Origin of the sequence: uncultured Chitinophaga sp., from assembly GCF_902168175.1 — a bacterium.
Classification (GTDB): Bacteria; Bacteroidota; Bacteroidia; order Chitinophagales; family Chitinophagaceae; genus Chitinophaga.
Genome location: NZ_CABHOU010000076.1, coordinates 173015 through 230685 on the forward strand (window position 1 = coordinate 173015; position 57671 = coordinate 230685).

47 protein-coding genes and 1 riboswitch (1 of these 48 cut by a window edge) are annotated in these 57671 nt (G+C 48.6%); of the genes, 34 read left to right on the top strand and 13 right to left on the bottom strand.

Annotation, left to right across the window (positions count from 1 at the left end; genetic code table 11):
• Positions 1 to 108 precede the first annotated feature (108 nt).
• Positions 109 to 311: riboswitch (cobalamin riboswitch) on the bottom strand.
• A gap of 186 nt (positions 312 to 497) precedes the next feature.
• The 13 genes from QZT80_RS18005 to QZT80_RS18065 all read left to right on the top strand — a co-directional run bounded on the left by QZT80_RS18005 (position 498) and on the right by QZT80_RS18065 (position 17090).
• Positions 498 to 962: an Lrp/AsnC family transcriptional regulator gene (locus QZT80_RS18005; protein WP_295125162.1), complete on the top strand. Its 465-nt coding sequence runs from the start codon at positions 498 to 500 to the stop codon at positions 960 to 962.
• 139 nt (positions 963 to 1101) lie between these two features.
• Positions 1102 to 1479: a hypothetical protein gene (locus tag QZT80_RS18010; protein WP_295125165.1), complete on the top strand. Its 378-nt coding sequence runs from the start codon at positions 1102 to 1104 to the stop codon at positions 1477 to 1479.
• Between the two features lie 226 nt (positions 1480 to 1705).
• Positions 1706 to 2512 carry an MbnP family protein gene (locus tag QZT80_RS18015; RefSeq protein ID WP_295125168.1) on the top strand — a complete coding sequence of 269 codons (807 nt, stop codon included), beginning with the start codon at positions 1706 to 1708 and terminating at the stop codon, positions 2510 to 2512.
• Positions 2513 to 2517: 5 nt separating this feature from the next.
• Positions 2518 to 3555 (top strand): cytochrome c peroxidase, encoded by a 1038-nt coding sequence (locus QZT80_RS18020; protein WP_295125171.1) that lies wholly within the window; start codon positions 2518 to 2520, stop codon positions 3553 to 3555.
• A 10-nt stretch (positions 3556 to 3565) separates the two neighbouring features.
• Positions 3566 to 4492, top strand: coding sequence for a transporter (locus tag QZT80_RS18025; RefSeq protein WP_295125173.1), 927 nt, complete (start codon positions 3566 to 3568; stop codon positions 4490 to 4492).
• Positions 4493 to 4740: 248 nt separating this feature from the next.
• A complete protein-coding gene (locus QZT80_RS18030) occupies positions 4741 to 5292 on the top strand; it encodes a sigma-70 family RNA polymerase sigma factor (protein WP_295125176.1) in 552 nt (183 codons plus the stop codon).
• Between the two features lie 86 nt (positions 5293 to 5378).
• Positions 5379 to 6467: a FecR family protein gene (locus QZT80_RS18035; RefSeq protein ID WP_295125179.1), complete on the top strand. Its 1089-nt coding sequence runs from the start codon at positions 5379 to 5381 to the stop codon at positions 6465 to 6467.
• A 36-nt stretch (positions 6468 to 6503) separates the two neighbouring features.
• Positions 6504 to 9938 carry a TonB-dependent receptor gene (locus QZT80_RS18040; RefSeq protein WP_295125182.1) on the top strand — a complete coding sequence of 1145 codons (3435 nt, stop codon included), beginning with the start codon at positions 6504 to 6506 and terminating at the stop codon, positions 9936 to 9938.
• Between the two features lie 24 nt (positions 9939 to 9962).
• The gene (locus QZT80_RS18045; RefSeq protein ID WP_295125185.1) at positions 9963 to 11879 is read left to right on the top strand and encodes a RagB/SusD family nutrient uptake outer membrane protein; all 1917 of its coding nucleotides are present in this window, start codon (positions 9963 to 9965) and stop codon (positions 11877 to 11879) included.
• A gap of 20 nt (positions 11880 to 11899) precedes the next feature.
• The gene (locus QZT80_RS18050; RefSeq protein ID WP_295125188.1) at positions 11900 to 13081 is read left to right on the top strand and encodes a DUF5000 domain-containing lipoprotein; all 1182 of its coding nucleotides are present in this window, start codon (positions 11900 to 11902) and stop codon (positions 13079 to 13081) included.
• Between the two features lie 14 nt (positions 13082 to 13095).
• On the top strand, positions 13096 to 13764 hold the full coding sequence (locus QZT80_RS18055; protein ID WP_295125191.1) for a DUF4998 domain-containing protein: 669 nt from the start codon (positions 13096 to 13098) through the stop codon (positions 13762 to 13764).
• A gap of 1 nt (position 13765) precedes the next feature.
• Positions 13766 to 15496: an SGNH/GDSL hydrolase family protein gene (locus tag QZT80_RS18060; protein ID WP_295125194.1), complete on the top strand. Its 1731-nt coding sequence runs from the start codon at positions 13766 to 13768 to the stop codon at positions 15494 to 15496.
• A 13-nt stretch (positions 15497 to 15509) separates the two neighbouring features.
• The gene (locus tag QZT80_RS18065; protein ID WP_295125197.1) at positions 15510 to 17090 is read left to right on the top strand and encodes a calcineurin-like phosphoesterase C-terminal domain-containing protein; all 1581 of its coding nucleotides are present in this window, start codon (positions 15510 to 15512) and stop codon (positions 17088 to 17090) included.
• Between the two features lie 176 nt (positions 17091 to 17266).
• Here the strand turns inward: QZT80_RS18065 and QZT80_RS18070 are convergent, their stop codons facing one another.
• From QZT80_RS18070 to QZT80_RS18085, 4 genes are all read right to left on the bottom strand, one after another.
• Positions 17267 to 18430, bottom strand: a complete 1164-nt coding sequence (locus QZT80_RS18070) for a chromate transporter (protein WP_295125200.1) — start codon at positions 18428 to 18430, stop codon at positions 17267 to 17269.
• Between the two features lie 17 nt (positions 18431 to 18447).
• Complete coding sequence (locus QZT80_RS18075) at positions 18448 to 18996, bottom strand: hypothetical protein (RefSeq protein WP_295125203.1); 549 nt, start codon at positions 18994 to 18996, stop codon at positions 18448 to 18450.
• Between the two features lie 105 nt (positions 18997 to 19101).
• Complete coding sequence (locus tag QZT80_RS18080; protein ID WP_295125206.1) at positions 19102 to 19935, bottom strand: chromate resistance protein ChrB domain-containing protein; 834 nt, start codon at positions 19933 to 19935, stop codon at positions 19102 to 19104.
• Positions 19936 to 20079: 144 nt separating this feature from the next.
• Complete coding sequence (locus QZT80_RS18085) at positions 20080 to 20250, bottom strand: hypothetical protein (protein ID WP_295125209.1); 171 nt, start codon at positions 20248 to 20250, stop codon at positions 20080 to 20082.
• Positions 20251 to 20314: 64 nt separating this feature from the next.
• On the opposite strand from QZT80_RS18085, the gene QZT80_RS18090 reads away from it, so the two are divergent.
• Positions 20315 to 20704: a hypothetical protein gene (locus QZT80_RS18090; protein WP_295125212.1), complete on the top strand. Its 390-nt coding sequence runs from the start codon at positions 20315 to 20317 to the stop codon at positions 20702 to 20704.
• Between the two features lie 186 nt (positions 20705 to 20890).
• Entirely contained in the window at positions 20891 to 21097 is a 207-nt protein-coding gene (locus QZT80_RS18095; RefSeq protein WP_295125215.1) for a hypothetical protein, read from the top strand.
• A gap of 206 nt (positions 21098 to 21303) precedes the next feature.
• On the opposite strand, the gene QZT80_RS18100 is transcribed toward QZT80_RS18095, so the two are convergent.
• The 4 genes from QZT80_RS18100 to QZT80_RS18115 all read right to left on the bottom strand — a co-directional run bounded on the left by QZT80_RS18100 (position 21304) and on the right by QZT80_RS18115 (position 27911).
• Entirely contained in the window at positions 21304 to 21705 is a 402-nt protein-coding gene (locus QZT80_RS18100) for a hypothetical protein (protein WP_295125218.1), read from the bottom strand.
• 78 nt (positions 21706 to 21783) lie between these two features.
• Positions 21784 to 22686 (bottom strand): serine hydrolase, encoded by a 903-nt coding sequence (locus QZT80_RS18105; protein WP_295125220.1) that lies wholly within the window; start codon positions 22684 to 22686, stop codon positions 21784 to 21786.
• Between the two features lie 149 nt (positions 22687 to 22835).
• Entirely contained in the window at positions 22836 to 24605 is a 1770-nt protein-coding gene (locus tag QZT80_RS18110; protein WP_295125223.1) for a RagB/SusD family nutrient uptake outer membrane protein, read from the bottom strand.
• Positions 24606 to 24614: 9 nt separating this feature from the next.
• On the bottom strand, positions 24615 to 27911 hold the full coding sequence (locus QZT80_RS18115; protein ID WP_295125226.1) for a TonB-dependent receptor: 3297 nt from the start codon (positions 27909 to 27911) through the stop codon (positions 24615 to 24617).
• 429 nt (positions 27912 to 28340) lie between these two features.
• On the opposite strand from QZT80_RS18115, the gene QZT80_RS18120 reads away from it, so the two are divergent.
• A complete protein-coding gene (locus tag QZT80_RS18120) occupies positions 28341 to 29423 on the top strand; it encodes an ionic transporter y4hA (RefSeq protein ID WP_295125228.1) in 1083 nt (360 codons plus the stop codon).
• 82 nt (positions 29424 to 29505) lie between these two features.
• Here the strand turns inward: QZT80_RS18120 and QZT80_RS18125 are convergent, their stop codons facing one another.
• Positions 29506 to 30642 carry a glycoside hydrolase family 43 protein gene (locus tag QZT80_RS18125; protein ID WP_295125232.1) on the bottom strand — a complete coding sequence of 379 codons (1137 nt, stop codon included), beginning with the start codon at positions 30640 to 30642 and terminating at the stop codon, positions 29506 to 29508.
• Between the two features lie 185 nt (positions 30643 to 30827).
• The gene (locus QZT80_RS18130; RefSeq protein ID WP_295125235.1) at positions 30828 to 31706 is read right to left on the bottom strand and encodes an NmrA family NAD(P)-binding protein; all 879 of its coding nucleotides are present in this window, start codon (positions 31704 to 31706) and stop codon (positions 30828 to 30830) included.
• A gap of 81 nt (positions 31707 to 31787) precedes the next feature.
• On the opposite strand from QZT80_RS18130, the gene QZT80_RS18135 reads away from it, so the two are divergent.
• Positions 31788 to 32156 carry a helix-turn-helix domain-containing protein gene (locus QZT80_RS18135; protein WP_295125238.1) on the top strand — a complete coding sequence of 123 codons (369 nt, stop codon included), beginning with the start codon at positions 31788 to 31790 and terminating at the stop codon, positions 32154 to 32156.
• A gap of 101 nt (positions 32157 to 32257) precedes the next feature.
• Here the strand turns inward: QZT80_RS18135 and QZT80_RS18140 are convergent, their stop codons facing one another.
• On the bottom strand, positions 32258 to 32782 hold the full coding sequence (locus QZT80_RS18140; protein ID WP_295125240.1) for a GNAT family N-acetyltransferase: 525 nt from the start codon (positions 32780 to 32782) through the stop codon (positions 32258 to 32260).
• Between the two features lie 96 nt (positions 32783 to 32878).
• Between QZT80_RS18140 and QZT80_RS18145 the strand changes: the two genes are divergently transcribed.
• From QZT80_RS18145 to QZT80_RS18180, 8 genes are all read left to right on the top strand, one after another.
• Positions 32879 to 33163, top strand: coding sequence for a hypothetical protein (locus tag QZT80_RS18145; RefSeq protein WP_295125243.1), 285 nt, complete (start codon positions 32879 to 32881; stop codon positions 33161 to 33163).
• Positions 33164 to 33333: 170 nt separating this feature from the next.
• Positions 33334 to 34326 (top strand): SPFH domain-containing protein, encoded by a 993-nt coding sequence (locus QZT80_RS18150; RefSeq protein WP_295125246.1) that lies wholly within the window; start codon positions 33334 to 33336, stop codon positions 34324 to 34326.
• Entirely contained in the window at positions 34327 to 35424 is a 1098-nt protein-coding gene (locus QZT80_RS18155) for a hypothetical protein (protein ID WP_295125249.1), read from the top strand. It begins immediately after the preceding gene.
• Between the two features lie 157 nt (positions 35425 to 35581).
• Positions 35582 to 36556 carry a methylenetetrahydrofolate reductase gene (locus tag QZT80_RS18160; RefSeq protein ID WP_295125252.1) on the top strand — a complete coding sequence of 325 codons (975 nt, stop codon included), beginning with the start codon at positions 35582 to 35584 and terminating at the stop codon, positions 36554 to 36556.
• Positions 36557 to 36968: 412 nt separating this feature from the next.
• On the top strand, positions 36969 to 38282 hold the full coding sequence (locus QZT80_RS18165) for an amidohydrolase (protein WP_295125255.1): 1314 nt from the start codon (positions 36969 to 36971) through the stop codon (positions 38280 to 38282).
• Positions 38282 to 38416, top strand: a complete 135-nt coding sequence (locus tag QZT80_RS18170; RefSeq protein ID WP_295125258.1) for a hypothetical protein — start codon at positions 38282 to 38284, stop codon at positions 38414 to 38416. Before QZT80_RS18165 ends, QZT80_RS18170 begins: the two co-directional genes overlap by 1 nt.
• An 82-nt stretch (positions 38417 to 38498) precedes the next feature.
• The gene (locus QZT80_RS18175) at positions 38499 to 39599 is read left to right on the top strand and encodes a glycoside hydrolase family 88 protein (RefSeq protein ID WP_295125261.1); all 1101 of its coding nucleotides are present in this window, start codon (positions 38499 to 38501) and stop codon (positions 39597 to 39599) included.
• Between the two features lie 21 nt (positions 39600 to 39620).
• The gene (locus QZT80_RS18180; protein ID WP_295125264.1) at positions 39621 to 40445 is read left to right on the top strand and encodes an AraC family transcriptional regulator; all 825 of its coding nucleotides are present in this window, start codon (positions 39621 to 39623) and stop codon (positions 40443 to 40445) included.
• Between the two features lie 354 nt (positions 40446 to 40799).
• Here QZT80_RS18180 and QZT80_RS18185 read toward each other — a convergent pair whose 3' ends face one another.
• Positions 40800 to 43454: a glycoside hydrolase family 3 N-terminal domain-containing protein gene (locus tag QZT80_RS18185; protein ID WP_295125267.1), complete on the bottom strand. Its 2655-nt coding sequence runs from the start codon at positions 43452 to 43454 to the stop codon at positions 40800 to 40802.
• Between the two features lie 219 nt (positions 43455 to 43673).
• Between QZT80_RS18185 and QZT80_RS18190 the strand changes: the two genes are divergently transcribed.
• On the top strand, positions 43674 to 45338 hold the full coding sequence (locus tag QZT80_RS18190; protein ID WP_295125270.1) for a serine hydrolase: 1665 nt from the start codon (positions 43674 to 43676) through the stop codon (positions 45336 to 45338).
• Between the two features lie 39 nt (positions 45339 to 45377).
• Here the strand turns inward: QZT80_RS18190 and QZT80_RS18195 are convergent, their stop codons facing one another.
• Positions 45378 to 46889, bottom strand: coding sequence for a glycoside hydrolase family 43 protein (locus QZT80_RS18195; protein WP_295125272.1), 1512 nt, complete (start codon positions 46887 to 46889; stop codon positions 45378 to 45380).
• A 211-nt stretch (positions 46890 to 47100) separates the two neighbouring features.
• Between QZT80_RS18195 and QZT80_RS18200 the strand changes: the two genes are divergently transcribed.
• The 8 genes from QZT80_RS18200 to QZT80_RS18235 form a co-directional block, all read left to right on the top strand.
• Positions 47101 to 47943 carry a hypothetical protein gene (locus QZT80_RS18200; protein WP_295125274.1) on the top strand — a complete coding sequence of 281 codons (843 nt, stop codon included), beginning with the start codon at positions 47101 to 47103 and terminating at the stop codon, positions 47941 to 47943.
• 6 nt (positions 47944 to 47949) lie between these two features.
• Positions 47950 to 48342 carry a hypothetical protein gene (locus tag QZT80_RS18205; protein ID WP_295125277.1) on the top strand — a complete coding sequence of 131 codons (393 nt, stop codon included), beginning with the start codon at positions 47950 to 47952 and terminating at the stop codon, positions 48340 to 48342.
• Between the two features lie 218 nt (positions 48343 to 48560).
• Positions 48561 to 49181, top strand: coding sequence for an RNA polymerase sigma factor (locus QZT80_RS18210; RefSeq protein WP_295125280.1), 621 nt, complete (start codon positions 48561 to 48563; stop codon positions 49179 to 49181).
• A gap of 66 nt (positions 49182 to 49247) precedes the next feature.
• The gene (locus QZT80_RS18215) at positions 49248 to 50357 is read left to right on the top strand and encodes a FecR domain-containing protein (protein WP_295125282.1); all 1110 of its coding nucleotides are present in this window, start codon (positions 49248 to 49250) and stop codon (positions 50355 to 50357) included.
• A gap of 165 nt (positions 50358 to 50522) precedes the next feature.
• Positions 50523 to 54047 (top strand): SusC/RagA family TonB-linked outer membrane protein, encoded by a 3525-nt coding sequence (locus tag QZT80_RS18220; RefSeq protein WP_295125285.1) that lies wholly within the window; start codon positions 50523 to 50525, stop codon positions 54045 to 54047.
• 31 nt (positions 54048 to 54078) lie between these two features.
• The gene (locus QZT80_RS18225) at positions 54079 to 55611 is read left to right on the top strand and encodes a RagB/SusD family nutrient uptake outer membrane protein (protein WP_295125288.1); all 1533 of its coding nucleotides are present in this window, start codon (positions 54079 to 54081) and stop codon (positions 55609 to 55611) included.
• A 46-nt stretch (positions 55612 to 55657) separates the two neighbouring features.
• Positions 55658 to 56713, top strand: coding sequence for a TlpA disulfide reductase family protein (locus QZT80_RS18230; protein WP_295125290.1), 1056 nt, complete (start codon positions 55658 to 55660; stop codon positions 56711 to 56713).
• A gap of 6 nt (positions 56714 to 56719) precedes the next feature.
• On the top strand, positions 56720 to 57671 hold the 5' portion of the coding sequence (locus QZT80_RS18235; RefSeq protein ID WP_295125292.1) for a redoxin domain-containing protein. Its footprint extends 560 nt past the window's final position; the window shows 952 of its 1512 coding nt (coding positions 1-952); the start codon lies at positions 56720 to 56722; the stop codon falls past the right edge of the window.

Consider the following 57671-nt stretch of genomic DNA (forward strand, 5'->3'; position numbering starts at 1 on the left):
GTTTGTAAAAGATTCCAGACAGGCGTTCGACGTCTAACAGCAAAGGAGCAGGAAATGGGGTTTCCTATAATACCATCAGGTCAGATCATTTGCTTTATTACGCGAAAGCACCGTCTATCCGGAAAAGGCAGGTTTCCTGACTCGTAACATTTCAACCGCCCTTCCCGTCCGTTTAATTGAACAGTGGGCATTTGCCGGTTGAAATTGTGGAATGTTACTTACAGTTGCGCGACAGCCCGTGATTCTCACACGGTTCCCTTTTAATTCCCCGCCAGGTTTATGGCAGAAAAACCCTTTTCGGTTTGATAAACTTACTAAAGAACTATTTTTGGCAAATGAGTGCTTTTGACAGCACTAAATGCTGTGCAAATCTATTGAATTGATTTATTAATTGGTTTTGTCGTAAAATTTCAGTTGAAAAGAATATTTTTGCCTTGTTTTAAAGATGAATCGTCTTTTACTCTCTGTTTTTAAGTCTTACAAAAGGAAATTATTCTATGGAAGAAACGCTTGATCAAACAGATCTTCAATTACTCAGGCTATTAGCCGCCGATGCCAAGATTACCACGAAGGACCTGGCAGCCAAAGTGAACCTGTCGCCCTCGCCGGTTTTTGAAAGGATCAAACGCTTAGAGGCAGGCGGCTATATTAAAGGATATATCGCCCTGATCAATGCTGAAAAACTCAATTATGGGTTGATCATTTTTTGCAACATCAGGTTAAAGCACCACGATAAAACAATAGGGAACGACTTCGTGAGCGATATCATGCGCCTGGAAGAAGTGGTGGAGTGTTATAACATTTCCGGGGACTATGATTTTCTGCTGAAGGTGTATGCAAGGGACATGAAGCACTACCAGGATTTTGTGTTTAATAAACTGGGATCGGTAACGAGTATTGGCAGCACGCACAGTACTTTCGTGATGTGTGAGAATAAGAATACTTACAATATCAATTTCTGAAGATGGGCTATTTCATAGATAGTGTTTGAACCTGATTAATATCATTTTTGTTATTCGTGAATATTTGTTTCTTGTGCCTGTCTTAACGCTGGTATTATCCGGTATTTGAGCTAATTTCGCTGCCGAAACGCTATCACACATGATCAAACAATGTATAACGGTAATCTTCATGCTCATCTGGTGCTCCCAGATGTTCAGCCGTTATATGGTGATGACCATGTTTTACATCAATCAGACTTACATTGCGCAAAACCTTTGTGAAAACAGGGATAAGCCGCAAATGAACTGTAATGGCCACTGTCAGTTGACGAAAAAGCTGAAGGACGAGCAGAAAAAAGAGCAGGAAAATCCTGAACATAAGGCGGATAGTAAGAGCGAGATCTTTTATCCCAGCCACGAAACAAATAACAATGTGCTTGCCGCTTTTAAAGTGGTAGACAGCAATTATATCCTCCCCATTTCTATTGGTGCGCCTGTAGATCGCGCCCATGCGGTGTTTCACCCACCCACTGCATAATCGTTCCTTTATTGTTATTGCTTTTTTATGATGGTTATGCCTGGCCCAACGTCCGGCTCATGACTTTCCTCTATTGATTTCGCCTGCGGGCGAACAGGCAGTGTTTTGCACTGAACGGTCCTGTATGGCCCCGCAGGGGAGTCGTTTACCAGTATTTTCTTTATCACTTAAACGCGTGTACTACACGCGAAGGGCATGCTATTGCCTGTACTTAAACACATCTGATATGAAACGTATTTTAACATTGATAGGTATCGCCACATTCATCATGGCCTGTTCAAAAGAGAGTAATCCCGCGCCCGCACCAACCGGTGAAAAGGCCACGTTATCTATCCAGTTTGATAATATTATTGGCAGTAAAAATCTGCAACTGAATACAGGTAATTATACAAACGCAGCGGGAGAGCAATTCAGCATTTCCAAATTGCAGTATTACATCTCCAATATTCGCGTTAAAACAACTGCAGGTGTGGAATTTGTGGTGCCGCAGGATAGCAGTTATTTCCTGGTAAATGAAGCGGAACCGGCCTCCCAGTTTCTAAAAGTGCGCGTGCCCGAAGGAGATTACGCGACCCTCACGTTTGTATTGGGGGTGGATAGTTTGCGTAGTACGATGGACATCAGTAAACGTACCGGTGCGCTTGATCCTTCTTCTGGTATGGATGCCGGTATGTATTGGGGCTGGAACAGCGGTTACATCTTCTTTAAAATGGAAGGCCTGTCTGCCGCCGCCCCGGTTGATCCCAGTGGACAAAACAAGTTCCGCTACCACATTGGCGGCTTTGGTGGTTACAGTGCGCCCACACTGAATAACATTAAAACCATTGTCATCGATCTTACAGCCGGCGGTATAGCGAGGGTGCGTAAGGGCAGGGAGGCTAATATCCATATCATGACGGATGTGATGAAACTCTTTAACGGTGGCACCATGGTGAGTATTGCCGCTCATCCAACCGTGATGTTCAGCGATTACAGTGTATTAATCGCCAACAACTACACCTCTATGTTTACGCACGATCACACCGAGAATTAACGCATATGAAACATCGTCCAATATTAGTCGGCGCTTTACTCGTTGTTGTTATTTACGGGTGTAGTAAGGCGGATGACGTCATGAGTTTTATGGGTTTCCGGAAGCCGGCTAACTTTGGCGCGCCGGTGTATAAGCTGGAGAACAATGACATTACGCAGGCGGGTTTTGAGCTGGGCCGCAAACTGTTTTATGAGCCGCGTTTGTCGAGGAACAATACGATTTCCTGTGGCGACTGCCATATACAAACATCCGCTTTCACGCATCACGGGCATGATGTGAGTCACGGCATCGACGACCGGCTCGGCAGCCGTAACTCGCCACCGATCATGAACATGGCCTGGAGCCAAACGTTCATGTGGGATGGCGGCGTATTTGATCTGGACCTGCAGCCCATTGTTCCCATTACCAACCCGGTAGAAATGGATGAAACAATGGCGAACGTGCTTGAAAAGCTGCGGGCGCATCCACAGTACCCGGCATTGTTTAAAAAGGCATTTGGCACCAGCGAAATTACCGGGCCCCGTATGATGAAAGCGATGTCGCAGTTTATGGTAATGCTGGTAAGTGCCAACTCCAGGTACGACTCGGTGGTGCGGCAGCAAGGCCCGGCGTTTACACCCGATGAGCAGGCAGGGTATGTCATCTTCAAAAGCAAATGCAGCAACTGCCACCAGGAGCCGTTGTTTACCGACAACTCCTTCCGCAATAACGGCATAGGGGTCGGTTACAACGATGATCAGGGGCGCTACACCACCACGCTTAATCCGGCGGACAAATACTGCTTTAAGGTGCCCAGCCTGCGCAACCTGGCTTATACGGCCCCGTACATGCACGACGGTCGCCTGCTCACCCTTGATGCCGTGCTGGACCATTATACCCATGAAATGCAGGATATGCCCACGCTGGACCCGCTGCTGAAGCAAAACAGCACGTTGGGCATTGCCGTCACTACCACGGAGCGCGGGCTGCTGCTTAGCTTCCTGAACACGCTGAACGACAAACATTTTATTACCGATAAGCGCTTCTCTGAACAGGCGCAGTAAAAGTTAAGTGATGAAGAAAATCGCGATCCTATTAATATGCCTGCTAACAGGTTTTTATGAAGTGCATGCCTGCGATATATGTGGCTGCGGCGTAGGCAGTTACTATATCGGTTTGCTGCCCGACTTTAAAAAGCGCTTCGGCGGTATCCGCTACCAGTATAAAACGATGCAGTCGCACCTCGGCCCCGGTGGTACTACCTCGTACCTGACTACCGATGAAACGTACCAGACTGCTGAACTGTGGGGAGGCTGGAACATTGGCAGGCGGTTCCGGGTATTAGGCTTCGTGCCGTTCAACTTTAACAGTCGCGAAAACCAGGGCGAAACCAAACGTAAGGCGGGCATCGGCGATATTGCAGTAGTAGGTTATTACCGCCTGCTCGATCATTCACTTACAACCAACAACAGTAAGCTGCTGGTACAGTCGCTCTGGATTGGCGGTGGTATCAAACTGCCCGTTGGTAAATATGAGCCCTCCGAACGCAAAGAGAACGAGGATACCCCCAACAACTTCCAGCTGGGAACTGCCAGCCTCGACTTTACATTGAACGCTATGTACGATGTGCGGCTGATGGATGCGGGCATTAATACGAACATCAGTTATAAGATCAATACAGATAATCGTTATAACTATCGCTATGGCAATAAGTTCACCGCCAACCTGCTGGGTTACTACAAGTTCCGCGTAGCGCCACAGGTGAGCCTGGCTCCCAATGCAGGTGTGTTATATGAAACCGCACAGAAAGATCATGAAGACGAAGGTTTTAATGTGGATGTTTCCGGTGGTTACACAGTTACGGGGACGATGGGACTGGAGGCAACGTTCGCTACGTTTTCGGCAGGGGCTAATTTTCAGCCGGTGCTTTCGCAGGAGTTAGCGGGCATGCGGGTGAAGGCGGGGAACAGGGCGATGGTGCATGTAACGTATCTGTTCTGACGCATTATACTTAAATCCGCGCAGCCTTAGGGTTAGCGCGGATTTAATATAAAAGATAAGGATGACAGGGCGTACTGGCATCTCCGCCCGCAGGTAGGGTATAAATATCTGATAAACGTAACAAATAGTTAATCTTAAGGTAATATAGACTGTCTTTCTTTGCCGGTGGAAATCAAAGGTGCCAACTGTGTCAGTCAGGAAGGTAATATCGATTGCAGCATCACCTGCTTAAAAAACGTTCTACAACCATGCATCAGACAAATAAGCCTGTTTCTTTGTGGCGCAAAATACGGGAGGGAGATAAGGAAGCACTGTTTGTTTTATACGATGATATGTATTTTCATCTGGTGCGTTATGGGTTGTCGGTATACGCGGATAGCGACTTGGTAAAGGATTGCATTGGCCAGCTGTTTTTGAAACTCTGGGACCGGCACGCAACGCTGAACGAAGTCGAAAATGTTCAATCTTACTTATTTTCTGCCTTAAGAAGATCAATCGTAGATTACCTCCGGGCTGAAAGCCGTGCCGGTTCTACTGTACAGGGTTTGTATGCGGAGGAAGGGGAAGAGGCATCTTACGAAGAAATTATTATAGCCCGCGAACGGGACGAAGAACTGAAGCGCAACCTGACCGATGCATTAAACGCGCTCACTCCAAAACAAATAGAGCTGATCCGGCTGAAATTTTATGAAAACCGCTCTTACCAGGAAATTGCCGATATCAGCTCTCAAAGCCTTAAAACCTCCTACAATACTATCTATGACGCCATCAAAGTACTTCGCCTGAAGCTTAAAATGTAGCGTATTAAAATAAATTTCTCTTTTCTTTAGGAAAAAGAAAAGCATTCCCCGTCAATATGGAAACAAGCCGATACCAACACATGGATATGCAACGTCCCGAGCCTGAAGACTTTCTCTGCGATGAATCTTTCCTCCGTTTCTGCGAAGGGGAGAAGTCAGCTAAGTTATTCTGGGAGAAATGGGTACGCGAGCATCACGAATATGCTGCGGCGGTTGAAAAAGCCCTGCGGTTATACGATGTGCTGAATGCCGGGCAGGGAAACCGCGAAGTGCAGCTTGCTGCTATGAAGGATGCGCTGGTGCGCAGGGAGCGTTTCGAACAGCTCATAAATGGCGGCAGCAGTGGGGCGAAGGTGGTGAAGATGAACGGGAAACCATGGATGCGGTATGCGGCTGCAGCGGCATTCATATTATCTGCTACCACACTTGGTTACCAGTTCTTCTCTGAAAAACAACCTGTGGAAGCGCCGGTATTATTGTCTTATGAATACGCCACGGCCGAAGGCGCCCATAAAACGATAATGCTCCCGGATAGTAGTGTGATCATGCTGAATGCTAACAGCCACCTGTCTGTTAACCGCAACTTCGACAGCGAACATCGTGAGGTAACCATTACCGGCGAGGCTTTTTTTGATATCAAACACGACGAACAACATCCATTCATTGTACATACCAGCGAATATCGTATCCGTGTACTGGGTACCACTTTTAATGTGAAGTCCCACCCGGGTGAGGCTACCGAAACCGACCTTGTTTCAGGTAAGGTAGAAATTGTAACCAACGATGGAGCGCATCCAAAAAACAGCGTCATACTGCAGCCTAATGAAAAGTTTGTGCTGCAGCGCAAACCAGCCATTAATCATACACTCGACGCAGTGCCCGCGAAAGGCGTGGTAACGAAACTAAAATTAGACACACTAAGCCAACATGCGAGCGAAACAGCCTGGGCGCGTCAGAAAATGGAGATCAATGACGAAAGGCTCGATGTGATCGCCGCCAAACTACAGACCTGGTACGGCATTGAAGTCATCTTTAAAGATGAGGAAGTGAAGCAGTACAGGTACACTGCCGCTTTCAACGACGAAACGATTTTTAAAGTGCTGCAATATCTGCAGCAATCCTATCCATTCAGTTACAGGATAGAGAATGATGCTATCATCATCTCACGGAGCTAATTCAAACAGGAGCCTAACACTTAAAGCATACTTTTTATGAAGCGGTATTTGCCACTTCCCGGGCGTAACATGCGCGCGGGTACCAGCATCTTTTTGTCACTATTTGCCTGGCTGTTGCTTAGCTTTTCTGGCTACGCACAGCAGAAACAGGCCACTATTACGCTGGATGCAGATAATGAATCTGTATCCTCTGTACTGCACAGGGTGCAACAGCAAGGTCATTATCGTTTTGTGTACAGCAATGGTATACTGGACGATAAACGGCTGATTACGGTACACCTTAAAAATGGTAGCCTGAAACAGCTGATGGACATTGTATTGCGCGACAGCGAACTGGTTTTCGAATTAAAGGAGAATGGAATTGTAGTATTAAAACAAGCCGCCGGAAAACGAAAGGAAGATGGTAAACGTAAAATCAGCGGTCTTGTAAGAGACAGTAGCGGCATTGCACTTCCAGGTGTTACGGTGGCGCTGAAAAGCAAACCGGGCATCGGTACTACGACTGACCTCAACGGCGGTTTCTTTCTCGAATTGCCGGCAGATGATAATGCTGTGCTGGTATTCACTATGATGGGGTTTAACAACCGTGAGATCGTACTCACTGATCAGGCGACGCTTAATGTAAAACTGTCTGTTGCACCGCGCGCATTAGGTGAAGCGGTGGTAGTGGCATTCGGCAAACAAAAGAAAACAGACGTTGTAGGGTCGATTACTTCTATTAATCCCCAGGACCTTAAAGTTCCTTCCAGCAACCTTACCACCGCATTGGCAGGCCGCGTGGCCGGTTTGATCGCTTACCAGCGTTCGGGCGAACCGGGGGCAGACAATGCCAGCTTTTTTATCCGTGGCGTTACTACGTTCGGTTACAAAAAAGATCCGCTCATCCTCATCGATGGGGTAGAAGTTACTTCTACCGACCTGGCCCGGCTGCGTATGGACGATATCAATAACTTTTCTATCCTTAAAGATGCTACTGCCACTGCATTATATGGCGCCAGGGGTGCAAATGGTGTGATCCTGATCGCTACCAAACAAGGTAAAGAAGGCCGTCCGGTGTATTCAGCAAGAGTAGAAAATTCATGGTCGTCGCCTACGCGCAACGTCGAACTGGCCGACCCTGTTACTTATATGAAGATGGCCAATGAAGCAGCAAATACAGGTGGTAAAGAAATCCGCACAGACCTGCTGTACAGCCAGGAGAAGATTGATAGTACCGGTATCGGTAGTCCTTATCTCTATCCCGCAGTAGACTGGCGGAAAATGCTGTTCAAGGATTATACGATGAACCAGCGCGCAGATGTTAATATCAGCGGCGGCGCCTCTGTAGCAAGATATTACGTGTCGGCGGGATTTACGCAGGATAACGGGGTGCTGAAAGTGCCGAAGCTGAACAATTTCAACAATAATATCAATTTGAAAACGTATTCCATCCGCTCTAACGTAGATGTGAATCTTACTAAAACAACTTTACTCACCACCCGTGTTTCCGGAACATTCCAGGATTATACGGGGCCTATTGAGGGCGGTGCCGCTGTATACAACAGGGTGATGCACGCCAACCCGGTAAAGTTTCCCGCCTATTATGAGCCGGATGAAGAACATGCCTTTACAAAACACATCCTGTTCGGTAATACCGATCCGCGGGTAGTAAACCCGTACGCAGAAATGGTGAAGGGTTATAAAGAGTATACTTCGTCCACAATCAATGCACAGGCGGAAATACGCCAGCAGCTCGACTTTATCACCGAAGGGTTATCGCTGAGCGTGATGGGTAACACCAGGCGTTATGCTTATTATGATCTCGTTCGCAGTTACAAACCGTTTTATTATAACATCCTGAATTATAACGGCGCTACCGGCAGTTATATCCTAAACCCGCTGAATCCTGATGAGGGCACGGAGTATCTCTCGTTTCCGGCAGCTAACGAAAAAGGGAACAGGCAGGTAACCACTTCCATTTACTTCCAGGGCATCCTGAACTACGGCCGCGTATTTGGTGCGCATGGTGTAAGCGGTAGCCTGGTGTACCAGGCGCAGAACAGCATCTCGGGCGATTTTACTTCATTGCAAACATCACTGCCCGCGAGGAACCTCGGTATATCCGGCAGGGCCACCTATAACTACGATCAGCGTTATTTCGCAGAGTTTAACTTCGGTTATAACGGCTCCGAAAGGTTTGATCTTAACCATCGCTTCGGTTTCTTCCCGTCTGCAGGCGTTGCCTGGAATATTTCTAACGAGAAATTCTGGAGAAAAGAACTGATCAGCACGATCAGTAACCTGAAGCTGAGGGCCACTTACGGCCTGGTGGGCAACGATGCCATTGGCAGCCCGGAAGACAGGTTCTTTTATATGTCGGAAGTAACGATTCCGCTGCCTTCAAGAGGTGCCACCTTTGGCTTACCTGGTAGTTATTACACAAGGCCCGGTTTGGCATTTACCCGTTTCGCTAATCCCGACATTACCTGGGAGGTGGCACGCCAAACCAACCTGGGGTTGGATATGAGCTTCTGGAATAAACTGAATCTTACGGCTGATTTCTATAACACCTATCGTTCGAGGATACTGATGTATCGTTCTGATATTCCTGCTACTTCTGGTTTCGACGCCTCCAATATACCAAGCGCTAACATCGGTGCCGCTACCTCAAAAGGTATCGACGCATCTGTAGATTATAACCACAAGATCAACAAAGACTGGTGGCTGCAAGGCCGCGCAAACGTAACGCTGGCGATGAGTAAATACGATAAGTATGAGGAACCCGATTATAAAGATGCGCCCTGGAGGTCCCGGATCGGATATTCACTCAGCCAGCAATGGGGATATATCGCTGAAAGATTGTTTATCGATGAACATGATGTAGCCAATGCACCTGAACAAATTTTTGGTGGCATAGGCGAGCAGGTTCGCCCCGGAGATATCAAGTACAGGGACGTTAACGGCGATGGTAAGATCACCGGGCTCGATATGGTGCCTATCGGCCATCCTACAGATCCGGAACTGGTGTATGGCTTTGGATTGTCTGCCGGTTATAAATCCTTTGATATCTCCGCCTTCTTCCAGGGCCAGGGCCGATCTTCTTTCTCGATCGATACCAGGAATACCACGCCATTTGTGAACGATAATGCTCTGCTCAAAGCCTATGCAGACGATCACTGGTCGTTGGAGAACCGCGATATCTACGCCCTGTGGCCGCGCTTCAGCACGGGCATCAGTGCCAACAATACGCAATCAAGCACATGGTGGACACGTAACGGACGGTTTCTTCGCCTGAAACAACTGGAGCTTGGTTACTCACTGCCCGAAGCAACGCTCAGGCGCTACAAGATGAAATCCTTTCGCCTGTACGCCAATGGCAGCAATCTCTTTACGTTGTCATCCTTTAAGCTTTGGGATATTGAAATGGCGGGCAACGGGCTTGGGTACCCGGTGCAACGTGTAATCAATCTCGGCTTACAGACATCTTTTTAACATCAGATTTATTAAACGAATTATATGCGCTTAAACAGATTATTAGTCATTGTGCTAACGGTTTTCCTGTTTTTCAGCTCCTGCAAAAAGTACCTGGATGTTGTGCCGGACGGGGTGCCTACGATCGACTATGTATTCAGGCAGCGGTCCACTGCGGAACAGTATTTGTTTACCTGTTACTCGTTCATGCCTAAACATGGCGACCTGTTTGCCAACCCGGCATTTATGGCGGGGGATGAGCTTTGGTTTCACTATCCGTACCAGCTTTCCGGCTTTACGCTCGATATGCGTTCCTGGGAAATTGCACGCGGGTCACAGAACGTAAACAAGCCGCTGGCGAACTACTGGAGGGGAGAGGAAGGCGCCAGCAGCAACCTGTTCGAAGGGATACGCTATTGCAACATCATGCTTGAAAATATTGGCAAAGTGCCGCATATGGAGCAGTATGAAAAAGATCAGTGGACTGGCGAGGCGATGTTCCTGAAAGCTTATTTCCACTACTGGCTGTTCCGCATGTACGGGCCTATACCGGTGATCGACAAAAACACGTCCATCAACTCTTCTCAGGAAGAGGTGCTGGTAAGGCGCCAGCCGGTCGATTCCTGCGTAAATTATATCGTAGCTGTTATCGACAGTGCTATCACCTTATTGCCCGAGAAAGCCCTTAACATAGCCACCGAAGCCGGCAGGATTAACCAGGCGGTTGCCAGGTCGGTAAAGGCCGAAGTGCTGATCACGGCTGCCAGCCCGCTTTACAACGGTAATAGCATTTACGCGGGTTTCCGTGATAAAGAAGGTAAACTGTTGTTCAACCAGGATAATGATCCGCAGAAATGGGTGAGGGCAATGAACGCTGTGCAGGAAGCCATTGATCTGGTACACTCACACAACCACCGCCTCAACCGCTTTGTAAGTACTTCAAACGTTCATGCTGAAGTTAAGACAGTAATGGACTTCCGCACTGCGATTACAGATAATTTTAATTCCGAAGTAGTTTGGGGCAATACGAACAGTAACGCCAATATGATCCAGAACCTGGCGCAACCCAGGATTAACGCGGCCAATGCACTAAATACGGCTTGCTGGAGCCTTTCATCCGTTCCCCTGCATGTAGTGAACCAGTTCTACTCAAAGAATGGTGTGCCTATTACAGAAGACAGAACGCTGGATTTCAGTACCCGCGGTGCGCAAACCCGGGTAGGCAGCGATGCAGAAAAGAACTACATCGAAAAAGGATACACGACCGCAGCGATCAACTTTGACCGTGAACCACGCTTCTACGCCAGCCTGGGCTTCGATGGCTCCAAGGTATTCGGTAACGGTCAGCCGGCAGGCGCAGAAATGTTCCACCTCGAAGCCAAACAAGCGCAGTATACAGGATGGGATGGTGCGCCCACACGTTACAATGTAACCGGGTACTGGCCGCTGAAACTCGTGAACCATATGAACGTTTTGCCGACTGTTACTTCCTACAGTGTAGTGCAGTATGCATGGCCCGTTATACGACTGGCCGACCTGTACCTTATGTATGCAGAGGCATTAAATGAGGTGAATGGCCCGGGTGGCGAAACCTTCCGCTGGATAGACTCTGTTCGCCTCAGGGCCGGTGTGCCCGCCGTACAGGAAGCATGGACGAATTATTCTTCTAATCCAGGAAAGATCAACAGCAAGGAAGGTATGCGCGATATCATTCACCGCGAACGCCTGATCGAATTTGCTTTTGAAGGCCAGCGTTTCTGGGACCTCAGGAGGTGGAAAGAAGCAGAAAGGGTATGGCAGGTGCCCATCCAGGGATGGAATTACGGGCAGAAGGACCTGGTAGGCTACTACTCCTTTACCACACTGTTTAACCGCACTTTCCGCCTGCGCGACTACTTCTGGCCGATCAAGGAAGAAGACCTGATACGAAATAAAAATCTTGTACAAAATCCAGGTTGGTAACAATTATAAATCTTATACCCATGGTACACTATAAAAAATTGCTGAGCATGTGCGCAATAGCTGCAGGCTGCTTTGCCGCAGGATGTAAAGAAGAACATGTAGCACCACTGCCCGACAGCGAATCTATTCCGCAACTGGTGAATAATGTGAAAGTGATAAATATAAACGGCGGCGCAAAAGTAACTTATGCGGTGCCGCCTGATCCCAATCTCATGTATGTAGAGGCGGAGTGGGAACACAATAAGATCAAACGGAACGCAAAAGCCTCATACTACGGCGATACGCTGCTGCTGGAAGGCTTCGGTGATACACTTAGCACTGATGTAACGCTGTATTCTGTGAATAAGCGGGAAATTCGCTCTGCCGCGCAGCACATCTCTATAAAACCGTTAACGCCGCCCGTAAAGCTGGTGCGCGACGGATTAAAAGTGAAGCCTGATTTCGGTGGCGTGAATGTTACTTTCGAGAACGTAACCGGCGGCGATATCGTGATCGTCATACTGGCGAAGGATGCCAACGGTGAAATGAAACAACTCGATGCCTTTTATACGGGACTGGTGCGTGGCGAATACAACATCCGCGGTCTTAAAGCGGAACCTTACAACTTTGGCTTTTATGTAAAAGACAGGTGGGGAAATATCTCTGATACCCTGATGGCGGAACTGACGCCGTTGTTCGAAGCGGAGCTGGATAAACTGAAGTTCAAAGAACTCAATCCCTATCCGGGCGATGTGAACGGTAACCTTTATTCGGCAGCTTACCCGATGCGCCTGTTGTTCGATGGCAAAACCACAACGATCTTCGTAACAGGACAAACCATTGGCCTGCCCTGCAGTATTTCGATAGATCTGGGTGTAAAGGCTAACCTGAGCCGCATGAAATACTACCAGCGCCAGAGTACTGCATTTTATTACAGTTCCGCCACACCGGAAGAGTTTGAAGTGTATGGGTCAAACAGTCCCGCGCCAGACGGCGATTGGAACAGCTGGACACTGCTGAGGAAATGTAAGTCTGTTAAACCGTCGGGCCTGCCGCTTGGCCAAACCAGTAACGACGACCTGGAACTGGCAAGGGCCGGCGAAGACTTTAATTTCCCCCTGAGTACGGAAAGCTATCGTTACCTGCGCATCAAATTGACCAAAACCTATGGTAACTCGGCTAATGTCACTTTTTCTGAACTGAGTTTCTGGGGAGCTTACTAATTCAAACCGATTACATGAAACGACTAATATTTCTGGGAGCAGCGATAGGTTTTATATCGATGGCTTCCTGCAGCAAAATGGATGCGCACTACGGGGATTTTATTAAAGACGGCGCTAAGATATACACCGGCAAAGCCGACTCGCTTACAGCCGCTGGCGGTAAAGGCAGGGTCATACTTTCGTGGATACTGTTCTCTGACCAGAACATCACCGGTTGCCGCGTACTGTGGAACTTCGGGGCCGACTCACTGATCATACCGGTTAAACGTTCCCTGCACCCGGATACCATTAAGCTGCCGATAGAACTGGCAGAAGGCGCCTATAACTTTACGGTATATACATTTGACAGTAAAGGCAATGGCTCTGTGGGTGCTGAGGTGATCGCGAACAGTTATGGGGCTGCTTTCCAGTCGTCGATATTGCCAAGAACGCTGCGCTCGGCAGATAAACAGGCTGCTGCCGGCACTATCAGTATCACCTGGGTGGGCAGGGAAGAAAAATGCATTGGTACAGAATGGCAGTTCACCGGTAAGGATAACCTGCCAAAGACACATTTCTCGCCGCTTGGCGATACTACAATGTTATCTGGCTGCGATGTGAGCAAGCCGGTAAGTTACCGCTCTGTTTACCTGCCTGAAAAGAATGCTGTAGACACTTTTTATACCGGATACAAACCACTGTAATATGCAGCGATTTTTGACAGTTGTGCTGCTGATGATCAGCCCTGTTGTGTTAAAAGCACAGCAGGGCCTCGTATGGCATACGCCGAAATGGGTGAATGGGGTGGCAAAAAGGGACACTGCACATATGTTCTACCGCCTGCCAGCAGAAATGAAATCCCGTGTCAGTAAAAATGTGTGGGACCTTTCCCTGTTCACTACCGGGGAGTTCCTGCATTTCAGGACGGGCGCACGCCATTTCGAAGTGCGTTACCAGCTTTCGGGTAAACATCGCGAAATGCCCCATATGCCTGCTACCGGCGTAAGTGGGGTCGATCTTTTTGCGAAAGACCGGCTGGGGCGGTGGAACTGGGCCTCACCCTACTACAGCTTTGGCGACACGGTGGTATATTCTTACAAACACCTGAAGATAGATGCAGGGGCCGAGGTAGATTATTATCTGTACCTCCCACTATACAATACGGTTTCCTGGATATCCATTGTTACCGACGAAGGCGTAAAGGTGGAGTTTCTCCGGGAGAGAAAAGAGAAACCCATCGTGGGATACGGTACGTCTATCATGCACGGTGCCGTGGCGTCCCGGCCAGGTTTATCGTGGACGAACATTTTATCCCGCAAGCTAGACAGGGAAGTGATCAACCTCGGGTTTTCCGGCAACGGGCGTTTTGAAGCGCCGATATTCGACCTGATGGCCACGGTGGATGCAGCGGTATATCTCTTCGACTGTATGCCTAATCTTACCCGGGCAAATCCCGATACGGTGGAAGCCCGCATCCGGTATGGTGTTAACAAATTGAGGACCGCCCATCCCGGTGTTCCCATCATTTTTACCGAATACCCTTGCGGCGATATACCCTACTATATGGACAGTTCGCTGATCAATGACCGGCACAATTCCAGCCAGGTGATCGCAGCTGTGTACAAAAAGCTGAAAACCGAAGGTGTAACGAATATCTGGCTGCTTACTGAAAAGGAGATCGGTTTTGATATTAACAGTACCACCGAACACACGCACCCGAACGATATTGGAATGATGAAGTATGCAGATGCGTATGAAAACAAGATACGCGAAATACTACGCGAGCCTGTCGGCCAGTTCACCACACAGCAGCCGGTGGCGCAAAATGATAATCGTTATGACTGGATGTTACGTCATGATGAGATAAAAGAACAGGTGCGCAAAACAAATCCGTCTGCTGTCATCTTCGCTAATTCTATCATCCATTTATGGGGCGGCGCGCCTGTGACAGATACTTTCAGGCGTAATGGTCCTAAAGCATGGGAAAGATACATACAGCCGAAAAAGGTGCAGAACGCAGGTTTTGGCAGCGACCGCATCGAGAACGTGCTTTGGCGAATATACCACGGCGAGCTGGATCATTTCAATGGTAAAAAGATCATTGTAATGATCGGTACCAATAACCTGGCCGTGAATAGTGATGAAGAAATCGTAGCCGGCTTGCAACTGTTATTGCAGCAGATCCGTAAACGTAAGCCTGAGGCGGAACTTACAATGATAGGCATCCTGCCCCGGAGGAAACGTGAAGAAAGGGTGAGGGTGTTAAATGAAAAAATCAGGTTGATGGCCGAAGCTGGTGATTATCGCTTTGTCGATTACTCACCCTATTTTCTGAAAGGGAATAAGGCAAATGAAGATTTGTTCATTGGCGACGGACTTCATCCTGATGAGGAAGGTTATTCCATCCTCGGTAAACAATTACAGCAAATATTGTAAATCAAATATGCATATGAAATCATTTGTTTATGCAGTGTGCCTGCTGGCCGTTAGTCCTGCAGCAGTGCTGGCGCAAAAGACCGCTACCGGTTACGTTTATAACGACGACAACAGTAATGGCAGAAAAGACGCAAAGGAAAAAGGTGTAGCCAACATCGCCGTAAGTAATGGCCGTGAAGTAGTAGTAACCGATATAAAAGGTAAATACAGTCTGCCTGTGGAAAATGATAACATTATTTTCGTGATCAAACCCAAAGGTTACCAGGTGCCGCGGAATGCGAAGAATCAGCCTCAGTATTACTACATTCATAAACCAGGCGGATCGCCTGCCGGGTACAAGTACAAAGGAGTGGCGCCCACCGGTCCGCTGCCTGCCTCGGTAGACTTCCCGCTGGTGAAGTACAATGAACCAGATAACTACCGCGCGCTGGTACTCGGCGACCCGCAGGTACTGGAGCACCAGGATGTAGGCTTTTTCGAAAAAGGCATTATGTCGGAACTGGTAAATGTAAAAGATGTGGCTTTCGGGATTACGCTGGGTGACCTCGTAGGAGAAGACCTCAATATGCACAAGGACTACATTAACGCCGTAAGCGTAGCCAATATTCCCTGGTACAATGTAATCGGTAACCACGACACGAATAATGATGCTAAGTCGATCGACAAGAATGATGAAACTTATGAGTCGAACTTCGGGCCGTCTACTTACTCCTACAACTACGGTCAGGCGCATTACATTGTGCTGAACGATAACCTGTTTCCCGACCCGCGTGATGGCAAGGGCCTCTGGGGCGGTTTTACGGCCGAACAATTCACATTTCTCGAAAACGATCTGAAACAGGTGGATACCAGTAAACTGATCGTGCTGGCCTTTCATATTCCTTTGTACCAGGCGGAAGGAGCATTCCGTACGGAAGACAGGACCCGTTTGTTCTCCCTTTTGGCGAAGTATCCGCATGTATTCGCGTTGTCGGCCCACACCCACAACCAATGGCAGCGCTTTTACGACAAGGAGTGGGGCTGGCTGGGCGCCAAACCTTTCCATGAGTTTAATGTAGGCGCCACCTGCGGCAACTGGTACTCTGGCCGCATGAACGAACAGGGGGTACTGGAATCGGTAATGAGCGATGGTACACCCCGCGGGTATGCTTACCTTAATGTGACCGGCAACACCTTTACCTGCGATTACAAGGTAGCGAACAAACCTGCCGAATTCCAGATCGGCCTGTGGCATCGTAAAGTGATGTCTACCATCTGGTGGGATGGCCGCGGCTTCCTGTACGCTAATTTCTACATGGGTTATAAAGACAGCAAGGTAGAATACCGCGTAGATGGTGGTAAGTGGAAACCGATGAAGCACATCATTGAACCGGATCCCGCTTTCGTGAGCGAATTGTTTAAATGGGATGAGGCAGATGAAATGTTCCGCGGCCGCCGTCCTACTGAACCGGCAAACTGTAATCACCTGTGGCGTGCGCCTTTATCGGAGAAAATCGGCATTGGCGTACACCAGATCGAAGTGCAGGCAACAGATCCGTGGGGTAAGGTGTTTGTGGAGAAGAGTGCTTACCGGATTGAGGAAGCGAAGTTCTAATACTTTTTTATTAAAGGCCAGGTAAATCCAGGGATCTGCCTGGCCTTTCTATTTTAACTCAGTCAACCGCATCAACGCTCCTAATAAATTGCAGGAAGAGTAGTAACTCATTATAGATACTGTCGCGTTCAATGCTCTCACCTTATCCTAAAAGCGATGTGCCGGCAGCTCTTGTTTCAGGCATATGCTTTGATGAGCAGCCCAGTGCCCGCTGCAAGTACTATAATCAGCGGTTCCTGCACCTTCTTTGCAAACAGTAGTATCGCTATCACTGCGAGGCATATTATAACTGTTGGTACATCGTAGATGCTACGTTGGCCTAACACGATCACTGCCCCGGCTATGGCACCAATGGCGGCTGCCGTAATGCCATCAACAAATGCTTTAATACCCGGTCTTTTACCGTATTTTTTAAAGTAAGGGGCTGGTAATACAGTAAACAAGTAACAGGGAAAGAATGTGGCAAATGCCGCCACGAATGCTCCGGAATAACCCGCTGCCAGGAAGCCAATGAACCCAACAGTAATTACCACTGGCCCGGGGGTGATCATGGCCACTGCCACAGCATCCATAAATTGTTGTTCATTAAGCCAGGCGAAATCTTTAACCACCCCGCCATACATGAAGGGAACGATAGCCAGTCCGCTACCAAAAACAAAAGCACCCGCTTTCGTGAAGAATAGCAGGATGTCTAACAGTCTTCCGGACGGAGATGCCGGCCCGGCATTAGCTTGCAGCACTAACGACAGTAAGAATGGCGTCGCACTTGCGGCTTGCTTCATATGGCGATAGGAGAATTTTACCAACCAATAAAAAATGCCGCCTCCAATAAATAGCAATAAGTTCTCCTGCTCTGTTAGTACGGTGGTTGCCGCTGAAGTGATGTATATGAACCATAAAGAATAATCCCTGCCAATGGTTTTTTTTGTCAGTTTATAAGCGCTGATCGCGATAATCCCGATTACGGCAGCGCCTATGCTGTAAAATACCGTCTGCATCCAGCTGATACCCTGAAAGTGCACATATATCATTCCCAAAGCCAGCACCATGATGAATGATGGCAACACAAACGCGAGGCCCGTTAACGTTGCCCCCAACAGCCGGTAATGTACATAACCTATATAAATGCCCAGCTGCGCAGCCAGGGGGCCGGGGGCCAGCTGCGACAATGCCAGTCCTTCGCGGTAATCGTCTTCGGTGATCCATTTGTGCTTTTCTACCAGGTCGCGGTGCATATAACCCACGAGTGCAACCGGGCCGCCGAATCCGATAGTACCCAGTTTCAGGAAGTAAAGCGTTAGTTCACGCAGGCTGTATGGCACGGACGTTTGCGTACTCATTATCGATGTATTTGCAGTTAAAACACTATTCCAAATTGAAACCCGGCGGTGAATGTGGCAGGTTGGTCGTTTCCGAAGCGCACTGGCAGCGGTATGGCGGCAAACATACTACAACTCCTGCCTTTGATCACGATCTTATTCAGCACCGGCGTAACGCCATAACGGCCGGACGTTTCAAAGGCCGCGCGCCCGGCAAGTGTCCATCCACTGCCCAGCCCGAACAACACGCCGGGATGGAACAAGAAGTTGCTCATCCTGCTGGTACTGCCTGTAGCACGAATAGTGGGTACAAACTCCAGGGAGAAACCGATCTTCGGACTTTTCCAGATATTGATGCCTGTTGGCATGCCCGCAACATAACTACCGTCGAAGTTATAATGCGGCTCATCGCTGCCGATAGTAACGATGGGGTGCAGTATGCCAACGTACGCGCCCACCCTGGGGAATAATGAGGGTGTTCGTTCCTGGGCGTAAGTGTGGGCGTGTAACAGTGTAATCAGCAAAAAGAACAATAATGTTTTGGCACCCGAATAGATGCGCGGTGGTATGTTTACGATCGGTATCATTTCAAATTGTACTGGTCAGCTACAATTTTAGCATCATCCGCGGAGCATAAATAGAACAGGCGTTACCCCGGTTGTATGGTTCTTACTTTTTTATAAAAAGCACAGTTATTTTTTCAGCTTTCTCCTGAAATCAGAGGGGCTTTCGCCCGTGTGTTTTTTAAAGATCCGGGAAAAGTGGCTCTGGTCTGAGAAGCCGGTAAGATAACTGATCTCGGTTAGAGAGTAGTGCTCCGCCATCAGTTTTATCGCTTTATCGATGCGCTGTTTACGCAGATATTCGCCAAAGGAGAGGTTATCAAAATGTTTAGAGAACTCCCGGGAAAGATAGGAGGGGTTAATGTCCAGGTTTTGGGACAGCTCCTTTAACGTGAGGTTAGTATCGATATGGTCCTGTATCATTTCCTTAAGTTCCTTCGCCCAATTGGGAATACGGGCGTTTTTCCCTTTTTGCTCTTTCAGGAAACGATTAAATACCTCAAGCAACAGGTTTTCAAACGGCTGTTGTGTATGTTTTTCGTGCTGCAGGTGTTGCGCCCAGCTGTATAACGCATCATAAATCAGCATACCCTTTTCCAGCAGTTCGTAATCATCTCCGAAATTATAGGCTAATCCCGCCGATATAGCCCATAATCCCGCGGCCTGAGGAGAAATATCGTGCCGGTCGGTATCGGCTCCGCGAACTATCGGGGCCATTATGTGTACAGCCACATCTTTCAACTCGTATTTCCTGATGAGGCAATCAAAAGTACACTCCTCTCCATAGTGCGTCAGTTCCACACCGGGTATGTCATATGGTATGGCATCCTGTTCTGTGGCCAGTGCCAGTACCTGGTCAAAGGGGACATAGAGAAATACTGCATCCGGATCAATGAAGCGACGAATGAGCCAGGGGCAGGCAAGGCGGTCTATTTTCGGATGTTCACGGGTGATCCATTTCATAAATTAAGTCAGAAGACCGGTTTAAATATACGGATTCATAGCCAGCCGGAGCCATCCGGCTGACTGCCCGCAGCTGCAATGATAATGTGTTTTGATTGTACCCAATAGAACGGTGATTACTGGTTTGGATAAAAATTACTTTTTTCAGATAAATAAGTCTTCAAAAGCCAGCAACCGCTTCAAACGGCCATTTACCGTTAGCTGGCGAAGACGCAGCAACGGGGTGATATTAAACATTTTCCGTTTATCAGGTGATATCTTTCTCTGGTTCCTTTCCCCCGGCTGTAGGCCCGCCTGCGGTGAGATTATCATCATACATCGATTTTTTTTACTATTTTGCCGCCCTACATTCGTTAAAAATTAGTTCGGTCAGTAACAAATGCGCAGATTTACATTCCAAAAAACGTTGCCTGGCAAGTGCCTCGCCTTTGGCGTGTATTTCCTGTTTTTCTTCGTGCAGTTACACCTCCGCTATGTTTTTGTATTCACGCAGGATGCTAAGGCGGAGATAAAAACCGTTCGGTTTGCCGGCACACACTATAAATTCAGTAAATATAACCGCGACACCCAGGATAAATCCGGTGCTGAGGTAAAACATACCAAGCGATATATACCGGCTCACGTGTTTGAGCCTTTTTCGCTGGAAATACAGTTCCACCTGTCAACGATGGCAGTACTACTGAAAAAGGAAGTAGTTGCTACGCCCTCGTTCCTGTTACCTACACTACTAAGCAGTTCTTCCTTCCGCGGCCCGCCTTCTTTTTGCTGATCGTTACTTTGAATTACATGCTTAAAGGTGATCATCCGTGATTACCTGTAATGTTATATTCCGGGTACATGATCACGTTTAGTTTCAGACAGATCCGCATGTGGCAGGAGTTTGCTGCGTGAAACGGACCGATTTACAGAAGGTGCTGACCTAAATGCCAGTACTTTCTTTTGACTACTTAAACTGATGGCGTTGGAAGATTTAAAGAAGGCGGATTACGCAAAGTTATTGGATATGCTGGCACAGCACACGTCGGATGTAATGACCTTGTTAAAGGATGGGAGCATGAGTAAAGAATACTTTGCCAAAAAAGCAATGATAAGGTTATTAATGACGGAGATAGAAAGAAGAAAGGACAACGGGGAGGCAAATGAAGTGCCAGAGAATAGTTAGAAAAAGTTCGGGTTGATAATAACGGCCTGCCAGGGTAAAACTGGCAGGCCGTTTTGAGCCTGGTAATACCGGCACCCAACCGTCAGGGTTTAATGACAAAAAGATGCATTCAAAGCTACCCCAAACATAGGCATGTAATCGCTTAGTTCTTTGATACATTGGAATTAAAACTAACGGCGGATCACCCTGCGGCCTTTTATTACGATCTACCTGCGTGTAAACGTAATGTTTTGACCGCGCGAATCGGCCTGCACAGCCGTTATTTGTCCATCACTCCCCGTAATAAAGAGAAATTCGACCGGCAGCTTACGGCCATAGTAGTGAAGCTCGTCGGATTTGTAGATCTCAAACGCCGGGTTGCGACCTAACTTGGCAAATAGCCTGTTTTCATTTTTGATAATCTGGAGTTCGGGGCCGTTTGAGGCTGCATAGTTGCCTGGAAGCGCTGTTAATTCGTACGCGGAAATGGGCTTGCTCTCCCGGATATGAGGCATCTGGAATGGCTGCTCCAGCATGATCTTTTCGATATCACTCCAAAGCTGGTTAACAGGTAAGCCGGATACATTACTCAGGATAATAAGGCTGGTTTTTTTACCCGGATATTGCACGGATAACGCGGAGCAGCCAAATGTACCACCACCTGTATACCGGGCTGCCGGAAGTGCAGGCGTTGCCTCACGCAGGAATCACCCGTATCCGTAAGTATCGGAGTGGCCATTGATGGGAGCGGTGTTCTGAATGGTGAACAAGATGTCTTTTACTTTCGGATGCCAGAAGCCTTCTGCCAGGAAACTGTTGTTCCAGCGTTGGAGATCGGCGGCTGATGTATACAAATCGCCGGAGCCTTTCATTAAACTGTAATCGCGGTAAGGTGCTGCCATCAGGCTGTCACCCGCCAGATGATAGCCACTGGTCATCCGGGGTACAATACGCAGGGGACTGTAGACGCCGGAGGTATGCATCTTCAAAGGAATAAACACTTCCCGGGAAAGGATCTGCTGGAAGCTGTCTTTATAAACCTGTTCCAGTATATTGGCCAGTAGCATGTAAGCCTGACTGGAATACTGTGTGCCTGTGCCGGGTTTAAAAAGTAAGGTCATGCTGAATATTTCTTCCATGGCCTGCGATGGTGTAAATGGCAGCAGTGACTTGGTTTGCCAGTACCCTTTAATACCTTCATTATGTGGAATGCCGGAGGTATGTGTGAGCAGCTGATGAATGTTGATCGCCTTCCATCCGGGAGGCGCTGAAGGGAAGAACTGACCGAGCGAATCGTTGATCCGTAACTTTCCATCAACAATAGCTTTCGCTGTAAGCGCGGCGGTAAACTGCTTCGTAATCGATGCGATCCTGAATACGGAGGCCGTTTGAACAGGCACTTTGTATTCCATTACCGCAAAACCAATGGTATCTGTAAAAGTGTCCCCTGCATTGCTGATCTGCACTAAGCCGTTAAACCCGTTCAGCTTTTGCTGTACCAGCAGGTACTGGTGTATTTTATCTTTTATCTCTTGTTTGAATTGGGCATTGGCTGATAGGCTGACCAGGCTTAGCAAGGCAGCAATGAGTATACGGGCAATTGGATTCATGCGCTTTTTACTCTATTAGTCGCAAAACAGGCCGAAAACTTACAGTACTGGTCTAAATAACGTTTAAAAACGAGCAGTGCTGTAAAAAGAGAAGGCTGGCCAATGAAACGGCCAGCCTTCTTTACTTTATAACAGTTGTATTCATCAGTTTACTGCCAACCTGGGTTCTGTCCCAGCTTAATGTTCCTGTCGCGCACTGTTTGCGGGATGGGGTAGAGGTATTTGGCATCGATCCACTGGCGGGGGCCAGGATTCCAGATTACCTCTCCGGAAGTACCGTTTGATAATTGTATACGGCCTACTGCGGTGGACGTGCTTACATCTACAAACGCAATACCGGGTGTGGTGGATGTTGGCTTAGTGCCCTGGTAGAAGTACACGTCTTTAATGCCGTCGCCATTGAGGTCGTATTCGCCCAATGCCGGAACGTACATGCCGTTCATAGCAGCATTCTGGAACAGTTCCCCCAGCTTCCAGCGGCGCAGGTCGTCCGGGCGGAGGCCTTCAAACACCAGTTCAACACCACGTTCGCGCAATACTTCCAGTAATACGGGATTGGTGAATTTATTCGCAAAGAACGTGATCATGTAAGGATCGGCCACGGTAGGTGCAGTGGTCAGTGTAACGCCGGTAATACCCGCTCTTTTACGCAGTGCGCCAATGGTCGCCGTCCAGTCTGCATCCGTCATGCGGTTCAGTTCTGCAAGGGCCTCTGCTTTATTCAGCAATACTTCTGCCCAACGCATGATGATATGCGCATTGTCGTTACGGCTTTCGTCATCGAAGGGGAAACGCTCGTCGTAGCACCATTTGATAGGCTGGTAGCCGGTATAGGTTTGGTTAAAGTTCGGAGGTGCAATTACCGGAACACTGTTTTCTGTCCTGCGATAATCACCGGTACGGATCGTTTGTTTCAACCTTAAGTCGCGGTTTTGCACTTCGTCCACAAAAGGAGTGGTGGCATATGCTGCGTTGCTGGTGAACGGCGTTCCATCCAGGTTAAGATAAGTATTGATAAAGCGGCGGGTGAGGCTTGGACGGTTGCCGTACGTAGGACTGATAAAGCGACGGTTTGCAGAGCTGAACACCTGGAGGTTAGCGCTCAATGCCACGGATAAAATAGTTTCGTCGGTGAAAGCTGATTTAGCGATGAACAGTTCACGGTAACCTCTGTCTGCCGTAGCGCCCTGGTGCAATGTAAAGCCCCTGATCTCGTTTGCCTCTTTCACCACTTCTTCGTACCAGGCATCAGCAGTGGCCTGTTTATTATAATCCGTATGATATTTACGGAATGATGCTTCGAACAGGCAGATCCTTGTTTTATAAGCACGTGCTACATTTTTGGTGATGCGTGTGCAGCTTGGATCGGCAGTAAGGGTGATGTTCTCGATCGCATAGTTCAGATCTGCCAATACTTTGTCCATTACATCAAACCTGTTATCGCGTGCAGCAAACAGCATGGCGGTATCAGTAACCGGGATTGTTTTATCGATCCAGGGCACGTCGCCGAAGCGTTTTACTTTTTCGAAATAGAACAGGGCGCGGAAGAAGCGGGCAACGCCTAAATAATGTGTTTTTGTGGGTACGGTACTTTTTTCGGTATTCTCGATATAATAGTTGATGTTACGCAGGTCTGTCCAGTTCCAGCCAGAGCTGGTAATAGGAGAGAGTGCGTTTGGTGCCAGATAATTATCCACGCCGTTACGGGCAACGAGGTCAGAGTTGTCGTCGTCCTGGAATACGCCTACATCCGTACCGGGCAGCAGGTCGTAGAAGGAGTTGGCATAAAGTTCCAGGCCACTTTCCGAACCGAATACAGCTTCATTGGTGGCAGTATCTACAGGCAACTCGTTCAGGTCGCAGGAGCTGGCCGATAATAACATCGCCAGGGCAATTGTATAGTTGAATATTTTTCTCATGGTCATGATTTAGAAATTAAGGGTTAAACCGGCAGATAAGGCTTTCAGCATAGGGTAGTTATAACCATCGCCGCTGGTGCCACCGCTCAGGTCGCGGTCAGAGCCGTAAATACTGGTTACGTCCGTATCGCGTGTCCATTTATACATGGGTGACCATGTCCAGAGGTTTTCTGCAGATACGTATATACGCAGGTCGCGGGCGCGTATTTTGGATACGAGGCGTTGCGGGAGGGTGTATCCCAACTGTACGTTTCTAAGCCTGATATACGCCGCATTTTGCAGGTAACGGTCATTAGCCACCTGTAATGCACGGCCGGTACCCTGCGCGATATAACCTACGAGCCGCGGAAGATAAGCGTCGTAGTTGCCCAGTTCTTCACGGAACATATTGTCTTGCTGCCAGGCAGGCAAAGCATTATAAGGACGGTTGTACATACCCCAGAAGCGCGCTTCTGCAGAAGGGTACCAGTCCTGTTTACCTACGCCCTGGAAGAACGCGGAAACGAAGATGCCATTCCAGTCGCCTGAGAGGTTCAGGCCGTAAGTATAACGGGCTTCAGAATTACCGATGATGGTTTTGTCGCCTGAGTTACCTACGCGGTTCAGCCCCTGGTAAATCACTTTATCACCATCGAGGTTTTTGAACTTGATATCGCCCGGGTAGTTCTTACGGGTGTTGGTGTTAGGGATGTTTGCCTGCGAAGGAGATTCAGTGATCTCGGCGGCAGATTTAAACAGTCCTTCTACACGATAACCCCAGATTTCACCTACACGTTGTCCTACGTAATAGTCGGTCAGGTTTTTATCAGGATTGTTGTATTTGGTAATTGTGGCCCATGAATCGGCTAAGGTAAACCGAACGCCATACCTGAATGATTTCGATGCTACGTTAAACTGGTCGGACCAGTTCACAGACAGTTCCCATCCGGTAGTTTCCAGGTCGGCATAGTTGCCCCTGGGTACGGTGGTGCCAAACACTTCCGGTACAGTGGGGCCTACGGTGAACATGTCTTTCGTCCAGCGCCTGTAAAAATCACCTACGAAAGTAAGGCGGTTGTTAAGGGCGGAGAGGTCAAGACCGAGGTTGCCTGTAGTAGAAGTTTCCCATGTTAATCCATCAGGTAATACAGCCGGCTGGCGGGTAGCCTGCGGACGGATACCATTGATGATGCGGCCTGACTGGGAAATGCCGAACTTCTCGTTGAAAGAGTAAGGCGCGATGTTACCGTTACCCAGCGAACCGTAAGAGGCACGGATTTTCACGTTCGACAGGGCTTTCGGGCTTATGTTCCAGAAAGGTTCTTCTGATAACCTCCAGCCTGCAGATACAGACGGGAAGAAGGCCCATTGCTGATCGGTAGGGAATTTTGAAGAACCGTCGTAACGACCATTTACTTCCAGTAAGTAACGATCACGGAAGTTGTAGTTAACACGATAGAAGCCACCTGCAATGGCCCACTTCTGGTAACCGCCGGTGGTCGTAATGGCCTGGCCGAGCGCCAGGCTAATATCGTCTGCATCACCGTAAACAATACCGTTACGTTGTGCCGTCAGATTACTGTAGATCGATTGCTCGTAGTTGAACCCTGCCAGGAAATTCAGGTTGTGACCACCGGTGAACTGATGCGTGTAATCTGCATAAAAGTTAGTAGCCAGGTAGTTGGTTGTTCTTTTGCGTTCCTGCAAATCGTTGGTGTTGGTACCTGTATAACCAATTACACCTTTGGCGCGGCTATAAGGAACCTGTACGCGGTTTTGCTGAGAAGCGATATCGGTAGTCTGGAAAGTGAAATCTGCGCGAACGTTCAGTTTATTATCCAGGAAATGTGCTTTCGCACCGACCTTGTTTTTCAGAAAGCGTTGTGTGTTATCGATGGCATTGCGGCCGATGTAATAATCACCCACCGTATAGGCGGCAGAAAAAGACAGGGTGCTGTCGGGGTTTAATAACGGCGCCAGCGGATGGCCTTCGTCCGCAATGTTCCTGTATATACCGCTACCTTCGCCAACGTTGAGTGGCTGGTGGTATTTCTGAACAGAATACTCGGTGTTGTTATCGATCTGCAACCAAGGGGTAACCTGCATGCTGCCTTTTGCGCGGAGGTTATACATGTTGTATTTGTCGCTGTTATAGCGGAACAGTCCATCCTGCCCGTTAAAGCGGCCGCTCAGGTAAAAAGTAGCTTTGTCGCTACCGCCGGAAACAGACAGATTATGGTCTTGCGCACCGAAGTTCTTTTTATACAGCTGATCATACCAATCGGTGCTGTAAAAGTACTGGTACTCACCAGTACTCGGATTCACTTCATACCTTGGCAACGAAGGGTCTTCCCACCTTCTTTTGATCTCTGCCAGGTAAGCAGGAGAGAAGCTGATGGTTTTGTTGATCGCCGTTGGAAGGCTGCCGTTATCGTTCCACCTGGCCCAGGCATCACTAAACGCTTGTGCCCAGGGATAAGATTCGGTGATATTATCAGGCACCTCGGTAGGCGATTTTATAGCATAGTTAGCGGAGTAAGTAAGATTTGTTTTTCCTGACTTCGCCACTTTCGTGGTAATAAGCACCACGCCGAAAGCTGCGCGGGCGCCGTAGATAGACGCAGAAGCCGCATCTTTTAATACGGAAATACTTTCGATATCATTCGGGTTTAACATGCGTGGGTCACCTTCCACACCATCGATCAGTACCAGTGCATTACCGCCCTGGCCGATCGAAGTGGTACCACGTACGTTAAACGTGGGCGACTGTGTAGGTTTACCATCCAGCATATTCAGGTTGAGGTTGGGCACTACACCTACAAGGCCTTGTGCCAGGTTCGGTATAGGACGGTTCTGAAATGTTTCCGGGCCTACCTGGTCAACCGCACCTGTAAGGTTTACTTTTTTTTGTGTACCATAACCTACCACCACTACAGCGTTCAGTGATTTTGAATCGGCTGTAAGCTGCACATTAAGTGTGCCGGCATTTCCAGGTTTAAGTTCCTGGCTAATGAAGCCGATATAGGAAAATACCAGTACTGTATTTTCATCAGGCACGTTCAACGCATAATTACCATCAACATCAGTAGAGGTGCCATTTTGCGTACCTTTTACAATGATGCTTACACCCGGTAAAGCTTCGCCGGTAGCACTGGTCACCTTGCCCTTAAGGCGATGTTCGGCCTGCGAAACCGATGCGTAAGAACGCGGTGCCGGAGAGGCACCTGCATGGCTGGCTATATTTCCCAACAGCAGCAACGCAATGCAGGCTAATGTTTTTTGAGGATAACTCCACGTTAGCTTAGGTCTTTTTTTCTCGAAATGCATAAAATAGATTTAGATTATAGCAGCGATGTTTGACGAATACACAATGAAAGGGGCGTAGCGAAGGCCAATAGCAGTGCGGGTTACCGCACACGCTCAATTTATAGTTCGCAATATGTTGCCTTCATACCAGCGTGGCAAAATTGGAAAATTTCAATCGGAAGTTTAGGTGCAGTAAGTGCAATTAACAAATTCATAATCTTAGTGATTGGGCCGGCAAATTATCTGTTGACATTGGCCAGGTTGGGATGCCATACGTTTGTAGTTGTTATGACCTGTTGTAATGCTGAATGGAAGTTGCTTACCGGCAACAGAAGTAGTGGAAATACATTATCTTAATGTAATGTTTGATCTTTTTTACGGAATAATCCGCTGCCGGGCTTTTCCAGCACAATAATTGCTGCAACAGGCAATTTCACTTAAATCATTTGGATGACAAAAAAACTACAACTCCCGTTATGGACCATCGCCGCCCCTGTGGTAGCATGGGCTGCTTATTTTGGTAATTCGCTCAGTTTGGGACTGTTCTACACTTTGTTTCTCGTGGTTGTTCTTATCGCTTCGGTGCTGGCAGCTGTGCATCATGCAGAAGTGGTGGCTCACCGTGTAGGTGAACCTTTTGGCACCTTATTACTGGCGTTGGCGATTACCGTTATCGAGGTAGCGCTGATCGTGTCGCTGATGCTCACCGGTGGCCCCGAAACAACAGCGCTTGCCCGCGACACAGTGTTAGCGGCGGTGATGATCATTTTAACTGCCATGATCGGCATATGCCTGCTGGTAGGCGGTATAAAGTTTAAGGAGCAGGAATTCAGGCTGCAGGGCGTTAGTGCTGCTCTGGTGGCGCTTACATCTATCCTCGTACTCACACTTATTCTTCCCAATTACACCACCAGTGAGGCCGGACCGTTTTACAGTCCTGTACAATTGATATTTGTAGCGGTTGTATGCTTAGTGTTGTATGGCGCTTTTGTAATGGTACAAACGGTGAGGCACCGCGATTTCTTTTTGCCCCCCGGTAACGACGGAAATGAAGAGGCGCATGCCGAGCCACCGACCACCAGAACGGCCCTTTTGAGTACGGTGTTGTTGTTATTGTGCCTGGGTATAGTGGTATTGCTCGCGAAGTCGCTGGCGCCCGATATTGAGAATGCGGTGATTAGTATGGACGCCCCGAAATCGCTGGTGGGCGTAATTATAGCAGCCGTGGTATTGTTACCGGAGGGATTGGCGGCTTATCGCGCTGCCCGCAAAAACCGTATTCAAACCAGCCTGAACCTCGCATTGGGTTCTGCACTGGCGAGTATCGGCCTCACCATTCCTGCAGTAGCCATCGTGTCGATGGTTACAGGTATGACGATTACGTTGGGTATTGATATGAAGGCTACCGTACTATTGCTGCTGGCACAGTTCACGATCGTGATTTCGCTGGCTACCGGCCGTACGAACATATTACACGGTGTGGTACTGCTCGTGATATTTATGGTGTACCTGTTTACGATCGTCGCCCCTTAATGTTCTTCCCGCGAAACTCAACCTGTAAAAACAAAACCGCCCGGCATCAGCCAGGCGGATATCAGGGAAGAAGTTGTATGCTTTACTTTACGCCTCCGGGCAGGGCCTGCGGAGTGGTTTTAGGCCCGTCTACCACTAGTTTACCGTCTTTCAAAATTCTCATCCTGTCAATAAACACAACACGTTGGTCGCCGGTGGCCGACGTGCGGGCGTGATATACGCAGAGCATTTCTTTTCCGTTGGGTGAATAGGTAATGCTGTTATGTCCTGTGCCGGTTACTACACCACCCTGTTCTACGTTTTTCTGTAACACAGGGTTGTTAGCCGCCTTAGTGAAAGGGCCCAGCGGACTTTTAGCCGTAGCGTATCCTACTGCGTAATTCTTACCGCCAAAGTAGTTGGCGGAATACATCATGTAGTAGGTATTGCCTTTTTTGAAAGCAACGGAACCTTCTGTCCAGCGACGATTCACCTCTTTGGACGTTACCGAACGGCTTTCCCAATCGGCTTGTTTATCACTCATTTTTACAGGTGGGCGCAATAACAATACTGGTTCACCGATCACGCCGCTGAAGTCCGGTTTCAGCTCAACGCCATACACCCAGCTCTCCTCAATGAAGTCGAACCAGCCCTTTTGCTTCGCCCATGTGGCGACCTCGCTTTCCACCGCATGTTTGTAGCAACAGCGGGAGTAATAGAGATACATTTTGCCGCTTTTATCAAACAATACATTGGCATCGATGACCGGATATCCCGGATCGAAAACAGGTTTGTTGTGTAAGTCGATAAACGGGCCGGTAGGGCGGTCGGATATAGCTACGCCGATTTTGAAATTCTCCAGGTCTTTACCCGGATTTACTTTCCATTGTGCGCTGTAGAACATATAGAACCTGCCGTTATGCTCATACACTTCAGGCGCCCAGTAAGCACCGTTCCATGCAGCGGTAGAATCGCTCCAGCCATTCTTGTTGCTGGCATAATACACCTGGCCTTCGTCTTTCCAGTTCACCAGGTCGGAGGAAGAATAGGCTGCAAATCCATTTTTAGCGCCGGCACCGGTGCCGTACATGTAATACCGGCCACCTTTAGTCTGTAAAACATAAGGATCGCCAAATTCAACGGGCAACGGGTTGGTGTAAGTGCGGGCCGGTTGTGCAAATAGTGTGGTGGTACATAACGTCAAAGCGACGTGGAGAAATCCAGATTTAATCTTCATCATTCAATATTTATCATGCGTGGATGTGTATACTGTAACGCCAAATATAATTGCTGGAAGCCACATTTTTGCTATTCGGGGAAATTTGGGTGTATGGGGAAGTGATACAGGATTAAATGAATGGCTGATGCCAAAAATGAAATGGCCGTACCGTTAAAACGATACAGCCATTTTAATAGCTAACGGGCTTAAAACGCTCCTGCAAATTCCTTTGCGAAGTCTTCAAGTTTAGTAGTGCCCGTTACAGTTGCCCCGGTTTTAGCGAAGTCAGACTGTATAGCGCCTTTACGAAGACCAGCGCCCATATCTGCATATAAATGAGCCATCTCCGCCGGTACGCCCGCCTGTGTGGCGCCTTCAACAAACTGTTCGTCGCTGAAAGGTACCCAGGGCAGTTCAGGTTTACCGATTGCCTTGCCCAATGCCTGCGCTACCTCCGCTGCAGTACGGTAATCGCTCACAATGTAGCGCACATGAGTGCCATTGCCGCTTTGCTGTAATTCCTCCGCTGCGGCAGTTGCTATATCCTGCGGATGCACAAGTGGTATTAATGTTTCGCCGGGGAGATTGGAGCCCAGTATGCCTGCGGTTTTTATCAGCGTTACATCATTGTAGTAATTAGTGTAAAAGTATCCCGCACGTAAAAAGGTAATGTTGATACCTTTTAGCTGCCTAAAAGCCTGCTCGATGTGGTATAGGCCTTCGATGGGGCCGGTGCCACCAGGCAGATCGGCGCCGATGCTGCTTAACATTACCACACGTTTCACATTCGCCGTTTTAAATGCCTCTGCGAAAGCTTTGCCTGCATTGGCAGTATTGGCGATCACATCTGAACCGCCCAAAGCGGGTGGTGTAAGCACAAACACGCTATCGGCACCCGCAAATGTTTGTGCCAGAAATGTCGCATCACTCACCGAGCCAATGGCAGCGGTAGCACCTAAGTTCTCAATGGCTGCTCTACGTTTTTCCTGGCTGGTTACCACGGTAACGTCCTGTCCGCCAGCTACTAACATGGTGGCCAGTTTCTTTCCAATGTTCCCTAAAGAACCTGTTACTATAATCTTCATGTAATTAATTTTTTAATTGTTGATAGCAAAGGTATCTTTGTACATACTTTTTGACAAGTACTTACCCTAAAGTATGTAGCTATGACAGCCATCAAGAAAACATCTACGATCCAGGAAAATAAGCAGTACGCGATTGATCGGTGCCCGGTTACCTACGTAATGGAAAAGATCGGCAGCTACTGGAAACCGATTATCCTGTTCCAGTTATCATTGGGCGAAAAACGGTATGGGGAGCTGAGGCGATCTATACCTACCATCACCGAGAAGGTGCTTATACAGCAATTGAAGCAGTTGGAAACAGACGGGTTGATCGTGCGCGAAGCGAAGCCTGTGGTACCGCCTTTCGTGAATTACAAACTCAGTAAATCAGGGGAAGGGCTTTTCCCTGTGCTGGATGCCATGGCTATATGGGCAACGCGGGAGTTGAGTGGAGAAGCGGCCATTGAATAGGTTTTTAGGGCTTGCTCGAAATAATGCGGGCAAGCGTATACTTCGGTCGCAATTATCGCCTTTTGGTGACGGTGTAAGATGAGTGGTGGACCATATTATTTTCAGGAAATAAGATTTTCTACATCCTGCCACACATACCTGTGCGCCGGCGCCGTGTTGCCATCCTCATTAACCTTCTCAACTGTTTCTGCATTTTTACCGCCAACACGGTCGTACACCTTAATGGCGTTGGTGTTTTTAACGTATACCCACAGGTACATTTTTGAATTACGTGCTTCCTGAAGTATGTACCCGGCAGCGCGTTGCATCAGCTGTTTGCCCACGCCTGTATTCCGGTAAGCTTCTGCTACATGGAGGTTGTCGAGCAGGGTGCCGAAGGTAGTGTCTTCATCAAGTAAAATACAGGCAAAACCTATCAGTCTGCCGTCAGCTTCCGCTACTGTTACCCGTTGCCGGGCATCCGGGAAAGCCAGGCGCTGATGCCATGCCTGCGCACGTTCATCCTCTACTTCATTATCAAGGAAGTGGTCACTGAATATGCCACGGTAGGTTTGTTGCCAGCTTTTTGCATGAAGATGGGCAATGGCGGCGGCATCTGAAAGTTGAGCAATTCTTAGCTCTGTCATGTCACGGATCTTTCCGCCTAAAATAATAAAAGTTCAGTCTTGTTTAATGGAAATCGATTAGCGGCTCATTTTAGCAATTTGTACTAACTTACACCCATGAAAAACATGCTCTTTTTAGCAGGCCTGGCCTTACTGGCTATTTCCTGCGCCAATAACACCAAACCTGAGGCGGCAATGAAAGATACGGTGATCACAACGGCCACTGTGAAGTATGATACCCTGATGGTCGCCAATAAAACGGACCCGTTCTGCGGTATGTCACTTGCCTCGGGTGTGAATGATACGGCGCATTATAATAATGCGGTACTCGGATTTTGTTCCAGTTCCTGCAAAGATGGGTTCCTGGCGGATGCCGGTAAGTACCCGGTGGAAATGAAATAATATCCTCTGTAAAATAACAACGGCCGGTTACATCTTTTTTGATCTGACCGGCTGTTGTGTGTAAAACAGGCAGTGGCATGTTAACCCTGCCGCCTTCCATAAAATTCCGTCCGTCAAAATCATCTAATATCGTATCTTCTCCCCACCGAAATTTTAAAACCACCAGACACATGGGACTTTTTGATTTTATCAAGAATGAATTTATCGAGGTCATCGACTGGGTTGATGACACACAGGAAACAGTGATCTACAAGTTTCCTGACAAGGGCAATAAGATTATGAACGGCGCCCAGCTTACCGTGCGGGAGAGCCAGGTGGCCGTGTTGATGAACGAGGGGGAGTTCGGGGATACTTATATTCCCGGCCGCCACGAGCTGAGTACGAAGAACATGCCCATTACCACAACGTTGAAAAGCTGGAAATACCTGTTCGATACGCCTTTTAAGGTGGATGTGTTTTTTGTAAGCACGAAGTACTTTACTAACCTTAAATGGGGTACCTCTAACCCGATCATCGTTCGCGACCCTGTATTTCAACAGGTGCGCCTGCGTTCGTTCGGTACTTACACCATCCGCGTGGTGGACCCTAAAAAGTTTATCCGCGAGTTTGCAGGCACTAATCCGTGGGTACGTATTGACGCGGTTAGCGAGCAACTGCGTAATGCGATTGTAAGTAAGATGGCCGAAGGACTGGCAGAGGCAGGCATTGCCGTACTGGACCTTGCTGCTAACTTTACAGAAATAGGGGAGAAGCTGAAACCCGTATTCCAGAAAGAATTTGAGATCTGGGGTATTGAACTGGGACAGTTTTACATAGAGAACGTAACGCTGCCTGAAGAGGTAGAAAAAATGCTGGACAAAACCACTCAGCTCAATATGCTGGATGGCAAACTACAGCAGTTTAACCAGATGCAGGCGGGTATTGCACTCGAAAAACTGGGTGATAACCCGGGCGCTGCCGGTACGGCCGGATTAGGCGCAGGCGTTATCCTGACCAATATGCTGCAGCCGCAACAGGCACAGGCCCCGGCTCCGCAACCCGCTACGGAAGATAAACAGCAATTGCTCGACCTGCTTAAACAACTGGGCGAACTAAAAGCTTCTGGTATCATTACAGAGGAAGAATTCAACCAAAAAAAGACCGATATTTTAGGCAAGTTATAGATGGAACCGCTACCTGTACAAAAAGACGCGCTGTTATTATTTCCCTGTCCCGGTTGTAATTCCCAGTTATACTTTAACCCGAAATTACAGCAACTGGAGTGCAGCCACTGTGGCACCCGGGTGGCTATTGAAAATGGTGCGGACCAGATCAGGGAAAATGACCTGCATAAGCAAATGTCGGCTAATGCCGACCCTTCGGTTACTATCGAACAATTAACTTACAAGTGTAATCGCTGCGGGTCGCAAACGGCCTTTAACAGCGAAACGCCTACTTTCATCTGCGCTTATTGCAATTTTGAAGTGGTCAATCCTGTCGCCTATAAAACGCGCATCATTCAGCCCTCGGGCATCGTGCCGTTTGGGGTCGATCAGCAACGCTCGGTAATCATCTTTAAAACATGGCTGGGCCAGGGCTTCTGGGCACCCAAAGATCTTACTGAGTTTGCCCGGCAGGACGGTTTACATGGCATGTACCTTCCATTCTGGACCTACGATGCACAAACCTTTTCGAGCTGGACCGGTTATGGTGGACGTTATTACTACGAAACCGAATGGTACACCGATAGCCAGGGTAAACGGCAAACCCGCCAGGTGCAGCGTACCGAATGGATTTACCGTAGCGGTACCTACCAGCATTTCTTCGACGATATCCTGATCGGGGGCGCTACCGAACTGTCGCAGGAAGAATACGAATCCATCTTCCCCTTTAACCTGGAAGCCATGGTGAACTTCGATCCGCGGTATTTGTCCGGCTGGCAGGCCGATGTGTACGATGTAACGGTGGGGGATGGTTATGAACGTGCGGAAGATATCATGCAAAATGAGATTCATGCCGCCTGCGCCGCCCAGTGCCGTATTGATACCTACCGCGACCTTAACGTGAATACGCAGTACTCAAACCAGACGTACAAACACGTACTGCTGCCCATCTGGATTTGCTCTTACATGTATAAAAACAAGAAATACCATTTTCTTATTAACGGGCAAACTGGTAAGATACATGGTAAAAAGCCTGTGTCCACGGGTAAAGTAGTGTTGGCAGTGTTACTTGCACTGCTGGTGATTGTCGCCATCATTTATTTTGGCAGTGGTGGCTGATAACTACGTATAAAATGCTTCTGACAAGGCCTTCTTCCTGCGGGAGGGAAGGCCTTGTTTTTATAGGCTGATGGGGGATTAAAGCGTATTTTATCCTCCTAAAGTTGTTTTTTACCGGTTTTTAACCAAACTTGCGTGCCACCTAAAGAGGCTTAATATGGGCTATGGTTTAGCTGATAAAATTATAAGTGGAGGTTCGAGGCCTGTTTTTTACAGTCTTACACCCCCAAAAATTACTACTGGCTGGGATAGAATTGCCGAAATAGCGAAAGGCCAGGCCGACCGTTTGACCGGGCTCGACATCGATGCACTGATCTTGTACGATATACAGGATGAGTCATCGCGTACAGATAAAGAAAGAACGTTTGGGTTCATTTCCACCGTGCCGCCCGAGCAATATAGCAGGGATTACTTCCAGGGTCTTGATATCCCGAAGATCATCTATAAAAGTATTGCCAACCTGGATGCTGCCGGGTTTCAACAATGGCTGACAGCGAACAGTGATGTGCAATACTCCGTATTCGTAGGTGCATCGTCGCAAAGCCAGGTCGAAAAAACAAACTTCTCCCTGAAAGATGCGTATGCACTTCGTCAGCAGGTGAACCCGGGTTTGTTACTTGGCGGCGTCACCATTCCCGAAAGGCATGCAAAGAAAGGCGATGAACACTTACGTATCGCCAGCAAAATAGCCGAAGGCTGCAGCTTCTTCGTATCACAGTGCGTATACAATGTGAACGATACCAAAGACCTGCTGGCCGATTACTACTATCACTCCTGCGAGAACAACGTTTCCTGCAAACCACTCATATTTACCCTGGCCCCCTGCGGCTCTCTCAAAACCCTCCAGTTCATGGAGTGGTTAGGCATTAAAGTGCCGAAATGGCTGCTCAACGACCTTAAACATTCTAAAGACATCCTTGAGTCTTCCATTCACACCTGCCTCAACGTAGCGTCAGAAATCCTGGAATACGCCGATAAGAAGAACATGGAGGTAGGCTTTAACATCGAAAGTATCTCTATTAAAAAGGATGAAATAGCAGCATCTATTGAGTTGTTGAAGAGCGTGGTGAAGTTAAGTAAGCAGCCGGCTAAAGCGGCACTGAATGGCAACGGAGCGGCAGTGGTGGTGTAGTTTTTTACATTAGAAACTTAGGTGGAGCAAAGCTTTACCCCATCGTCATTGCGAGGCACGAAGCAATCTTCGTGCGTAGTCTCCGCGTTAGTCAAACGTGGGCGTCAGGCAACATTAGCACAATCAGGGTGTACTCGCCTTCAATAAGATCACTATGGCGAAAAGTTTTTTTACTGATGCGAAGACTACACACGAAGATTGCTTCGTGCCTCGCAATGACGGTCTGGGAGTGGCTCGCAGCGGCGAGTAGAGAGTGTGTGAAAAGTCTCCGCACGATAACAGTGATGTTGCTGTACATGAGGGGTGTGTTTCTCTCCATGCATTTAAACTTATAAATCTTACAATCATTGTTATAAAACCTACCCTTCTCCCAAAACAGGACCCACTATCTTCGTGCAAAACGATACACCGCATGAGCGCTAACCATATTTCCCGCAAAGATTTTCTCCGTAATTCGGCCATCGCCACACTGGGCCTGGGCATTACGCCTGCATTGTCGTCAGCGGCGGCAATAACAGCAAATAGTAAAATCGTCAAACTGAAGAACGTTCGCCTGGAAACAGGGTTTGAATATGATGGGGATGAGGTGATCGCTACCAAAACGGCGCTGTTCTGCGTGGAAATCACAGATGGTAAGTTCACGTCCATTCTTCCTAACGATCCGAAGGCTAAAGCCACCGACGCCAAAGGCTGGCTGATGTTGCCTGCCTTTAAGGACATGCACATTCATCTGGATAAAACCTACTACGGTGGCCCCTGGAAGGCTGTACGCCGGCGGCAGGGCGGTGTTAAAGGCATGATCGAGTTGGAGAAGCAGATTATACCCGATCTGCTTAAAACCTCTACAGAAAGGGCGGAAAAGCTGATAGAACTATTACAGTCACGCGGCTCTGCCTTTGCAAGAAGTCATGTGAATATAGAACCTACTTCGAAACTCGATTCCCTCAAACATCTGCAGGTAGCGCTGGAGAACAAAAAGGCAGGCTTCGGTGCCGAGCTGGTGGCCTTTCCCCAACATGGATTGTATTACACCGAATCTGTTCCCTGGATGCAGGAAGCGGCGAAAATGGATATCGATTTTATAGGCGGGGTAGATCCGTTCTCTGTGGACGGCGATATCGCCAAACCGATGGACTTCATCGTAAAACTGGCGCTGGACAACAATAAAGGTATTGATATTCACCTGCACGAATCGGGCGAATCGGGATTGAAAACGGTGGAGTACCTCATCGACCGGGTAAATGAAAATCCCGTATTGAAAGGTAAAACCTTCCTGAGCCATTGTTTCGTGCTTGCAAAACTGGACAAGGCCAAACAGGAGGAAATAGCTGATAAACTGGGCCAGGCGCAGATCGGCATTATGTCTACCATCCCGTTCGGTAACACGATCATGCCTATTCCTACGCTGTATAAATATGGCGTGTATGTAGGGGCGGGCAACGACTGTATTATCGATCACTGGAATACATGGGGCTCTGGTAGCGTGTTACAGAAGGCGAACGTAATGGCGCAGTTGTATGGCTACGGCACTGAGTTTCTTTTATCAAGAAGCCTGAAACTGGCCACCGGTAATATACTGCCGCTGGACGATAAAGGCATTCAGCAATGGCCGAAGGTCGGTAACGACGCCACCGTTGCATTACTCGATGCCAGTTGCTCCGCCGAAGCAGTTTCCCGCATCTCCCCGGTGAAGTCGCTTATTTACCAGGGTAATACTGTGTTTTAATGAAGACGATCCTGTTCATCCTGAAAACAGCAGGCAGCAGGCTGGACATACCCGGCAAAAACGGCGTAACCCCTTTACAACATGCAAAAAAATCAGGTTATACAGCGATCGTAAAAATACTGGAAGAAAGATAAGCAGCTGTTGTGCAGGCCCGGGAGATGAAAAAACGGATTTTTTTCGCCATATTTCCAGGGAAACCACAATACTAACACCCGTATGAAACGTTCCGGACTTACTATCGCCCTGCTGGCAGGCATCTTATTCACGTCATCTGCACAGACCTCCAAACTCCGTAAAGACGCTATCTTAAAACGCCTGACCAGCTTTGCTGACTGGCAATACAATAACCTGTACGGCAAAGTATATCCCAATAAAATCGACTGGATTTATGCGCCTTTCTGGGACGGTATTACTTCGTTGTACAAGATCACGAGGAACGATACTTACCTGCAATCCATGGTGCAAACAGGAGAGGAGTACAGTTGGAAAACCATGAACGATGTGTTTAACGCTGACAGGCTTCCGATTGGTCGCATGTACTTTGACGCTGCCGCATTCTCCGGAAAAAAGGAATATGCCGACAAGATCACATGGGTGCTGGACATGCACATGTCGCGTTCTGCCAAAGCGGACGTAAAACACAAAGGAAACCCTTACCGCTATGAGTGGTGGACGTGGTGCGACGCGCTGTACATGGGTCCCTCAACTTTCGTGAAAGCAGCCCAGATCACAGGCAATCCAAAGTATCTCGATTACATGGAGAAACACTGGTTCAAAACATCCGACTACTTATACAGCAAAACTGATTCTCTTTACTATCGCGACGACAACTTCTTCGACAAACAATCACCTAACGGCAATAAGGTGTTCTGGGGAAGAGGCAACGGTTGGGTAATTGCCGGTTTAGCCATGGTGCTGAACGATTTGCCGAAAGAATATAGCAACCGCGCCAAATTTGAGCAGCAGTTCCGCGAAATGGCCTATAAAATGAAATCATTGCAGCGGAAGGACGGTTTATGGGCGAGCAACCTGCTCGATCCCGGTACTGCTCCCGGCGAATCCAGCGCCACCGCCCTTATCACATACGCACTCACCTGGGGTGTTAATAACGGCCTGCTGGACAAAGCCACTTTTGGCCGCCCGGTAGAAACGGCCTGGCTCCGTTTAGTGCAAAACGTTAACGCCGAAGGCAAACTCGGTTACGTACAAAAGGTAAGCGATGCACCCGGCGGCGCTGGTCCCGACGATACCCAGATCTACGCCGCAGGCGCGTTCATCATGGCCGGCTGCGAAATATTCCGGTTCGCTGCGAAGTAATTTTATTCCTTAATTTCGGAGATGGACCATTTCCCGGTATTAGGCATCCAGGAGTTCAGTCAGGGTAAATCCCAGGACTGTAATATCCTGTTCCATGAACTGCTCGGCGAACGCACCATCGACGAGGCCCACAAACATGATTTCTTTATCGCCCTGCTCTTCGAAAAAGGAGCAGGCACCCATACCATCGATTTCGTTTCGTACCCGATCGGGGAATACCAGCTTCACCTGTTGTTCCCCGGCCAGGTGCACGAATGGAAGTTCGAACAGGAAACAATCGGCTACCAGCTCATGATCGATAGCGCCCCCTTCGAAAGTTTCCTGCCGTCCTTACGTTTCTCCTCCGCCTTTTACCATGGCCATCCGGTCATTGATCTTTCCCCTTCCGATTACAGTATCGTATTGCAGGAGTTCCGCGCCGTGCAGCAGGAGCTCGACATCAAACCCGTGTTCTGGCAGTTGGTCCAGAGCCGCTGCACCACATTAGGCCTGCTTATTAGCAGGATAGCTGCTTCTGCCGGTATTTACCAGCCCAGCGCTGCGTTATCCCGCTTTATGGGCCTGATTGATACACACTTCCGAGAGCAACGTTCCGTGGCCTTCTATGCCGGTGAAATCGGCATTTCTCCTAATTACCTGAACATCCTGTGCAAACGCGAACTGAACGTTTCTGCATCGTCCCTGATCAACGACAGGGTGTTGCTGGAGGCCAAGCGATTGCTGAAAGCGTCTAAGATGAGCGTGAAGGAGATTGTATTTGATCTTGGATTTTACGATCAGGCTAACTTTTCGAAGTTTTTTAAGGGGAAGACGGGGATGACGGCGGGGGAGTTTAAAGAGGGGTAGGGGCGCCTTATCCATTCTTCGACCATCCTTCGAGGATCCTTGCAGGATCCTTGCTAAAAACAAGCCCTTTGTTGCTGTTCGCTTGCTGTCGCCTTGCTGAAACCTTGCTAAAATGTACTACTTTGTTGCTGAAACCTTGCTGAAACATAGCTGAAACCCTCGTGAAATCACGAAATACAGCAACAATCAGCAACGATTCACGAACGATCCTCGAATGATCCCGGGAGAACGCTGGAAGCCGATAGCTGTTCACCCACCGAAAATACCGTTTCCACCCACCAGATTAACCGCCGCCACCTATCGTTGACTTTTTATGCTAACAATCTGATGTACTTTTGTACTGTTGTCGCTAAGTTACTTCACCTCCAACACCCCACTCAACCTCACATCCGCCGACGAAGCCCCGATCATCACGGTAAACGTCCCCGGTTCTACCACCCACTTCATATCCTTATTCAGCATTTGCAGTAATTCAGGCGTGATATTAAAACTTATCGTCTTTGCTTCACCAGGTGCTAACCGCACACGCTGGAAGCCTTTGAGCGCCATCACAGGCTGCGCCAGCGAAGCGAGATTATCTTTGATGTACAACTGTGGTACTTCATCGCCGGCCACTTTGCCTGTATTCTTTATTTCAAAACGTACAGTCACTGATTCGTCCTGTGCAATTTGCTGCTTATCGAACTGAAGGTTGCTGTAAGCAAAGCTGGTATAACTAAGTCCGTACCCGAAAGGGAACAATGGTCTGCCGCTCAGGTTGTTGTAGTCGTCGCCGCGACCGGTGGGTTTGTGGTTGTACACAAGCGGTACCTGTGCTTCGTGTAAGGGGAAAGTTATCGGCAATTTGCCACCGGGGTTGTAAGCGCCCGTGAGTACATCTGCTACGGCGCGGCCGCCTTCTTCGCCCGGGTACCAGGCCAGCAGGATGCTGTTTACATCATCTTTCCAGTTGTTCATGGTAATAGCACTGCCACCGATCAATACTACCGTTACGGGTTTGCCCAAGGCGGCTACTTCTTTGATCATTTGCTCCTGCAGGCCGGGCAATGATAACATAGCCCTGTCGCGGAACTCGCCTTCTTCAATACCGGCTACGATGAGCACTTCATCAGCATTACGCGCTGCGGCAACAGCCTCGCTTAATAAGACCTTCCTGTGGTCGTTCTTTTCAAGTACGAGCTGTATTTTACCATTGCCTACGGCTTCGAAGAACTCCACTTTTATCTTATAAGTTTTACCTTTTTCAAATGAATGCGTAACCAGCTTTTCGTTAAACGATCGTTTCGCCCAATTATCAATCAGTAACTGATCGTTGAGGTAGAGGCGGTAACCATCGTTGCCGGTTAAACCGATCTTGTAATTACCTGTACTGTCGGCAGTAAATACACCTTCCCATTTAACGGAGTAGAAGTCCTGCGCCAGTTTTTCGGTAGGACGCATGAACGTCCAGTATTTGTCTATTTTATCGTCGACGCCTGCCTGTACAGGCGTGCCTTGCAACTGGATGTTATCGTATATCGAATACTGCAACCCTTTCTTCAGTTCACTGCCTTCGTAGTGCGACAACTGCCTCGCCGGCAATACTTCCCATGTATGGTACTCGCGGCCGGGACCAGGCGCATAAGTGATCACGGTGTTACCCAGTTTCTCCTTCAGTCCTTTTAAGATCGATACTTTCTGTGTACCAGGGCCGCTGTAGCCACCCAGTCTTGCTTCTTCCGCATCGGTGCCCAGTAAGGCAATTCTTTTTATATGGGCAGATAATGGGAGGGCGCCTTCGTTTTTCAGCAACACCATGGCTTCCATGGCGGCCTGTTTGGCGATAGGTTTATGTGGATAGACTTTCGCTGCTTCTTTTTCATTCACATAAGGCTGGTCGAACAGGCTCAGTTCGAATTTGGCGCGCAACACTCTCGCTACTGCATCATCTATCCTTTGCTGATTAATTTTTCCATCATAGAAGTGTGGGTCGAATAATTTATGATGGGAATAATCAGTTTGAAATATTACATCGAGGCCGTTGTCTACTGCGTCCTGTGCCGATCCGGGATAATCTTTTACCGTGTGGTGCAGCACCAGTGTACCACCGGTTGCACCTGCATCTGAAATAACAAAGCCATTAAAGCCCCATTCTTTTTTCAGTTTGTCCATCAGCAGCCAGGAGTTAGCGGTAGCGGCTTTTCCATCTACAGAGTTGTAGGCCGTCATCACCGAGCGACTGCCGCCTCTTTCGAAACAGGCTTTGAATGGCAGGAAATGTGTTTCTTCCAGGTAACGCTCGTTAAACTGGATAGGGTAGCTGTCACGGCCGCCATCGCCCACATTGGCCACAAAGTGTTTGGGGGTGGTAACGATGTTCTTTTTCTCGAACGCACTTACAAACGCCACGCCCATTTCCGATGCCAGGAAAGGATCTTCTCCATATGTTTCTTCCGTTCTGCCCCAGCGTACATCACTGGCAAGGTTCACCACGGGCGTTAATATCTGGCGGATGCCACGCTGTTTTGTTTCATCGGCGATCGCGTTCGCTACTTTGCTCATCATGGCAGTATCGAAAGTCGCGGCCAAACCTATAGATTGCGGGAACGAAGTAGCGTTGTCGCGCAGTAAGCCATGTAAGGCTTCATCAAAAAACAGCAGGGGAATACCCAGTCGTGTTTTTTCGACGAAGTACTTTTGAATGCTGTTAATCTTTTTCGCGAGTTGCAGTGCATTTTCGCGGCTGCTGTTATAACTCAATAGCTGCTGCGCCGCTTCGCCTGCGCCCGATGTAGCTGCGCTTACCTGGAAACCGAACAGGCCGTTTTTATACTGGCCCGGAGTGGCTTTGTCCAGGTCGCCGGGGATCATAAACATCTGCCAGAACTTTTCTTCCGGCGTCATGCGGCCTAATAAGTCCTGCACGCGCTGTTCCACAGGCAGGTTCTTGTTTTTGTAAGGGAGTTGTTGCGCGTTCGCAGTTAAACAAAGAGTAGTGATAAACAAAGTAGCCGATAAAATACGTAGCATGATATGCATAAAGTTTAAAACAGTAAATTGGCAGGGCGATACTGCCAGCTGGCTAAGTTAGCGCATTTTTCCAATCCTGACTTGCGGATGGCCGGTGAAGCATGACTCAATTAAAATACCATCATTAATGGCTAAAATGCGATTATGCGCTCGGTGGATTCCTTCATTCTCCCTTATATTTACATTCTTTTGTAACAATTGCCGGAACCAATCGTCTTCATGCAAACGAACTTAATGAACCGCCAGCTTATTTACTGTCTACTACTGATCGGATTATCTTTTCCTGCAGTAACGAATGCGCAAACCATCCATCGTAAACAACTCGACAGTCTCCTGGTAACGCTGGCTAAACCTACTGGCCCGGGTTTGTCTGTGGCGATATGGCAACATGGTAAATTGAAATATGATCGAAGTGCAGGATTGGCGGACATTGCAGCGCTGAGGAAGAACACGCCGTTCACGCCGTTTAACATTGCCTCTACCAGTAAACAGTTCACCGCTGCGGCTATTTATATTCTTGCAGACAGGGGTAAACTGAGTACAGATGATAAACTCTCTAAATATTTCCCGGATTTTCCGGCTTATGCAGACAGTATTACGATAGCGCACCTGATCCACCATCAGAGCGGGCTGCGCGACCTGAATGCGCTGATCTGGCTGAGGGATATGGATGAGAATTCAGCCTATACTGATTCCATCGTGTATAATGTACTGGTAAAGCAGCACTCGCTGAACTTCTCGCCGGGCACGCAATTCAGCTATTCCAACTCGGGTTACTTCCTGCTTTCGCTGATCGTTAAAAAGGTGAGCGGGCAGGACCTGGCGGAGTTTACGTACCGTAATATTTTTAAGCCGCTGAAGATGGATCAAACTGCCTTTTCACGTACGCACCAGGTGAAGAACAAGGCGAACGGGTATGTGGTGAGCGGCGATACTTTCGTGGTAAGCAATCTGCGGAACGCGATCATTGGGTCCAGCAATATTTACAGTATGATCTATGATTTTGGGCCCTGGTTCCGCGAAATGGCGAATCATAAATTATTGGGCGAAGCAGTCTGGAAAAAGATGCTTACCCCCGCTGCGACAACAAGTGGCGAAGTAACCCGGTATGCCGGCGGTTTATCGATCAGTAATTACAGAGGCGACGATATGGTATCTCATGGAGGCGATCTTAGCGGGTATCACAGCGGCATGTTCCACCTTCCGAAACGCGGGGTCGATATTATCGTGATGGGCAATCACGATCAGATTTATGGAAGCGCCGTGTTCAGAGCCATTTATGAACTGTGGTTCCCAACGCCCAAACCCTTGGCCGGCGCAGTAACTGTGCAGCCTGTAATCGTAGATACCGCTGCTTTTACAGGCATTTACACCGCAGTGAAGGATAGTATACTAAGTGTAGGGTTCAGTATCAGCGATGGTAAGATCATGTTGAAGCAATATTGGAACAATGAAGAATATGCCGTGGTGGCGATCAGCGATTCCACGCTGGCCGTAGAGGCCGATAAGGCGATACAGTTCGTGTTTGGCCAGTTGGTCAATAACAAAGCAGGGGAGATGACGCTTTTGCAGGACGGTAACCGTACCGTCTTTAAAAGGACCGACCGTGCAGTGACTACCGACCACAAAACAACAGAGGAATATATCGGACGCTATTACAGCCCGGAGATTGAAGCTTATTACGAATTGTTGTTGGAAGAAGGGGCGCTAAAAGTACTGATCGGTGAAGGAAAATATGGTATGGTCAATACAGGGGCGAAGGATAGTTTCATCGTGCCGGCTAACGGCCTGGAGGTCAAATTTACCCGGAATGATCAGGCGAAGGTTACCGGCTTCACACTAATTCATGTACGCGTAAACGGATTGACGTTTAAAAAGCAATAAAAAAAGGGCCGTTCTCTCATCAGAACGGCCCTTTTTTTATTATCGGTTGATCAGCTCAAATGTAGAGAACGCGGCCTGTTCGTTCGCTGCTCCTTTGAAATGCAGGCCACCGCGCGGACTTCTGTCCCATTGTGGCAGGAAACCCACAGGCTGTTTGGAGCCTACTGCTTTCCAATCTGCACCTGCCTGTTTATAAAACACTTCGCAGGTAAGGTCAGGTAACATGCTGAACTTCAGTTGCACAGGACTTCCTGTTTTAATAGTAGCTGCCGCTATCACCGAACGTTTGTTATCCTTTACCATCCAGTATTCTACCTTATCCCCGGTAACACCAACGCCTATGGCAGCATTCACATCACCATAAAACGCCAGGCCCTTAAGCGCGGCATTGCTGTTGACAACAGTAGTAATCAGGTCGAAATGACGGCTTACCGGGCGAACGGTTAATACGATGCCGGTGTTATTACCTTCGCGTGTAGCGCCGGAAAGCGACAGTCTGCCTGCCTTCTGGCCTGCAACAGGTGTGGAGTTGCGGAAGTCCCACTGCCAGTAAGCGGCAATGTTTTTTTCTTTGAAAGATGCGGTGATGTTTTTAGGCGTATTGTCTGGCGCACGGCGGGGTACCAGCGCAGGCCAGCCGTTGTTCCATGCCAGTTCGGCCATCATGCCTTCCCGGCCGGTAAATACATTGTTCTCCTGGTTGTAGGCGTGGTAGAGGTATACATACTTTCCATCAGGCTGCGTTACAAACGTTCCGTGCCCGGGGCATTTCCAGGCTTCCAGTGTTTGTAGGATGGGGTTCTTGCTATAATATTCATAAGGCCCTTTGAAGTTGGCCGAACGGGCTACGCTTACATGATAACTACATCCGCCGCCGCAACAATTGCCGGCAGAGTAGAACAGGTAGTAAAAGCCGTCTTTCTTCAGGATGGCCTGTCCCTCCATACCTATTTTGTCATCGTCCTTTAGCATAGAGAATACCTCTCCTTCGAGTTTCAGTCCGTCGGCCGACAGTTTGCTGCCCAGTATTTCGATCGGGCGCTTATCGAGGCCGTAGGCTTTAAAGGTCATGTATAGTTGCCCGTTATCATTATACACAAAAGCATCAATGGCTTCTTTTCCGAAACTGACGATCACGCCATGGTCTTTGAAGCCCCGGTCAGGGTATTTGGACGTGGCCACCCCTATGCAGGAGATGTTATCCGACTTGCGGCGGGCGGTATAATACAGATAGTAAGTGTTGTTATGAAAGTAGTATTCTGGCGCCCAGAAGGAGCCTGACGTCCATCCCGGCGCTTTATCAAACACATAACCCACCTGTTTCCAATTGCGCAGGTTGGTGGAAGAATAGATAGGGTAGTGTGGCGCCCATTCCGACGAAGTGGCGGTGGCGAAGTAAGTTTTGCCGCTTTTAATGACCGATGGATCGGCAAAGTCGCCCGGGATTAACGCGCCGGGCGAGGTTTGGGCGGTTAAAGCCAGGGGCCCCAGTGTACAGGCTGCCATTATCAGCAGGTCTTTAAAACGATAACGTGTAGTCTTGCGCATCATAAATTGTAAAGTGAAGCGGGTAAACTACAAACCATTTCCGAAGAAAAGAAAGATGATACGTGAACGGCAGCGCTTTAATAACCCTATACCAGAAACCTTTGTCCTTGTGTACGGACGCCGTTCAGGGAAGGTGCTGCAAAACTGGCAGCTTATTTGTTTTATCTCTTTAGGTAAATCATACCAACGTACTCATCCTGAAAACCATTGTCTTATGAAACACCTTCTTCTACTGGCCTGCCTTCTGAGTTCAGTCACGGCCATATATGCTCAGCAATCCGAACGATATGCCCCCTGGTTTGTGGAACGGTTTAAGGTGAGCGCAAGCTTCTTCGCCCCCTCCAACAATACCGATGTTAAGTTGAGCAACACCGAATTTCTCGGTTCTGAAGTCAATCTCGAAGACGATCTCGGTTTCCGCGATCACATCAATACGTTTAAGGCAGACGTGCAGTGGCGGGCGTCCAGCCGCTCCCGGTTCGACTTCAGTTATTACCGCCTGCACCGCAGCGCTATACATCAGTTGGAGAAAACGATACAGTTCGGGGAAAATACTTACAACGTAAATGGTACTACAGATGGGTATTTCAATAGTGATATCTTCCGCCTGTCTTACGGTTACGCTATATTCCAGGGTGCTAAATATGAAGCGGGACTGATGGCCGGCGTACACGTGTTAAAAATGGACATGGGGCTTGAACTCACCAGTGCAGGGGCCAATCTGGACGTGAAAGATACTTATGATGTTACAGCGCCGCTACCCAATGTGGGCATTTGGGGCGGATACGCCTTTTCGCCCCGCTGGGCCGTAAACGGCGACCTGTCTTATATGTCACTAAGTATCGATGATATCAATGGAAGTATTGTCACAGGTGGTGTGAACGTAAGTTACAGGATAGGGGCAGGCTTTAGCGCCAGCGCAGGTTATATGGGGCTCAACGTGAATTTCGATGGCGAGAGAGATGGTATGCTCGGCGATGTGGATTGGGCGTTTCACGGGCCGGTAGTATCAGTGTCTTATGGATTTGGCGGTAAACGCTGGAAAACACTTAAATAACTTATCATGATAGATACAACACCAGCAAACGTGGCCCGGCTGCTACTCGGTGCAGGCCTGGTTTACGCGGGCATCAGTCACCTTACCTTTGCCCGTAAAGAGTTTCAGGCCCAGGTACCAGGTTGGGTGCCGTTAAAGAAAGATGACACTGTGGTCTATTCGGGAGTGGCCGAAATAGCGCTGGGAAGCTCGCTTCTTTTGGCGGGCAGAAAACAGCGACCGGCGGTAGGTAAGGTAGCGGCGGCCTTTTTTTGCGCCGTTTTTCCAGGTAATATCTCCCAGTATGTCAATAAACGGGACGCTTTTGGACTGGATACGGAAAGGAAACGTTTTGTCCGCCTGCTTTTTCAGCCCGCCCTGGTGTACTGGGCGCTGAAGAGTACACAAAGGCTTAAGTAATTTATATTGAAACTCATGTGGCGCACACCTAAGCAATTAGTATGCCTCGCATGGGTTTATTTTTGAGGGCTAAATGAAGCAAATCAGTATATCTTTTTTGCTTTTTCAGGTACAGTATTATAAAATTCCCGCGAAACTTTGTACCTTACCTGAACCATTAACGAAGACCTTCATCCATCCGCATCGTACCCACTATTTTTATCAACCAATTGCTAAGCATGAACGGGAATTTGAGCACGCAGGCCTACTGGCGCCAGCTAAGGGAGGGAAATACCGATGCACTGTCCGCATTATACCAGCTACATTATGTGGGTCTTATCAACTATGGCGTAAAACTTACCGGCGACCGCGATCTTGCCAACGACAGCTTCACGGCCGTGTTGCTGGAACTCTGGGAAAAACGGAACACACTTCCCGATGTAACGAACATCCGCTCTTACCTCATTACCTGCCTGCACCGCAAAATGCTCCATGAAATAGAATCGGGCAAAAGGCGCAATAATACCCATTTACAACTCAACCTCGACCAGGAAGCCGAATGGTCGCATGAGGACTACATACTTGCCATTGAAGGCAACGACGAATTGTCGCGCTGCCTTACCAAAGCCTTTCAGCAACTTACCCAGCGCCAGCAGCAGCTGTTGCGCATGAAGTTCTTCGATAACCTCGACTACGAACATATTGCCCTGGAGTGCGGCATTACCAAACGCACAGCCTATAATATTATATATGATGCGCTCAAACAGCTGAAACAGGAGCTGAAGGGCCACGAACAGGCTATTGGTTTGCCCGTAAGCGAAATGTTACTGGCAGTGTCTTTACTGCTGATTTTCCAGTAGCTAAAAAAAGTTAAAAATTTCATAGTAAATCGTGGTCACTTCTTCCTCTATAGTGTAAAAGGGCGAATGAACTACTTGCGGCACAAGGCGGAGGATCTGGTGATGGACGAATCGTTCCAGCAGTACTGTAGTGGCACCAATCCTCTTGCAGTAAGGTTTTGGGAGCAATGGCAGCAAGAGTACCCGGAGAAAAAAGAAGTAGTACGTGTGGCCAGGTTATTATACCTGCAGCTGAATGGCGGGCTGGATGCGCAAGTATTTGCCAATCACCACCGGCAATTTACGGAGGCCATACAGGCTAAGGGGATTGAACCCGGAAGGCAGGCACCGGCCGCAAAAGTAATCAGGCCAAACGGCTGGAAGTGGTATGCAGGTAGTGTTGCAGCCGCGCTTACCCTCCTGATCGGATCGATGATATGGATGGAGCGTGGGGCAATAGATACAGCCGCCGTAGTGGATAAAAGGCCTGTATACGCCAGTAAAGCCGGGGAACGGAAGTCGTTTCAGCTGCCCGATGGCTCGAAAGTAGTACTGAATGCTGCCAGCACCCTGTGGCTGGAAGAGGGCTTTAACAGCGGTACACGTAAACTTACCCTCGAAGGCGAAGCCTTTTTCGATGTCGCACAAAATCCCTCGGCCCCCTTTGTGATACATACTGAAGAAATGGACATTACGGTACTCGGTACCGCCTTTAATGTAAGGGCTTATAAAGAAGACGAAACCAACGAAACATCACTTATAAATGGACGCGTGCGTGTTGATCTGCGCCGCGGACGGCAGGTATACTTAAAACCGAACGAAAAGCTTGTTATCAACGTCAGGAAACAACCAGAAGAATTACAAACAATATCAACCAAAAGGGCCGCTACGCAAAAGGCCGAAAGCAATTACTCGATTGCTCCTCTCACACACTTTCCACAAGACAGCGCAACTGTAGAACTATCATGGGTGGATAACCGATTGATATTTGCAGACGAAACATTCGAAGACATCGCCAGAAAACTGGAACGCTGGTACGACGTGAAGATCAGGTTTAACGCAGATGAACTGCGCGAATACCGCTTCACCGGCAATTTCAACAAAGAAACCCTGCAAAGGGTGTTGGAAGTTATGCAGCTTTCCAGGGGGTTCAACTTCAAATTTGAAGATGAAAAAACCGTGGTGTTAAATCCGTAACGATGGCGGAAAGGGGTGGTGACACACTTCAAGTTCGCGTCGTTAAAGAACATAAATGAAAAGAGGGAATGGTGACACATCCCCCCTTTAGTTAAAGTTATGGAAACAGGGTCCTGTTGACGCGGTAACCTGTTCCTATTATTCACCTTAAACCTGTACGAAAGTATGCAAAAATTCCAACTTCAGGGATGGAGAAAGGGTGCGCCCTGGATTCCTGTTAAAGTACTTATGTTTATGAAACTGACCGCTATTCTTACGGTGTTTGCTTTCCTGCACGTAAGTGCCAAAAGCTACTCACAGGACGCGAAGATCTCATTGAAGCTGAACAGCGGGTCTGTTCAACAACTGTTCAGTGCGATCGAGAAAAAAACGTCTTACCGCTTTGTATTCAGTAATGATATTCTTCCCCGCAACTTCAGGGTGAGTATCGATGTGCAGAATACGGCAGTGTCGGAAGTGCTGAGTCATGCGCTCGATCGCTCTAATCTTGACTTTAAGATGCTGGAGAACGATATGATCGTGGTGGCCGACCGCTTGTCTATCCGCCAGGTGGCGCGTGTAGAAGGCCGGGTAACGGATGCACAGGGTGAAGGACTGGAAGGGGTAAGCATTACCATCAAAGGCTCGAGTGGCGGCACTTTTAGCGGTGCTAAAGGTGTATTCGGCTTAAATGTGCCCAACAGCAATACGGAACTGGTATTCAGCTATGTAGGCCTCGAAACCCAGATAGTAGCGCTCAATGGCCGCAAAACGCTGGACGTGGTGATGAAAGGTGCCCGCCAACTGGAAGCGGTAACGGTGGTGAACACGGGTTTCCAACAGTTCAATAAAGAAAGGGCAACCGGTTCATTCGGTTATATTGATAAAGAACAACTGGCCCGCCCTACAACCAATATCGCCAGCCGTATTATTGGTACTACCGCGGGCGTGCAGGCTAAGCTGGACGTGAACGGCAACCCTACTTTTGAGATCCGTGGTAAATCGAGCCTTTACGCGGCTGCATCTCCGCTCGTAGTGGTGGATGGGTTTCCGATCAACGGTGATTTTAATACCATTAACCCGAATGATGTTGAGAGTATTACTATATTGAAAGATGCAGCTGCTGCTTCTATCTGGGGTGCCCGGTCAGCAAATGGTGTGATCGTGGTGGTAACTAAAAGAGGTTCCCGCAACACGCCGCTGCGCGTCGATTTCTCGGCTTTCACCAAAATGGGAGGCAAGTTTGATCTGGATTATGTAAACCCGCTTGCTTCTGCTGCCGAAACGGTGGATTATGAAACGCGTACCTTCAACAAGTGGAGCGCACGCACGAACCCGGGTACTATCAGTAATGCGGGCATGGCCTGGTCGTCGGCTACGGTGGCGCTTAACGAGGCCTACCTGGGTTATATCACTGCTGCCGAAAAAGACGCTATACTTGCGCAACTGAGCACGCAGGATAACCGCAAACAGATCAGGGATAACCTGCTCGCAGCGCCTAATACGCAACAGTATAACCTGAGCCTCTCTGGTTCTACCGGCCGCATGTCTAACATGTTATCGTTCATGTTTGAAGATAACCAGTCGAATTTCAAAGAAACCGGCTATCAGAAATACTTGCTTAACTTCCGCTCTGTGTCTAACATCACCAAATGGCTGGACTTCAGCCTGGGTGGTATGTTGCATTATAACAAGGCTGAAAATAATGGCGTAACGCTCGGTGATATACAAGGCCTTTCTCCATATGAGATGTTGAAAAATCCCGATGGCTCGCTCACCAACATTCATCAATACTACATGCCGATCCTCAATCGCCTGGTGCCCACTGCACGGTTCCCGTATGCCGACTGGACTTACAATCCGTTGCAGGAAATCGCCAACCGAGATATTACGGCCACACAACTGAACGCGCGTGTTTTAGGCGGGCTTACGCTGAAGCTGCTGAAAGGCCTTACGCTCGACAGTAAAGTGCAGTACGAGATCTTCAATACTAATAACCGCGGTTACTATAATGAGAACACCTTTTATGTAAGGAATACCGTGAATACAGCCACTACCTGGAACCAGACAACTGGTTTACTGACGCCCAACCTGCCTAAAGGCGGTATCCTGTCGCAAAGCAGGAGTCGTGCACAGGCCTATAACTTCCGTAACTCTGTTAGCTACAACAACCGTTTTGCCCGCGAGCATGAGGTGAATTTCATTGCCGGTGTGGAAATCGCGAACCAGGTAACGGAAACTTTCGGTAACCCGCTTACGTATGGTTACAACGACAATACGCTCACGTCGGGCATTTTCCCGAACGGCCCGGGTGGGACTTTTAAGACGATTCAGAACTGGCAGGGAAGCAACCAGACATTCGCTTATTCAAACACGTTTAGCTATACCACGAACAGGTATTTCTCCTCCTTCGCCAACCTTGCTTACACCTTCCGCGATAAGTACACTGCTTCCGGCAGCTTCCGTACCGATGCTTCCAACATCATCTCCGATGATCCGAAGTACCGTTACTCTCCGTTCTGGTCGGGTGGTCTGGCCTGGCAGTTGCACAGGGAAGACTTTATGGCCAGCGTACCATGGCTGAACCGCCTGAACCTGCGCACCACTTATGGTTACAATGGTAACGAAGACCGTTCTACTTCGTTCAAACCTTTGATCTCGGTGGGCGCCACACCTAACGTTTATACGAATGATTATACCGCTACTATTTCCAGTTTCGGCAACCCTACTTTACGTTGGGAAAAAACAGCTACCTGGAACTTCGGGATCGATTACAGTATGCTGGGCAATAAGGTATTTGGTAAGATCGACCTGTATAACAAATACGGAAAAGACCAGATCGCACAGCTGACCATACCGGCCGCAAACGGTACCACTACACAGAAACTGAACAATGCAGAGATCAGCAACCGTGGTATCGAACTGGAAATAGGCACACATCAAAAAATTACGGACCGCATCAGCTGGCATGGTAACCTGAACTTCTCGTACAACAAGAACCGTATCGAAAAACTGTTCGTAGCTACTTATGCGGCATCTACCCTGTACAGCGGTGGTACCGGTGCTTATGTAGAAGGTGCGAACGCCAATGATATCTGGCGTTTCCAGTATGCCGGTATCGAGGATAACCAGCCGGTGGTATTGGGAGATAAGGGAACATTGTACAACTTCGGTGCCTTTACGCCTGGCGATGGCCGCAACTACCTGTTGAACATGGGTACTACGGTAGCTCCATACACACTGGGTTTCATGAACACGTTCCGGGTGTATGACTTCGATCTCTCTTTCATTCTTACCGGCAAGTTCGGGCATGTGTTCCAGCGCACAGGATTTAACTATCCGCCCACCTGGGGCAGCCGCGTATTGCCGAACAAAAAACTTTCTGAAGTGCTCAACGGAGATCCGCAGAAGATCGTGCCTTTACCGCTCAACGATGTCGAAGACCGTTACTATTTCTGGGACCGTTTCCACCAGTACATGAGTTACCTGGTAGAAAATGCTTCGCACGTACGTATGCAGGAAGTGAACCTCACTTACAACCTGGACAGGGCTAAGCTGAACAAGATCCGTTTCCAGCAGGTACAGGTGTTTGCACAGGCTAATAACCTGTTCACTATTTACTCCAATAATGCGAAAGAAGATCCGGAATACCCGGTGGGAACTATGCGTCCGCAGCCAACTATCACACTTGGTCTGAAAGCGAGCCTGTAAGATGAATTTTGGGATAATTAAAACAGCACACATGACTAACAAATACCTTCATATATTCAAAGCCACGGTTGTATTGATAGCACTGAGCTTAACTTCCTGCGACAGCTTCCTGGCGGAGCGGCCCAGCAAGAACTCCTCACTGGAAGTAAAAACCGCCAATCAGCTGGAAGCACTGCTGAATAATACGACTAGTTTTTACACCGAGGGCAATCGCACAGCCATACATAGCACCGACGACTACGGCTTTTCAGCTGCAATGTATAAATCATCTGCCAGCCCATTTTCGATGGCCACCGTACAGTTTGCGACCTGGGATTATACGTACCTGCCGGACGATACGCGGGAAGGCTTCTGGAGCACAGAGTACCGTAAAATATTCACCGCTAACATGGTATTGAGCCTTGTTGGCACCGTAGAAGGCACTGAAGCCCAGAAGGCTAACCTCACTGCCGACGCTCATTTTGTGCGTGCGTACAGTTATTTCCAGCTGGCCAGCACTTACTGCCTGCCCTTAAGCGATGCTACGAAAAACGAACCCGGTTTGCCCATTAAACTAAGCACCAGTTTCGAAGAAGATTTAAAAAGAGCACCACTCGCCGCCGTATACAAGCAAATCGAATCTGATTTGCTGGAAGCGCTGAAGATCCAGCTTCCATTGATGCAAGAGAACCGTGCCCGCCACTGGAGAGCGAGTAAGGCTGGCGTAAACGGCTTTGCCGCCCGTTATTATCTCACTATGAATAATTTGCCGGAAGCATTAAAATATGCAGAGGCTGCGTTAAGCGAATACAGCGTGCTGGTAGACTATAACACTGAAATGCGTTATGGCCGTACACAAAACGTGGTGATCGACCCGGGTAAACCAGAGTCTAAAACCGTTACCCTGCAATACCCTTACACGCACGACAACCAGAGCGATTTAACGGATATGATCGGATGGAAGGAGTTCCTGTATTTCCGTATGCTGAACCATGAAAGCTGGTGGTACATTCCAAGCCAGTCGCTGTTGGGCCTGTATGACCAGGACCATGACCTGCGTTACCGCTACCATGTCGTTGAGAACTATTCTTACGACAGAGGCATGATCAACCCAAGCTTTGATTATCCCGGTTACATATTCTTCTTCAAAGACCGTTTGCCTTCTGGTCCTACGGTGGCAGAAATGCTGCTGATCAAGGCAGAAGTATTGGCGCGTACGAATAAACCGGGCGACGCTGCCACGACATTGAATCAATTACGCGCTAAACGTCTTACCCCGGGAGCCTGGGTAAACCTTACCGCCACTACGGCAGATGAGGCCATCAAACTGGTGCTGGAAGAGAGAAGAAGGGAGATGCCATTTACCCAGCGCTGGCAGGACATCCGCCGTTACAACAATAACGACTACGCCGCTGACGATGTAACGCTCACCCGCGACTTCTATCCATACACCATTGCTGCCGTGCAAACGACGGAGGCCATTAAAACTTACACCTTACCGAAAGGTTCCCGCAGGTTTGCTGCGCCCATCCCCAGAACGGAGATGATTGCGAGCAATGACGTGATAGAACAAAATACTTATTAACCGGCTGCGGCGGTTTCCCATGCCGCCGCAGTTTAATTCCATTACAATGAAACTATTTGTTTGCTGCCTGCTGGCAGGGCTGTGCGTACAAACAGCCTCCGCCCAGTCGTACACTATTTCCGGTAAACTGGAAGGGTTAAAGAACGATACCGTTTTTCTGGTAACCGCAGAGAAACGTAACGGTCCGCGCGATACGGCTTTTACAATTGCAAAGAACGGGGCGTTCTCTTTTAAAGGGCAAACGAAGGAGGTGAAGATGACCACCCTGATGCCAACCTCCCTGCGCTCAAGGAAGTTCTTTAATTTTTACCTGGAACCAGGAAAGATAAAGCTGGAAGGGGACCTGGAGAAAATGGATTACATCCGTGCAAATGGTACCTATAATAACGACCTGCAAACACAAAGCCGGCAGAAAGAGGAGAAACAATATGCACTGATGCAGCAATTCCGTGATGAGAAAAAGGCAGATGAAGCATCACGTTTGTACGATGAGATATGGGCCGATAAACGCGACTTTATCCGCAAGCACCCTAAATCATATGTAAGCCTGATCAACCTGTGGGTGTTGCAATCGAGAGTGCCGCTGGACACCACTAAGGCCTTGTTCGCCCTGCTGCCGCCAAACTTAAAGCAAACGGATTATGGACAGCACATCAACGAACAACTCGTAGCCCGCGAACGTGTAAGGATCGGTAAAGAAGCGCCAGCATTTGAAGCGGTGGACGTAAACGGCAATAAACTCAGCCTGGCCTCCCTGCGCGGCAAGTACGTACTGCTCGACTTCTGGGCCAGTTGGTGTGTACCCTGCCGTGCCGAAAACCCACATGTGGTAGCGGCGTATGAGCAGTTTAAGGACAAGGGTTTCACTGTAGTGAGCGTGTCGTTAGACCACGACAAAGCGAAATGGATAGAGGCCATCGCGAAAGACCAGTTGAACTGGACACACATCTCTGAACTGAAGGCTTCACAGGAGCCGGTAGCGAAGTTGTATGGTATACAGGCCATTCCTGATAATTTCCTCGTAGCCCCCGATGGACGTATCGTGGCGGCGCAACTGAGAGGAGAAGTATTAAAAACCACATTAGCACAATTCATAAAATAATATTCCATGAAAAAACTCACCATCATGCTGGCTGCGGCCTGCATATTCATTAGCAGCGTCCGCGCACAGGGCCCCAGGATAGAGAAACCCAAGGCTACCCCGGCTGAAATAGCGGAACTGAAAAAAGAGGTGGAAAAGGACTTTAAGAATACGCAGGCGCATAAAGATTACATTTTTGCTGCGGGTGTAGAAAGCAAAGAACTGCAGGACCAATACGACGCCTGGATCGAAGCGAACCCTAAATCGATAGAAATTCCATTCGCTTATGCAGAAGGATTATATAACAAAGAATTACCTACCGCTAAGTCTTACCTGGAAAGGGTGGTAAAACTCGACCCGAAAAACGGCAAGGCTTACCAGATGTTGTGGATAGATGCGGAAAGATGGGGCGACTTTGCCGGTGGCCGCGCTTACCTGAAGAAAGCTACAGAAGCCGATCCCAAGAGTGCCGATCATGCGTTTTACTACGCCAGTTCTTTCGAAGACGTAGATTCTGCCAAACACCACGACCTGATGCTGTCGATGCCCAACCGTTATCCTGGTACGGAAAGAGGTGCGCAGGCTTTGTACTGGCTGGCGCAGCGCTCGCTAAACCCAACCATCAAACTGAAGGTTTGGGAACTGGCCCGTAAGAAATACGACCCGGGAAAATCCAGCTGGACCTCCGGTGCCATGACCACGTATTACAACTACCTGCTTACTACAAACGTGGCGAAGGCGCGGAAGCTGGCCGCTGATATGCTGGCCAATGACTCGCTGAAAAACAACAACTCCTGGAAGCAAAACAAACAGATTGCTGATATCATTCTCGCCGGCCGCGCACTGGAAAAAGCAGGTAAGTATGAAAAGGCATTACAGAAATTCAACACCGCACCGCGTCAGCGATATGGCAATGCTAAAACGGTGTTGCTGAAAGACAGGGCCCGTATTGCCAATGCCTCAGGTAATCCTAAAGCGG

Bases quoted from the DNA above. Each gene is read 5' to 3' on its own strand.
- QZT80_RS18105 (WP_295125220.1), bottom strand. From the start codon at position 22,686: ATGAATCCAATTGCCCGTATACTCATTGCTGCCTTGCTAAGCCTGGTC.
- QZT80_RS18135 (WP_295125238.1), top strand. From the start codon at position 31,788: ATGACAGCCATCAAGAAAACATCTACGATCCAGGAAAATAAGCAGTAC.
- QZT80_RS18190 (WP_295125270.1), top strand. From the start codon at position 43,674: ATGCAAACGAACTTAATGAACCGCCAGCTTATTTACTGTCTACTACTG.
- QZT80_RS18050 (WP_295125188.1), top strand. From the start codon at position 11,900: ATGGTACACTATAAAAAATTGCTGAGCATGTGCGCAATAGCTGCAGGC.
- QZT80_RS18130 (WP_295125235.1), bottom strand. From the start codon at position 31,706: ATGAAGATTATAGTAACAGGTTCTTTAGGGAACATTGGAAAGAAACTG.
- QZT80_RS18160 (WP_295125252.1), top strand. From the start codon at position 35,582: ATGGGCTATGGTTTAGCTGATAAAATTATAAGTGGAGGTTCGAGGCCT.
- QZT80_RS18035 (WP_295125179.1), top strand. From the start codon at position 5,379: ATGCAACGTCCCGAGCCTGAAGACTTTCTCTGCGATGAATCTTTCCTC.
- QZT80_RS18145 (WP_295125243.1), top strand. From the start codon at position 32,879: ATGAAAAACATGCTCTTTTTAGCAGGCCTGGCCTTACTGGCTATTTCC.
- QZT80_RS18210 (WP_295125280.1), top strand. From the start codon at position 48,561: ATGAACGGGAATTTGAGCACGCAGGCCTACTGGCGCCAGCTAAGGGAG.
- QZT80_RS18150 (WP_295125246.1), top strand. From the start codon at position 33,334: ATGGGACTTTTTGATTTTATCAAGAATGAATTTATCGAGGTCATCGAC.
- QZT80_RS18115 (WP_295125226.1), bottom strand. From the start codon at position 27,911: ATGCATTTCGAGAAAAAAAGACCTAAGCTAACGTGGAGTTATCCTCAA.
- QZT80_RS18120 (WP_295125228.1), top strand. From the start codon at position 28,341: ATGACAAAAAAACTACAACTCCCGTTATGGACCATCGCCGCCCCTGTG.
- QZT80_RS18155 (WP_295125249.1), top strand. From the start codon at position 34,327: ATGGAACCGCTACCTGTACAAAAAGACGCGCTGTTATTATTTCCCTGT.
- QZT80_RS18025 (WP_295125173.1), top strand. From the start codon at position 3,566: ATGAAGAAAATCGCGATCCTATTAATATGCCTGCTAACAGGTTTTTAT.
- QZT80_RS18020 (WP_295125171.1), top strand. From the start codon at position 2,518: ATGAAACATCGTCCAATATTAGTCGGCGCTTTACTCGTTGTTGTTATT.
- QZT80_RS18045 (WP_295125185.1), top strand. From the start codon at position 9,963: ATGCGCTTAAACAGATTATTAGTCATTGTGCTAACGGTTTTCCTGTTT.
- QZT80_RS18015 (WP_295125168.1), top strand. From the start codon at position 1,706: ATGAAACGTATTTTAACATTGATAGGTATCGCCACATTCATCATGGCC.
- QZT80_RS18065 (WP_295125197.1), top strand. From the start codon at position 15,510: ATGAAATCATTTGTTTATGCAGTGTGCCTGCTGGCCGTTAGTCCTGCA.
- QZT80_RS18005 (WP_295125162.1), top strand. From the start codon at position 498: ATGGAAGAAACGCTTGATCAAACAGATCTTCAATTACTCAGGCTATTA.
- QZT80_RS18040 (WP_295125182.1), top strand. From the start codon at position 6,504: ATGAAGCGGTATTTGCCACTTCCCGGGCGTAACATGCGCGCGGGTACC.
- QZT80_RS18195 (WP_295125272.1), bottom strand. From the start codon at position 46,889: ATGATGCGCAAGACTACACGTTATCGTTTTAAAGACCTGCTGATAATG.
- QZT80_RS18080 (WP_295125206.1), bottom strand. From the start codon at position 19,935: ATGAAATGGATCACCCGTGAACATCCGAAAATAGACCGCCTTGCCTGC.
- QZT80_RS18085 (WP_295125209.1), bottom strand. From the start codon at position 20,250: ATGATGATAATCTCACCGCAGGCGGGCCTACAGCCGGGGGAAAGGAAC.
- QZT80_RS18180 (WP_295125264.1), top strand. From the start codon at position 39,621: ATGGACCATTTCCCGGTATTAGGCATCCAGGAGTTCAGTCAGGGTAAA.
- QZT80_RS18230 (WP_295125290.1), top strand. From the start codon at position 55,658: ATGAAACTATTTGTTTGCTGCCTGCTGGCAGGGCTGTGCGTACAAACA.
- QZT80_RS18220 (WP_295125285.1), top strand. From the start codon at position 50,523: ATGCAAAAATTCCAACTTCAGGGATGGAGAAAGGGTGCGCCCTGGATT.
- QZT80_RS18205 (WP_295125277.1), top strand. From the start codon at position 47,950: ATGATAGATACAACACCAGCAAACGTGGCCCGGCTGCTACTCGGTGCA.
- QZT80_RS18200 (WP_295125274.1), top strand. From the start codon at position 47,101: ATGAAACACCTTCTTCTACTGGCCTGCCTTCTGAGTTCAGTCACGGCC.
- QZT80_RS18055 (WP_295125191.1), top strand. From the start codon at position 13,096: ATGAAACGACTAATATTTCTGGGAGCAGCGATAGGTTTTATATCGATG.
- QZT80_RS18125 (WP_295125232.1), bottom strand. From the start codon at position 30,642: ATGATGAAGATTAAATCTGGATTTCTCCACGTCGCTTTGACGTTATGT.
- QZT80_RS18030 (WP_295125176.1), top strand. From the start codon at position 4,741: ATGCATCAGACAAATAAGCCTGTTTCTTTGTGGCGCAAAATACGGGAG.
- QZT80_RS18140 (WP_295125240.1), bottom strand. From the start codon at position 32,782: ATGACAGAGCTAAGAATTGCTCAACTTTCAGATGCCGCCGCCATTGCC.
- QZT80_RS18165 (WP_295125255.1), top strand. From the start codon at position 36,969: ATGAGCGCTAACCATATTTCCCGCAAAGATTTTCTCCGTAATTCGGCC.
- QZT80_RS18185 (WP_295125267.1), bottom strand. From the start codon at position 43,454: ATGCTACGTATTTTATCGGCTACTTTGTTTATCACTACTCTTTGTTTA.
- QZT80_RS18095 (WP_295125215.1), top strand. From the start codon at position 20,891: ATGGCGTTGGAAGATTTAAAGAAGGCGGATTACGCAAAGTTATTGGAT.
- QZT80_RS18110 (WP_295125223.1), bottom strand. From the start codon at position 24,605: ATGAGAAAAATATTCAACTATACAATTGCCCTGGCGATGTTATTATCG.
- QZT80_RS18215 (WP_295125282.1), top strand. From the start codon at position 49,248: ATGAACTACTTGCGGCACAAGGCGGAGGATCTGGTGATGGACGAATCG.
- QZT80_RS18225 (WP_295125288.1), top strand. From the start codon at position 54,079: ATGACTAACAAATACCTTCATATATTCAAAGCCACGGTTGTATTGATA.
- QZT80_RS18010 (WP_295125165.1), top strand. From the start codon at position 1,102: ATGATCAAACAATGTATAACGGTAATCTTCATGCTCATCTGGTGCTCC.
- QZT80_RS18170 (WP_295125258.1), top strand. From the start codon at position 38,282: ATGAAGACGATCCTGTTCATCCTGAAAACAGCAGGCAGCAGGCTGGAC.
- QZT80_RS18075 (WP_295125203.1), bottom strand. From the start codon at position 18,996: ATGATACCGATCGTAAACATACCACCGCGCATCTATTCGGGTGCCAAA.
- QZT80_RS18060 (WP_295125194.1), top strand. From the start codon at position 13,766: ATGCAGCGATTTTTGACAGTTGTGCTGCTGATGATCAGCCCTGTTGTG.
- QZT80_RS18175 (WP_295125261.1), top strand. From the start codon at position 38,499: ATGAAACGTTCCGGACTTACTATCGCCCTGCTGGCAGGCATCTTATTC.
- QZT80_RS18090 (WP_295125212.1), top strand. From the start codon at position 20,315: ATGCGCAGATTTACATTCCAAAAAACGTTGCCTGGCAAGTGCCTCGCC.
- QZT80_RS18070 (WP_295125200.1), bottom strand. From the start codon at position 18,430: ATGAGTACGCAAACGTCCGTGCCATACAGCCTGCGTGAACTAACGCTT.